Here is a 57,671-nt window from a genome sequence, read left to right as displayed (position 1 = left end):
GGGAGATCGATCAGTGGCTGGCTGACCGCAAGGCCGACTATGCAGGCGGCATCGAGCAGCTTCGCGCATCGAACTGACCCCGCACTCCCCGGACCCGGAGCGTCTCCGTGATCGATGCCCTTCTGAATGCGATAACCCCGTTCAACCTGGCGCTTGCCTTGTTCGGCGTCATCGCCGGGACGTTCATCGGGGCGCTTCCGGGTCTGTCGGCCACCATGGCGGTGGCCGTTCTGGTCCCCTTCACCTTCACCATGGACCCCGCCTCGGGGCTGATTGCTCTGGGTGCGGTGTACACCGGCGCGATCTATGGCGGCGCCTATTCGGCGATCCTCGTCAACACGCCGGGAACACCCGCCGCCATCGCCACCTCAATGGACGGTTTTCCCATGGCCAAGCGCGGCGACGGCGACCTGGCGGTGACACTTTCGTGCCTGGGCTCGGTCGTCGGCGGCATGGTCGGCGCGCTCGCCCTGCTGCTGCTTGCCCCGCCCCTGTCGCAGGTCGCGCTCGCATTCGGTCCGGTCGAGTACTTCTGGCTCGCAATCTTCGGCCTTTCTTTGATCGCGACACTGTCGCGGGGGAACACCGTCAAGGGGCTCGTGGGCGGCGCCATCGGCCTGATCCTGTCTTGCGTCGGGTCCGCCGTCGTCGGCGGCGACGTCCGCTTCACTTTCGGCCAGACGCCGCTCCTTGGCGGGATTCCCGTCATTCCCGCCCTCATCGGCCTTTACTGCATTCCCGTGCTGATCGATCTGGTGATCAAGAAGGAGGCGCATCTCGAGCGCAGGGCCGAGGCGGTTTCGGGCTTCCGGTTCACCGAGGCCGTCGGCCTCATGCTGCGGTCGAAATTCAATCTCTTCCGCTCTGCCGTGCTCGGCACGGCCGTCGGCATCCTGCCGGCTGCCGGCGGCTCGGTCGCCGGTCTGATCGCCTACTCCGAAGCCAAGCGCACCTCGAAGAAGCCGGAAGAGTTCGGGCACGGCGCCACCGATGGCGTCATCGCATCGGAAGCGGCGAACTCGGCGACCGTGGGCGGCGGCTTCATCCCAACCCTGGTTCTCGGCATTCCCGGAACGCCGCCGGACGCGATCATTCTGGGCGCTCTGCTGGTGCAGGGCATACGCACCGGGCCTCAACTCTTCACGCAACAGGCCGACATCGTCTACACATTCGTCTTCGGCCTGATCATCGGCACGCTGTTCATGCTGCCGACCGGCTTGATCATCGGCCGCTACGCGTTCCGGCTGATCGTCTCGGTCCCGAAGACGGTGCTGGCGCCCTCCATTGCCCTGCTCACGGTCATCGGCTCGTTCGCCATCGAGTCCAACACCGTCCATGTCGTCATCATGGTTGTGCTGGGCGTTTTCGGATGGCTGATAGCCCGCGTCGGCTTTGAGGCATCGCCCATCGTCCTGGGCCTCATCCTCGGCCCCATCGCCGAAGCCGGGTTCGTCCAGGCCTGGCTGATAGGCGGCGCGCAAGGCAGCATTCCGGCGATGTTCTTCGGGCGCCCCCTGTCTCTGGCGATCATCTTCATGATTGTCTTGACACTTGCCTCCCCGGCGCTCGTGAACTGGCGACGAGGGCGCATGCAAGAGAAAGGCGCAACGCCATGAGCGCCTCTCCCAATCGGCCGGTAGGCATCTCCGCACCCGACATCATCGCAGCAGCCATTGCCCTGACCTTCGGTGCCTACGCGCTCTACGAAGCGCGCACCATGTCGGACCTTGGTGCCGTGTTCCCGGTGACCGCGGCCATCGTGCTGATTGCCGGCGCCACGGCGATCCTCGCGCTCGGCTTCATGCGGCCCGCAAATCGGCAGACCGCGCCGCCAACCGAATGGAAGCGGTTTGCCTACGCCGTGATCACGCTGTTCGCATGGGCCGTCCTGCTGAAGCCATTGGGCTTCGTGATCACCTCGGCGCTGGGGATGCTCGCCATCACCCTCGCCGCACGCCGTGAACCGATGGCCGCAAAGGCGGCGGCGCTTCACGCGCTCAACGGCATCATCCTCATCGGCGCCTTCTATGCGGTCATGCGATATCTTTTGAAAATCGCCGTGCCCTGACCGTCTGCAGCCGGGCCGCCGCGTCGAACGCCATCGGCCATCGCCCACGATATTGATCGCCAGATCGGCGAGGCTCCGGGCCTCGCTTGCACATGGACCTGTCACGGGATTGTGCCGCTCCCTTGATCACGTAACGTGTCACAAAGGGGAACATAGATGGCACTTCGGCAACGTCGGCCCTGCCGCCACGTGCAGACCAAATCCGGCCGAGCGAGGCGGTCAACTCGACGCGCATATTCCCACGCGAACGCCACCATAAGCATGGCACAATCGTCTAACCTGCTACAGTGTATGAACTTTTTCTATGGAGACCAAGGCGTCCCGAACGAGGTGCGCTACCAGGCTGCGCTACACTCCGATATCGCGTCTCAGGCGGATTCCAACCGCGCCGGGCGCCGGTTCTATAGCCCCGGGCCGCCGCATTCGCACGGAACAAATCGGGTTGCGAGCGATCGAATCTCCCGTTGACTCAGGCGATGATCGCGCCTGTTTGCTCGGCCTCCTGCCGCCCCAGCGCGCCAAACACGGCCTTGACGATGCCATCGGCATCGAGGCCCGACTGGGCGTACATGCGGTCGGGTGAGGCCTGGTCGACGAAACGGTCCGGCAGGAACAGCGACCGGTACTTCAAGCCGTTGTCCAGAAGCCCCTGATCGAACAGGTGCTGGGCCACGAACGAACCAAACCCGCCCACCGAGCCTTCCTCGACCGTGATGAGAAGCTCGTGGTTGCGGGCAAGCTGGCCGATCAGTTCGGCATCGAGCGGCTTGGCAAAGCGCGCGTCGGCCACGGTTGCCGGCAGGCCGAAGGAACCAAGCTGCTCGGCGGCGAGCAACGCCTCCTTCAGGCGTCCGCCCAGCGACAGGATCGCCACCTTGCCGCCTTCGCGGACGATGCGGCCACGGCCGATCTCCAAAACCTCGCCGCGCTCGGGCATATCCACGCCGACGCCTTCGCCGCGCGGATAGCGGAAGGCCAGCGGCCCCTCGTCATAGGCCGTCGCAGTCCGGACCATGTGCTTGAGCTCGGCCTCGTCGCCGGCGGCCATGATCACCATGCCCGGCAGGCAGCCAAGGTAAGCGATATCGAACGAACCGGCATGGGTCTGACCGTCGGAGCCGACGAAGCCCGCCCTGTCGATCGGAAACCGCACCGGCAGCTTCTGGATCGCCACATCGTGCACGACCTGATCGTAGGCGCGCTGCAGGAAGGTCGAATAGATGGCGCAGAACGGCTTCATGCCGTCGGCGGCCAGACCGGCGGCGAAGGTCACGGCATGCTGTTCGGCAATGCCGACATCATATGTCCGCCCGGGGAAGGCGTCGCCGAAAATGTCGACGCCGGTGCCCGAAGGCATCGCCGCGGTGATCGCGACGACCTTGTCGTCCGTTTCCGCTTCCTGAATGAGCGACTGGCCGAACACCTTGGTGTAGCTGGGCGCGTTCGGCTTGGCCTTGGCCTGTGCGCCGGTAATCACGTCGAACTTTGCGACGCCGTGATACTTGTCGGCGGCGGCCTCGGCGGGGGCGTAGCCCTTGCCCTTTTGCGTGATGGCGTGGATCAGGATCGGGCCGACGCCGGCATCGCGCGCATTGCGCAGGACCGGCAGCAGATGGTCCAGATTGTGGCCGTCGATCGGCCCGACATAGAAGAAGCCCAGCTCCTCGAAGAGCGTGCCGCCGGAGAAGAAGGCGCGGGTGTACTCCTCGGTCTTGCGCGCCTTGTCCTGGATGAATTTGGGCATGCGCTTGGAAAGCTGCTTGGCCGCTTCGCGCAAGGAGATATAGGTGCGACCGGACACCAGCCGCGCCAGATAGGCGCTCATCGCGCCGGTCGGCGGGGCGATCGACATATCGTTGTCGTTGAGGATGACGATCTGCCGCGCATCCATGTGGCCGGCATTGTTCATCGCCTCATAGGCCATGCCCGCCGACATCGACCCGTCGCCGATGACCGAGATCACGTTGCGCTCGATTCCCTGCAGGCGCGCCGCTTCCACCATGCCGAGGCCGGCAGAAATCGAGGTCGAGGAATGGGCCGCGCCGAACGGGTCATACTCGCTCTCGGCGCGCTTGGTGAAACCGGACAGGCCGTTTTCCTTGCGCAGCGTGCGAATGCGGTCGCGGCGGCCGGTCAGGATCTTGTGCGGATAGCACTGGTGGCCGACATCCCAGATCAGCCGGTCATGCGGCGTGTTGAAGACGTGATGGATGGCGATTGTCAGTTCGACGACGCCCAGGCCAGCGCCCAGATGACCGCCGGTCTGGCTGACCGCATCGATCAACTCGGCGCGCAATTCGTCGGCAAGCTGCGGAAGCCGGTCATCGGGCAGCGCGCGCAGGTCCGCTGGCGTGCGGACCGTATCCAGAAGCGGGGTATCGGGTCCCATACTCATGCAGTCTGCCTCCCGCAGGGTCTCGTATGCCGTCAAGGCAACGATGCAACAATGTATGACACAAAAAAGTGTCAACTTGAATTGTCACTCGTGTCCGGCTCCGTGTCAATGAATACCGGCATAACCAGGCAACGAGCGTGCTTTACAGCGCAATGTGGCCGACGCAAGCCATTGCCACCCCGGCACTCCGGAAATCACTTTCTGGAACTTCTAACGGCAGGCGCCATTCAGGCCAACCGGGCTGTGTCGATCGGCGATGCGCCCTTTCGGCGCGCCTTATTCGGCGGGCACGGCCTGCGCCGGCGCCGCGCCCCAAATCATCGCATCCTGAAGGGCGCGCAGGTCGGCGATCATCGATCCGGGTTTGGGCATGGCGTTGTCCCAGGTCAGAAGATCGCCCTTGGCGATCGGCCTGAGCGCCCTGCCCTTTTCCAGAAGTCCGCACGGGATGGCGCGCGCCGATCGCGCGTCGGTAGCGTTCATCGTGAAGGACCGGTAGCAGTACTGGCCAACCGCGCCGAGCGTCTCACCGGCCGCGATGTCCCGCTTGGCAACCGCGCAGACTTCGGCGACCGGCGTTTCCAGCGGCACCATGTCCGGCCTGCCGTGCAGCATGATGCGCGCGGCGGTCAGCGGCACTTCCAGCGAGGTCAGATGATAGGGCCGATGGAAGGTGAAGTAAGGCCCCTCGCCCATCTTCAGATCGGCCATGCGCTCGTGAATGCGCGGGTGTTCGGCCTTGATCACGACGAAGACGCCCGGCGACACGCCCTTGCCTATCGAGTAATCGACGCATCCGGGCTTCGACAGGACGCCGCCATCGGCTTGGGGGATCAGCACCGATGCCAACTGGTCGACCGTGGCGCGCGGACCGTGCATGCCGGGCACGTCAGGCACGAGACCGGTCGCGTTGGCGATGGCCGCCATCTCCACCATCGTCTTTGAGCCGTCGACGAACTCGACCAGCATCCGGACATTCATGTTCCGTCGATCGGCTTCTTCCTGAAGATCGTCCGGCACCGCATCGACATTGAGCGGGTTGTTCTTGCCCTTTCCAGCCGAGACCACCGAATGGCCCATGGCGGTGACGAACTCGATGATCTCCATGCAGGAGGAGGGTTCGTCGCCGGCGCCCAGCGTGTAGACGACGCCCGCCTTGTCAGCCTCATGCTTGAGGTAAGGCCCTATGCAGACGTCGCATTCGACATTCATCATGATCAGGTGCTTGCCGAAGCCGATCGTGCGCATGCCGATATCGGCGCCGGCTTCGGGCACGCCCGTCGCGTCGATCACCACATCGACCAGATCATGCGACAGGGCCAGATCGAGATCGTCGGTGACGGCGATCCTGCCAGCCTCGATGGCAGCCGATGCCGCATCGTGGCTGGAGACCGCCTGCGTGCGGCCCGCCTCGCCATAGGCGAGCGTCGCGCCCTGCTCGGCCCTGCCGGGCGTGCGCTCCATGACGGTGGCGATCTCGATGCCGTCCATCATCGCAACCTGCGTGAAGATGTCGGTGCCCATCTCGCCGGTGCCGACCATGCCGATACGGATCGGATTGCCATCCTCGGCGCGCCGGCGCAGCTCGGCGGCAAGGCCGGTCAAGGCGACATTGGGCGGTTTGAACTGCATTACAACTCCCGTTTGGCGCATTGTTCGCCAAGCGGGCGCGATAAAGCAAGTTCGCCGAAACGCCTAGGACCGGCTTTTCACCCCGGAACAATTCCCCGCGCCACCAGTTCGCCGATCACCCGGTTGGCCGCCTCGTCGGCGCTCAGCGCGGACGTATCGATGCGCAGATCCGGCTTTTCGGGCCGCTCATAGGCAGAGCCGATGCCGGTGAAGTTCGGAATCCGGCCGGCACGGGCCTTCTTGTAGAGCCCCTTGGGGTCGCGCTGTTCGGCGACCTCCAACGGCGTGTCGATATGAACGAGGAAGAATTCGCCATCGGGCACCAGGTCGCGCGCCAGCCGCCGCTCGGCGCGGAACGGCGAAATGAAGGAGACGAGCGTGATGAGGCCCGCTTCGGTCATCAGCCGCGCGACCTCGGCGACCCGGCGGATGTTCTCGACGCGGTCGGCATCGGAAAAGCCCAGATCCTTGTTCAGCCCGTGCCGCACATTGTCGCCGTCGAGCAGCATGGTGTGCGCCTGGTTGGCGGCGAGTTTCTTCTCGACAAGATTAGCGATCGTCGACTTGCCCGATCCCGAAAGGCCGGTGAACCAGACGACGCAAGGGCGCTGGCCCTTCATCTGTGCCCGTTCGATTTTGCCGATGTCGGTGGCCTGCCAATGGATGTTGTCGGACCGGTTGAGCGCATGATGGATCATGCCCATGCCGACGGTCGCATTGGTCAGCTTGTCGATCAGGATGAAACCGCCGGTCTCGCGATTGTCGTCATAGGGGTCGAACGCGATCGTCCGGTCGAGCGTGACCGGGCAAACGCCGATTTCATTCAGAGCCAGGTCCCGCGCGGGCTCCTCGGCGAGCGTGTTGATGTCCACGCGGTGTTTGGGCGGGCCGAGCGTTGCCTGCGCGGTGCCGCTGCCGGTCTTGATCTGGTAGGCGCGGCCCGGGAACATCTTCTCGTCCGCCATCCAGATGATGGTGGCCTCGAACCGGTCGCCGGTCTGCGCCGGTGCGCCCGTGCCGACGATCATGTCGCCGCGCGAGACGTCGATCTCGTCGGCCAGCGTCAGCGTCACCGACTGGCCCGCGACGGCGCCCTGCGCATCGTCATTGGCGCCAATGACACCGGTCACCGTGCTCTGCCGACCGGAGGGCAGGACCGTGACCGGATCGCCCACACCGACGAAGCCGCCGGCAATCTGGCCGGCAAAGCCGCGGAAATCGAGGTTCGGACGGTTGACCCACTGGACAGGCAGCCGGAACGGCTTGTCGGACCGGTCGCCGCCGATCTCGACCTGTTCGAGATGGTCCATGAGCGTCGGCCCGTCATACCAGGGCATGGAAGCGCCGGGTTCGATGACATTGTCGCCTTCAAGCGCCGAGATGGGGATCGCCGTGATATCGGGCTCGGTGCCCAGCGCACGCGCGAGCAGGCGGTATTCGCGCTCGATCCGGCGGAAGACGGCCGCGTCATAATCGACGAGATCCATCTTGTTGACGGCGACGACGATGTTGCGGATGCCCAGACGCGAAACGATGAAGGAGTGGCGGCGCGTCTGGGTCAGGATGCCCTTGCGCGCATCGACCAGAATGATCGCCAGATCGGCGGTGGAAGCGCCGGTCGCCATGTTGCGCGTATATTGCTCATGGCCCGGCGTATCGGCGACGATGAACTTGCGCTTTTCGGTCGAAAAGAAGCGGTAGGCGACATCGATGGTGATGCCCTGTTCGCGTTCGGACGCCAGCCCGTCGACCAGGAGCGCCAGATCGAGCCGGTTGCCCTGCGTGCCCGACTTGCGCGAATCCGCATAGAGCGCGTCGAGCTGGTCCTCGAAAACGAGCTTGGATTCATAGAGCAGCCGGCCGATCAGCGTCGATTTGCCGTCATCCACGCTGCCGCAGGTCAGGAAGCGCAGGAGCGATTTCTGTTCGTGCGATTTCAGGTAGGCCGCAATGTCATCGGCCGCCAGATCGGATGCATAGTGGGCCATCAGAAATAGCCTTCCTGCTTCTTCTTCTCCATGGATGCCGATTGGTCATGATCGATGGCCCGGCCCTGCCGTTCGGATGTCGTCGCCAGCAGCATTTCCTGGATGATGTCGAGCAGGCTCGTCGCCTCGCTCTCGACGGCGCCGGTCAAGGGGTAGCAGCCGAGCGTGCGGAAGCGGACATGTCTGGTCTGCGGCACTTCGTTGGGATGCAGCGGGATACGCTCGTCATCGACCATGATCAGCATACCATCGCGCTGGACCACGGGCCGGGGCGCGGCGAAGTAAAGCGGCACCAGTTCGATCCCCTCGCGGTGGATGTATTGCCAAATGTCGAGCTCGGTCCAGTTGGACAACGGAAAGACGCGGATCGATTCGCCCGGTCGCTTTCGGGGATTGTAGAGCTTCCACGGCTCGGGCCGCTGGTTCTTGGGGTCCCAGCGATGGTCGGCGGTGCGGAACGAGAAGACGCGCTCCTTGGCGCGGGATTTTTCCTCGTCGCGCCGCGCGCCGCCGAAGGCCACGTCGAACCTGTGCAGATCGAGCGCCTGGCGCAGGGCCTGCGTCTTCATCACATCGGTGTGTACCGACGAGCCGTGGGTGAACGGATTGATGCCCTGCGCCAACCCTTCCTGATTGGTGTGGACGATCAGCTCCATGCCGGTCTCGTCCGGAATCCGGTCGCGGAACGCGATCATCTCGCGAAATTTCCAGGTCGTATCGATGTGCATCAGGGGAAAGGGCGGCGGCGCCGGATAGAACGCTTTTTGCGCCAGATGCAGCATCACCGCCGAATCCTTGCCGATCGAATAGAGCATGACCGGGTTTTCCGCCTCGGCCACCACTTCACGCATGATGTGGATGGCTTCGGCTTCCAGACGGTCAAGATGCGTCAGGGTCGACATGGCGGTTTCCTTCGGTGTCAGGTGCCGGTGCCGGCGGATTTACCCATGCAGCGTGCGCGCGCTCCGGGCGACGAGGCGATGAAATCGGGGTTGCGGTATCCGGGTTTGCCGTAGGCGAGCGGCTGGCCGTCGGCGGTCACCACTTCGCCGCCTGCGGCAGCGAGCACCGCATGGCCGGCAGCGGTGTCCCACTCCATGGTCGGGCCGAAGCGCGGATAGATGTCAGCCTTGCCCGCGGCCAGCACACAGAATTTGAGCGACGAGCCGGCGGTGATGCAGCTTTCGATCGCATGGTCTCGCAGGAAGGCGCGCGTCGCGGCGGAATCGTGAAACCGGCTCGCAAGCGCCACCAGGTCGCTGTCGTCGCCGCACGGGCGCACCTTGAGCGCGGTGCGTATGTCGCGCTCGCACAGTTCCTCGGCATTCGCGCCCGGTTCGGCGATGAACAGGCGCCCAAGCGCCGGCGCATGGACGATGCCGGCCACCGGAACGCCGCCTTCGACCAAGGCGATGTTGATCGTGAATTCGCCGGTCCTGCGGATGAACTCCTTGGTGCCGTCGATCGGGTCGACCAGAAAGAAACGATGGGCGCCGCGCGCCGCTTCGAGACTGGCCACGCGCTCCTCGCTGACGACCGGGATCGCCGGATAGGCCTTTTGCAAGGCCGAGACGACGATCTCGTCGACGGCGATGTCGGCTTCGGTCACAGGTGTGCAATCGGCCTTGCGGCGCACCTCGATGTCGCCCGAATAGACCTCAAGCGCCGCGCGGCCGGCGCGGCGGACGGTGGGTATCAGCGATGTCAGCATGATCGTGCTCATGGTGGTTGATTGGCAAATGCCCATCGCGTTCCGTCAGGTTGACGCAATGGGTAGACGCTTGTCGGCGCCGTGGCGAAGTCTGAACGTCTAACCGGCCGGCCTTCGGAGAAATATTCTTCCGGACCGGTCATCGGATGCGTTACGCCGACCGCGCCCGGATATCGTCGATGGCGTCGAGCACCGCCTCCGGCGTTGCCGGCGTCCGCAGGTTGGGCGACAGTCCCGGCTCGCCGCAGGAGGCGACCGCGTCTCTCAGCGCCAGCCAGACCGAGACGGCCAGCATCAGCGGCGGTTCGCCGACGGCTTTGGAGCGGAAGACGGTTTCCTCCGCGTTCGGCGCGCTTTCGAGGATCGCGACGTTGAAATCCGGCGGCACATCGCGCGAGCCGGGGATCTTGTAGGTCGATGGGCCGACCGTGCGAAGCCGGCCCTTGTCGTCCCACCACAACTCCTCGCAGGTCAGCCAGCCCATGCCCTGGACGAAAGCGCCCTCGATCTGACCGAGATCGATGGCGGTGTTCAGCGAGGCGCCGCAATCCTGCAATATGTCGGCGCGCAGGCAACGGTTCTCGCCGGTCAGCGTGTCGATGGCGACTTCGGCGACCGCCGCACCATAGGTGAAATAGAAAAACGGCCGGCCCTTCATCGCCTTGCCGTCCCAGTGGATTTTCGGCGTCGCATAATGGCCGGCCTCGGACAGCGAGACGCGCTCGGCCCAGCTCATCCGCGCCAGTTCGGCAAAGGAAATCGACCTGTTTCCGGCATGCACCCGGCCTTCGCGGAAGACGATCTCGTCTTGGGGCACATCGAAGTGCCTGGCCGCGACCGGCGTCATGCGATCGCGGATGGCGGTCGCGGCCTTGAAGGCGGCCATGCCGTTCAAATCGGAGCCGGTCGATGCGGCGGTCGGCGACGTGTTGGGCACCTTGCCGGTGTGCGTCGCGGTGATCTTGACCGCTTCGATGTCGAGCTGGAAAACCTCGGCGACGACCTGGGCGACCTTGACGAACAGGCCCTGCCCCATCTCGGTGCCGCCATGGTTCAGATGCACCGAACCGTCCTGATAGACATGGACCAGCGCGCCCGCCTGGTTGAGCGAGGGCAGGTTGAAGGAAATGCCGAACTTGACCGGCATCATCGCCAGGCCGCGCCGGATCACCGGATCGGTGGCGTTGTGCGCATCGATCTCGGCGCGGCGGTGCTGCCATTGCGCCGATTGCAGCACCAGATCGGTGACTTCGACGAGCCGGTTCTGCTCGACAGGCTGGCCGTATGGCGTCGTCTCGCCGGTATCCGGCCCGTAATAGTTGATGGCGCGGACGCGGTTTGGGTCCATCTCCAGTTCACGCGCGATCTGGTCGATCATCGCCTCTGAGGTGATCACCCCTTGCGGCCCGCCAAAGCCACGAAACGCGGTGTTCGACACGGTGTTGGTCTTGCAGGCATGGCCGACAAAGCGCGCGGCAGGGAAATGATAGGCATTGTCGGTGTGGGTCAGCGACCGCGTGATCACGGGTCCGGTCAGATCCGCGGTGTTGCCGGCGCGCGCGAGATATTCGACATCGGCGCCGACGATGCGTCCTTGATCGGTCACGCCGATCCGCCATTTCGACACCATGTCGTGGCGTTTTCCCGTCGCCGACATGTCGGCGGACCGCTTCAGCCGCATCCTGACCGGACGGCCGGTCTTGCGCGCCAAAAGCGCCGCCGCGCAGGCGATGATCGTCGCCTGGCTTTCCTTGCCGCCAAAGCCGCCGCCCATGCGCCGCACCTGCACGTCGACGGCGTTCGCAAAGCCGCCCAGAACATGCGCCACATGGTGCTGCACCTCGGTGGGGTGCTGGGTCGAGGAATGGACGGTCATGTCGCCATCCTCGCCCGGAATGGCATAGGCGATCTGGGTTTCGAGATAGAAGTGATCCTGCCCGCCGATCTCCAGCCGGCCTTCGACGATGCGGTCGGCCTTTTCGAGCGCAGCATCGACATCGCCGGAGACCAGCCGCTGCGGCGCGATGACGTGATCGCCGCGCGCATGCGCCTCCTCGATGTCGAGAACCGGCGTTTGCTCGGTCAGATCGAGTTGAACGGCGTGCGCCGCGCGCACCGCCTGCTCGAAGGTTTCGGCGGCCACGGCGCCAACGGGCATGCCAACATAGTCGAGCGCCTTCTCGGCAAAAAGCGGTTCACCCGACAGGATCGGCGCGATGTCGTTATGGCCGGGTATGTCGTCAGCGGTGACGATCGCGACCACACCGTCCATCGCGGCCGCCTCGGATGCATCGACGCCGTTGAGCGTGCCCTTCGCCACCGGCGACAGGATCAGCGCGGCATGGAGCGTGCCGGGCATGTCGGCCATGTCATCGATATAGACGGCCTGGCCGCTGACGTGTTTCTTCGCGCTGTCATGGGCGATGCCCTTGCCGACGACGGCTCGGTGGACCGGCTGGACGTGCTCGTTCACAGCGCCATCACCTCCACGGTTTCGCCGGCCACATCGCGGGCCAGCCGTTCGATCAGGTTCGCGGCGACGCGCTGCCGGTAGACGGCCGAGCCGCGCCAGTCGGTCAAGGGTTTGAAGTCCGCAGCCAGCGCTTTTCCGGCCTCGCGCGCGGTTTCAGGCGTCAAGACCTTGCCGCGCAAGGCGGCTTCGGCGTTCGGCGCGCGTGTGGGGATTGCCGCCATGCCGCCATAGGCGATGCGGATATCGGCAACTGTTCCGTTGTCCATCGCAAGCCAATAGGCGCCGCACACCGTCGAGATGTCCTGGTCATAGCGCTTGGAGATCTTGTAGGTCCGCATGGTTTCACCGACCTTCGCGCGCGGCACGGTGACGCTTGCGATCACTTCATCGGCACGCAGCTGGGTCTTGCGGTAATCGAGAAAGAAGTTCTCGAGCGGCATCGTCCGCTCTCCGTCTTCAAGCGAAACGAGCGTGATGGTCGCGCCGAGCGCGATCAGTGCGGGCGGGCCGTCACCGATCGGGCTGGCGGTGCCGATATTGCCGCCAATCGTGCCCATGGACCGGATCTGCGTCGAGCCGAAACGGCGGATGAGCGTGGCGAAGGAGGGATAGTCCTGGCCGACTGCATCGAGCACCTCTTCCCACGTGATCGCCGCGCCGAACGTCCAGTGATCGTCGCCGGTGTCGGTCCGGCGCAGCTCGGCGACATGGCCGGTGGTGATCGTTTCCGGCCAACGGGTCTCGTAACCGGCCAGCGGTACGCCCAGATCCGTGCCGCCAGCGAGCAGTACCGCATCGGGGTGGTCACGCCGCAGCATCAGCAGGCCCCGCAGATCGCGCGGCCTGTGAGCCGTCGCGCCGCCCGCATCGGTGTGCGACGTCACAAGGTTCTCATCGACCGCCGGCGCCGGTTCGATGCGAACGCGCGCGGCAGCGGCCTTCGCCGCATCGACGATTGGCCGGTACCCCGTGCAGCGGCAAAGATTGCCCGCCAGAGCGTCGTGGATCGCGCCCTCGTCGGGATCGGGATTGCGCGCCAGAAGGCCCGTCAACGCCACGGCGATGCCAGGCGTGCAGAAGCCGCACTGAGAAGACCCGTTCTTGGCCATCTCGTCCTGCACGGCGTTGAGCACGGCACCCTCGCCGGCCAGCCCCTCGACGGTGACGATCTCGCCGCCATCGATCTGCGCCACCGACATGATGCAGGAATTGGCGGCCAGCATCGGCGCTTCTGCATCACCGCCGCGCCTGAACAGAATCGTGCACGCACCGCAATCGCCCTCGGCGCAGCCTTCCTTTGTGCCCTTGCGGCCCAGATGATCGCGCAGCAGGTCGAGCACGGTCGTATCGGGCCGGACCTCGGTGGCCACAGGCTGCCCGTTGAGAACAAAGGCGGTGTGGGTCGTCATATGTGCTCCTCGCGCCGGCACCGGGTTGGTTCGGTTGCCGGATCGTCTGACGGACAATGTGTACTTTGGTTGAAGGCGAGCGCAAGGCGGCACCCGAAAAAGCGTCGCCGGTTTCCGCCCGGCTTTTGCACCGCACTTTCGCGCCGCGCCGATCGGTCGTATAGGACGACCCGCACGACCTGCCGAAAGGCGACAACAGCAAAGCGCCGCGCGTGAGCCAATCCCCTTCCTTTTCGCTGGGTTTCGAACCGCACTATGGCGAGGCGGTTCCGGTGACCGCCGGCGTGGCGCGCATCACCGCCAACAATCCCTCCGCCTTCACCTTTCGCGGCACCAACAGCTATCTGATCGGCGCCGAGACGCTTGCGGTCATCGATCCCGGTCCGGACGATCCGGAACATCTGCAAGCGCTTCTCCGGGCCATCGATGGCCGCCCTGTCAGCCATATCGTCATCACCCATACGCATGCCGACCATTCGCCCCTTTCACGCAAGCTGCGCGATCTGACCGGCGCGGCCATCGTCGGTGCGGCCGTCCATCACGCCGCCCGCGACCTGCATATCGGCGAGATCAATCCGCTCGATGCGGCGGCCGACCGCGAGCATGTGCCGGACCGGACACTGAAGCATGGCGAAACCGTCGAAGGCGACGGCTGGCGGCTGGAAACGATTGCGACACCGGGCCATGCGGCGAACCATCTGGCATTTGCGCTTTCGGGCACCGGCACGGTTTTTACAGGCGACCACATCATGGGCTGGGCGACGTCGATCGTCGCGCCCCCGGACGGAGCGATGAGCGACTATATGGCGTCGCTTGACGCAATGGCCCGGCGCGGGGACACGGACCGTCTCTATCTGCCCGGTCATGGCGGGGCGATCGACAACCCGGCCCCCTTCGTGCGCGGGCTCAAGACGCACCGCAAGATGCGCGAACGGGCGATCCTTGAACGTCTGCGCGCCGGCGACCGGACGATCCCGGCCATGGTGGCCAACATCTACCGGGACACCGACCCGCGCCTGCACGGCGCTGCCGGCCTGTCCGTTCTGGCGCATCTCGAAGACATGGTAGCGCGAGGGCTTGTGCGCACCGATGGGCCGCCGGCGATCGGCGGGGACTTCGAACCGGCCTGACCGCACCGGTCACGGCTCGGCAATCCCGATCATCTCATAGTCGACATCGGCGAGAAAGCGGCGGACGATGCCCGCACTGATGCCGAGATCGTGCCGCAGATGCGGCATGCGCGCGCGCACGTCGACGAAGGTCGTCTCGCCCTCGTCCGTCGTCCGGACCACGATCTGCACCGGCATGTTCAGCACAGGCGTCTTGTAGGCATATTCGACGAACAGTTCGTCATCGGCGCCGATCCGGCCGCGGCCGCGAACCCGCTGCCAGCCAAGGGTTTCGGCGACTTCGGTGACGACGCCGTCGGTGGCGTCGAGCGGTGCCTTGAACCTTGTTCCGAGCAGTTCGGGATAGCCATCGTGCAGGCGGCCGGCGACCACGGCCGGCGCCCCGGTGCCATGGGCACGCCGCTCGGAGGCAAAGACCGGCGGATCGATCAGGTCCGTCGAGACGTCCGATAAGGCGGGCCGCAGAGCCCATGCGAGTGCGGCAATCGCATAAAGGACGACGAACGGCATCAAGAGAAAAAGAGCCCATGACAGACGGCGGCCGCCGCGGGTTCCATGCACCCACAGGCTGCGCAGGCCAAAGGCGAACAGCAACAGCCCCAAAAGGCACAGCAAGCCGCACAGCGCCACAAGGACAAGCAGAGTGGGCGTGTCGATCAGCGTGCCGCGATGGGCCAGAATGGAAAGCCCGGCTAGGACCGGCAGGAACACCGCCAGGTTGAGAGCCCATCGCGCGGAGCGCGATGGCCTGCGGCTCGGCAATGTCGCTGTCAGCAGCATGGCTGGCTCTCAATCCGTGCGCCGATGCCCGACCGGCTTTCACGCAGCGTTACCGCCTTGCAGCGCAAAGTTAAAGGCGGGCGTGCCGTTTGCCGCACAATGGCCGCGGAGCGCGGCAAGTCTGATCCCGGCTGCGGGGCGTGCGGCAGGAGGTACCCGATGACTGCAACCCTATCGGCACGCGCCGAAACCGGCGACGCGGTCGCGCGCGCCATCTCGCTCAAGCAGATCGAGTTCGAACTTGCGATGGCATCGGCGGACATCGTGTCCGAGGGATTCGAGTCCAGCGTGCGCGCCGCCTGCGCCGCATGCGGGCTGACATTCCTGTTCAACCTGCCGGTGTTCGACGATCCCGACGCCCAGCGCGTGGCGGCCGCCGCCTGGCAGGAGGCCGACGACGCCTCGCCGCAATTTGCCTTCGTCACGCTCGATCGTGACGGCGCGGCTGTTGCCGTCAGCGCACAATGCACCTGCCTTGACCATGGCGCCGCCGTCGCGCTGGCCTGGTACGATCTGATCGAGACGGCTCGGTGACGCCCTGAAGATCAAAGCGTTCCGCGGTTGGCGCGGATCGCCGCCTGCGCCGCCGCAAGACGCGCGACGGGGACGCGATAGGGCGAGCAAGAGACATAGTCGAGCCCGATTTCCTCGCAAAACGCGATGGATTCGGGGTCGCCGCCATGTTCGCCGGTGATCGCCATGACGATGCCCGGATGGGCGGCGCGGCCCTTGTCGACGGCCATGCGGATGATCTCGCCGACGCCTTCGCGGTCCAGATTGATGAACGGATCGCGTTCGATGATCCCTTCGTCGAGGTATCGCGTCAGGAAATGCGAGGCATCGTCGCGCGAGATGCCCAGCGTCGTCTGGGTCAGATCGTTGGTGCCGAAGGAGAAGAAATCGGCGGCGCCGGCGATCAGATCGGCGCGGATCGCCGCGCGCGGCAATTCGATGATACACCCCACAAGATGGCGGATGTCGCTGTCATGCCGGCTCTTGGCATCGGCGGCGATCGCGTCGATGCGCTCGCGCAGGTGGCGCAACTCGGCATAATAGGCGACCAGAGGGACGACGATTTCGGGGACGACCGGCGCGCCGCTCCGTTCGCCGGCGATGATAGCCGCTTCGATGATGGCGCGGGTCTGCATTTCGGCAATCTCCGGATAGCAGATCGCCAGGCGGGCGCCGCGATTGCCGAGCATCGGGTTGATCTCGTGCAACTCGTCGGCGCGGCGGCGCAAATCATCGACGGCCATGCCCATCTCTTCGGCCACCCGGCCAAGTTCTTCATCGTCGTTGGGCAGGAACTCCTGCAGCGGCGGATCGAGCAGACGGATGGAAACCGGAAGACCGGCCATCTTCTCAAACAGCGCCACGAACGTGTCGCGATGGATCGGCAGCAGACGGTCCAGAACGAGCCGGCGGCTGCGCTCGTCGGGTGCCATGATGGTCTCGCGCATCACCTGAAGGCCGTCGCCTTCGAGGAACACGTTCTCGGTCCGCACGAGCCCGATGCCCTCGGCGCCGAAGCCGCGCGCAACCTCGGCATCGTTCAGGGCGTCGGCATTGGCGCGCACGCGCATGCGGCGGATCGAATCGGCCCATTCCATGAGCGTGGCGAAATCGCCGGACAGTGGACGCTGGACCATGGGCAGTTCGCCGAGCAGCACCTCGCCGGCGGCACCGTCGAGTGTCAGAAAATCGCCTTCGCGGACGGTGATGGCGCCTGCGCGCATCGTCCGTCGCGCCGGGTCGATGCGCACCATGGATGCGGCGGTGATGCAGGGTTTGCCCATGCCGCGCGCAACCACGGCGGCGTGCGAGGTCATGCCGCCGCGCGTCGTAACGATGCCCTCGGCGGCCACCATGCCGTGAATGTCGTCGGGGCTGGTCTCGGGCCGGACGAGGATCACCGGCTTGCCGTCGGCCTTTGCCGCCTCGGCCGCCGTCGATGAAAACACGACCATGCCCGCCGCCGCGCCCGGCGAAGCCGGCAGACCGCGCGCAAAGACCTGCCGCTTGGCGTCGGGATCGACGCTGGGGTGAAGCAGCATGTCCAGAAGGGCGGGATCGACATGCAGGATCGCGTCCTCGCGGCTGATCGTGCCCTCGCCGGCCAGTTCGACGGCGATCCGGATGGCGGCATCGGCGGTGCGCTTGCCCTTGCGCGTCTGCAACAGCCACAGCGTGCCGTCATCGACGGTGAACTCGATGTCCTGCATGTCGCCGAAATGGGCTTCGAGCCGTTCGCCGAGCGCGTTGAGTCGCTCGAACGCCTCGGGCATGCGTTCGCTCATGGCGTGACCGTCATGATGACCGGTGGGCAGCAGCGGGTCGGGCGTGCGGATGCCGGCGACGACGTCTTCTCCCTGCGCATTGACCAGATATTCGCCGAACACACGCTTTTCGCCCGTCGAGGGGTGGCGCGTGAAGGCGACCCCTGTCGCCGAGTTTGTGCCCGAGTTTCCGAACACCATCGCCTGCACCGTGACGGCGGTGCCCCAGTCGTCGGGAATGGCGTGCAGCGCGCGGAACGTCACGGCGCGCGGATTTTTCCAGCTTTCAAAGACAGCGCCGATCGCGCCCCAGAGCTGGGCGTGCACATCCTGCGGGAACGGTTCGTCCATGTCGCCGATGATCGCCGCCTTGTAGGCATCGACAAGCGCGCGCAGCGCATCGGCGTCAAGTTCATTGTCGCGCCCGACACCGGCCTTGTCGCGCGCCGCGTCCAGAAGCTCCTCGAACACGCCGTCCTCGACGCCGATGACGACGGTCGCATACATCTGGATGAAGCGGCGATAGCAGTCATAGGCGAAGCGCGCGTCGCCGGTGCGCCCGGCCAGCGCCTCGACGGTATCGTCGTTGAGGCCGAGATTGAGGATCGTGTCCATCATGCCCGGCATGGAGACACGCGCGCCCGAGCGGACCGAAACGAGGAACGGGTCCGGACCGGCGCCGAACGTCTTGCCGAGCAGCGCGGCGGTTTCGGCCAGTGCGTTTTCGACCTGCGTTTTCAGGCCGTCGGGAAAGCGGCGACCTGCCGCGAGATAGTCCCGGCAGACTTCGGTGGTGATGGTGAACCCGGGCGGGACCGGAAGGCCGACGCGGCTCATTTCGGCAAGGTTGGCGCCCTTGCCGCCGAGCACATCCTCGCCGATCCCCTCCGGCGGAACGCGGCCGGGAGCAAAGCTGTAAACCAGATCGTGTGCCACGCGCGTGTCCAAGCGGCTCCCCCTTTCGGAGCGCCTTGTTACCGCATCGCACCATCGAGCGCCATGTGTCTTTTGGGTGCGCACGAAGGCCGACCCAACCGGCCGGTCAACTGGCCTCGCGCAGTTCCTCGGCGGCGGTCAGATCGACCGAGACGAGCTGGCTGACGCCCTGCTCGGCCATGGTCACGCCGAACAGACGATTCATCCGCGCCATGGTGATCGGATTGTGGGTGATCAGGACAAAGCGCGTGTCGGTCTGCGCGGCCATCTCGTCCATCAGGTCGCAGAAGCGCTCGACATTGTGGTCGTCGAGCGGCGCATCGACCTCGTCGAGCACGCAGATCGGCGCGGGATTGGTCAGGAAGACAGCGAAGATCAGCGCCATGGCGGTCAGCGCCTGCTCGCCGCCGGACAGGAGCGTCATCGTCTGCGGCTTCTTGCCGGGCGGACGGGCCATGATCTCAAGACCGGCTTCCAGCGGATCGTCGCTCTCGACCAGTTGCAGTTCTGCCGTGCCGCCGCCGAACAGATGCGTGAACAGGCGCGTGAAATGGTCCTGGACCACATCGAAGGCGGCGATCAGCCGTTCGCGGCCCTCCTTGTTGAGCGAAGAAATGGCCGACCGCAGCTCGGCAATTGCCGCAATCACGTCGTCGCGCTCGCCGGTCAGCGTCCGATGCCGCTCGGACAGTTCGGCCTGCTCTTCCTCGGCGCGCAGATTGACAGCGCCAAGGCGTTCGCGCTCCACCTTCAGCCGCTCAAGCCGGCGTTCGAGCGGTTCCATCTCGGGCAACGGCTCGTCGGCGGACAGGCCTGCGGCGGCGAACGCCTCGTGCGGCGCGCAGTTCAGCGCTTCGGTGATGCGCGTTTCGGCATCGGTGCGGCGTTCTGTGGCCGCGGCCAGCCGCTCTTCGGAACGGGCACGGCGCTCACGCGCTTCCGAAAGCGTGGCAATGGCCTCGGCCGCCGCCTTGTCGGCGGTCGCGGCATCGCCTTCAGCTTTGGCCAGCGCATCGGCGGCGCGGGCGCGTTGCTGTTCGGCCTGCTCGATCTGACGAACCAATTCACGCCGCTTTGCCGCTTGCTCGTCGGGCGTTTCCGCTATGTCGGCCAGCGCCTTGCGCGTGTCGGCCTCGCGCTGCGCCAAGGCCGCGATCTGGGTCTCGGCACTTTTTGCCCGGGCAATCCAGTTCGCGCGTTCGCGCTCGATGGCGGCGAGCCGCTGGTGCCGCGCCTGCCGGTCGCGGGCGACACCGCCATGTTCGGTACGCGCCTCGGCCAACGCCGCGCGTCCCTCCGCAACGGTCGCCTGGATGCGGCCGATCTCGGCGTCGAGGCCCGAGACATCGGGCTCGGCCGCCAGGGCGCGTTCGGCTTCGGCCAGCGTTCCGACGGCTTCGTCGCGGTCCGATGCCAGATGCTGCAGGCTCTCTTCCACCACCGCCCGGCGACGGGTCAGGTCTCCGGCGGCGCGTTCGGCGGCTGCCAGCGCCTCGCGCGCCGAACGCGCCTCGTCCTGCGCGGCGCGAACCGCATTGCGCGCCGCGCGCTCGGCATCGACGGCGGTGGCGGTGGCTGTTTCCGCGTCGGCGATCCGGCCTTTGACCGCATCATGGTGGGTCCGGGCGGCTGCGATCTCCCGTTCGAGTTCGGCCAACCTATTCTTCTGCGACAGGCGCTGTGCGGCGGCGGTGGGTGCATCGGCAGCGGCGCGATAGCCGTCCCAGCGCCACAGCGCGCCATCGCGCGTGACCAGCCGCTGGCCCGGCGCCAGTCTTGCGGCCAGCGTTTCACCCTCGGCCTCGTCCGCAACGACACCGATCTGCGCCAGCCGTCGTGCCAGCGCGGGGGCGCCGCGCACATGGCTGCCAAGCGGCGTGCAGCCGGCGGGCAGCGCCGGATCGTCAGGACCGAGCTCGGCACCAGCCCAATGGGCGGGCGCACCGGGATCGAGCGGGGCATCCAGTTCATCGCCGAGCGCGGCGCCCAACGCGGTCTCGAACCCCTTGTCTACGTCCAGCGCCTCGATGACGCCCGGGAACAGGCCGGCATCGCCGGCATTGAGCAGTTTGGCGATGGTCCGCGCCTCGGCCTCGAGCGCGCCAAGCGCATCACGTGCGGAGGCCAGATCCGGCCGGAGCGCGGTCTCGGCAGCCCGCGCGGCCTGCACGATCTTTTCCGCCTCCGACGCCCGCTGCTCGGCTCCTGCGACTGCCGCGTCGGCGGCTTCAACGCCCGCCTGCTTCTCCGCCGGATCGGCCAATGCCGCAATCCGGTCGGACAGCGAGGACAATTCGGTTTGGGCGGTGGCGCGATCCCGGTCGAGCCGGTCGCGGCGTTCGGCGCTTTCGCGGATGCGGCGTTCAAGTTGCACACGAAGGGCTGCCGTTTCCGCCCGCGACTCGGTGGCCCGCGCCAGCGCGCCTTCGCTTTGCTCCAGCGCCAGACGGGCCGTTTCGACCTTTTCGGCAAGCGAGGCTTCGCGCGCTTCCTCGCCGGCTTCGGCCTCGTTCAGCGTGTCACTTTCGGCATCGAGCGCGGCGAGCATGCCGGCATTTTCCTCGGTCAGCCGCGTCTCGCGCGCCATGTCGGCAGCGAGCTGATCGAGCCGCTGTTCGTATTCGCGCTTGCGCGCGGCGAGCCGCTCGGCCTCCGCGTCGAGCTGGTCGCGGGCGATCGTCAGACGCTGCAAAGCGGCGGCTGCGGCGGCCTCGGCTTCACGCAGTCCGGGCAACGCCTTTTGCGCGACCGCCTGCAGCCGCGCCGCTTCCATCTGGGCCTGTGCCCGTTCGGCGACTTCCGCCGTCGCTTCGGACAATGCCGACTGCGCCTCTGCCTCGGCGGACTTGGCCTGCACCCATTTGAGATGCAGCAGCGTCGCCTCGGCGGCACGAATGTCGCGCGATAACGTGCGGAACCGGTTGGCCTGCCGTGCCTGCCGCTTGAGGCTGTCGATCTGCGTTTCCAGTTCGGCAACGACATCGTCGAGCCGTTCGAGATTGGTTTCGGCGGCCCGCAAGCGCAGTTCCGCCTCGTGGCGGCGTGAGTGCAGGCCGGAGATGCCGGCCGCCTCCTCCAGAAGCGCGCGGCGGGCCTGCGGCTTGGCCTGGATCAGTTCACCGATCCGGCCCTGGCCGACCATGGACGGCGAGCGCGCGCCGGTGGACTGGTCGGCGAACAGAAGCTGCACGTCGCGGGCGCGGGCGTCGCGGCCATTGATCTTGTAGGCCGAACCGGCTTCGCGCTCGATCCGTCGGGTCACCTGAAGGCTGTCATCGCCATTGAAGGCTGCCGGCGCGGTGCGGCCCGAATTGTCGAGGAACAGCGACACTTCAGCCATGTTGCGCGACGGGCGGGTGGCCGAACCCGAGAAGATGACATCGTCCATCCCCGAGGCGCGCATGTTCTTGTATGAGCTTTCGCCCATGACCCAGCGCAGCGCCTCGACAAGGTTGGACTTGCCGCAACCGTTGGGGCCGACAACGCCTGTCAGCCCGCCTTCAATGATGAATTCGGTCGGTTCGACGAAGGATTTGAAGCCGGTCAGGCGGAGCTTGTCAAAGCGCAAGGCGGGCCCTCCCGCGATGCGCGCGCCTTCGCGCCGACCGAAGCCGGCGTTCAGAGAAGCTGATCGATGATGGCCGACATCTCTTCAACCGAGAGCGCTCCGGTATATTTGCTACCGTTGATGAAGAAGGTCGGGGTCGCGTTGACGCCGAATTCTTCGGCCCCGCGCGTGCGGATCGCATTCACATCATTCAGAAGCTGCTGATCGGTCAAGCAGGCTTCGAAGGTCTCTTGTGTAAAACCGGCCAGTTTGGCGATGTTTTCCAGCGGTGCACGCGCATTTTCCGCACGCGCCCAGATGCCCTGCTGCTCAAACAGCACGTCGATCATCGGAAAGTAGCCGTCGTTGGGCGCACAGCGCGCCAGCATGAAGGCTGCCGCGGCGCGCGGGTCGAACGGAAACTCGCGCAGCACCAGACGGGCCTGACCCGTGTCGACGTATCTTTCCTTGATAACCGGCCAGGTGTCATTGTGGAAATTGGCGCAATGGCCGCAGGTCATCGACGCATATTCGACGATCGTGACCGGCGCATCGGGATCGCCCTTGGTCATCTCCGGAAGCGGGCCGGGCTCGAGCAGCTTGTCCATGTCGACCTCGCCTTGCGCGGCCGGCGCCTCCTGGGCCCAGGCAAGCGATGGCAATGCGACAAGAGCTACGGGAACTCCGGCCAGCACGCGCAGGGTCGAGCGGCGGGTCGGAAGGAACGGGTCGGCCATCGAGAGCTCTCCTTTGAACATGGTACGCAACGCTATAGCCCGACGAATCGGGTGCCAACATGGCACATCTCGCCGCGTTTTCGCAGCGCCGATAACATATGCGTTACCGATGGCACCCTGCCGCATCGTCACCGGTCGCGCTATCGTGATGTTCGTTCAAGACCGGAGACACGCGCATGCCGAACTGGCCCGCACTCGACTATCCCGCCTTTGCCGCAACCGGGCAAAGCCTGCACATGTGGACACAGATCGTCGGCAAGTTCCGCCTGGCCAACACGCCCTGGGTGAACCATTCCTGGCAGGTGCCGCTCTACGTGGATGCGCGCGGGCTGACGACGTCGCTGGTCCCGACCGCGGACGCCGGGTTCGAGGTGCGGTTCGACTTCCTCGATCATCGGCTCGATGTGCTGAGCACGTCCGGCGCACGCGAAACGGTTGAACTCGTGCCGATGTCGGTGGCCGAGTTCCACGAGGCCTTCATCGCGGCGCTGGAGCGGGCCGGGGCGCCGACGCGGTTCCATGGCAGTCCGAACGAAATGCCCGATCCGATCCCGTTCGCCACGCAGACCGAGGCCGGCGACTACGCGCCGGAGCATGCGACCGCGTTCTGGCAGGCCATGGTCGACATAGATCGCGTCTTCACGCGGTTCCGCTCCGGTTTTCTGGGCAAGGTGTCGCCGGTGCATTTCTTCTGGGGCAGTTTCGATCTTGCCGTGACGCGGTTTTCGGGGCGCACGGCGCCGGCTCACCCCGGCGGATTCCCGGCCCTGCCGGATGCGGTCACGCGCGAAGCCTATTCGCACGAAGTCTCCTCGGCCGGGTTCTGGCCGGGCGGCAACGGCATCGAGGAGGCGATGTTCTTCTCCTATGCCTATCCGGCGCCTGACGCCTTTTCCGATGCGTCGGTCGAACCGGATGCGGCGTACTGGCACGACCAATTGTCTGAGTTCGTGCTGCCCTATGCGACTGTGCGCGCGGCGCCCGACCCGGATGCGGCGCTGATGGCCTTTCTCGATTCGACTTATCGCGCGGCAGCCGATCTGGCCGGCTGGGACCGGTCGGCGCTCGAATGCGCCTATGGCGAGCCGGGCGTGCCGCGCGCGGTGTGAAGCGACTAACCGTCCAGATGCAGCACGATCTGCCGGCTGTGCGGCTGGGTGCGGTGTTCGAACAAATAGAGCCCCTGCCAGGTGCCCAGGAGAAGCCGGCCCTTATCAACCGGGATAGACAGCGAGGTCGGCATCATCGCCGCCTTGATGTGGGCCGGCATGTCGTCCGGCCCTTCGGCGGTGTGCACGATATAGTTCATCGACGCGTCGTCGGATGGCGGCACGAGCCTTGCGAAGAACGCGTTCAGATCGCGCTGCACGTCCGGATCGGCGTTTTCCTGGATCAGCAATGAACACGAGGTGTGCCGCACGAAGATGGTCAGCACCGCGTCGGCTGCGGCATGGGCACGGACGAAGCGCAAGGTATCCTGGGTGAACTCGTAAAGGCCCTGACCGTTCGTGCGGATCGTCAGTGTTTCCAGCGGCATGGTTCGGCCCTCCCCTTTGCGTTCCTGTGGATGACCATCGCGCGCGCGTCGCACTGCTTGGCGGTCAGGCGCTTGTCGCGGCACTATGGCGATCTCAACCGGTGTCCGACAATGGTCAAACTGCATGAAAGCTGGCTGGCGCCGCTGCAGGCGGAGTTCGACAGCTCCTACATGGCCGATCTGCGGCAGTTTCTTGTCGCCGAAAAGGCCGCGGGCAAGCGCATCTTTCCGCCCGGCGGCGAGTGGTTTCATGCGCTCGACGCAACGCCGCTCGATCGCGTCAAGATCGTCATTCTGGGCCAGGACCCCTATCACGGGCCCGGCCAGGCGCATGGGCTTTGCTTTTCGGTGTGCCCTGGCGTGCGCATCCCGCCCTCGCTGGTCAACATCTACAAGGAGATGGAGACGGATCTGGGCGTTGCGCCCGCCAGCCACGGCCATCTCGAGCATTGGGCGAAACAGGGCGTCTTGCTGCTCAACTCGGTCCTGACGGTCGAAGCGCATCAGGCCGCATCGCACCGCGGGCGCGGCTGGGAGCGGTTCACCGATGCGGTGATCCGGCTGGTGGACGCGCGCGACCAGGCGGTCGTCTTCATCCTCTGGGGCTCCTATGCGCAGAAGAAGGCGGCGTTCGTCGACCGCTCCAAGCATCTTGTGCTGAAAGCGCCGCACCCTTCGCCGCTTTCGGCCCATAACGGCTTCTTCGGCTCGAAACCGTTCTCGCAGGCCAATGCGTTCCTGGAAGCGAACGGACTGGAGCCGATCGACTGGCGGTTGCCTGAAGCCGTCTAGGGCCAGGACCCTAGGCTTGCCGGTATCCCGACAGATCGAGCTCGTAGCCGTCGATGCGTTCGGCCACCAGCACCGTGTCGAAGCCGTATCCTTCAACCGAGCGATACTGGCCATCGCCCGGTTGGCGATGCACCGTGACCTTCATGGCGTTGACATCGAAGACCCACAGTTCGGAGATCGCGAACTCGGCATAGAGCCGCGCCTTGCGGCCAAGGTCGTAGGCAAGCGAGGAATCGGCCACCTCGATGGCCAGAAGGCAGGTCTCGGGCGAGAGCTTCTCCAAGCCGCTCTCGGCCGGATAGACCACGAAATCCGGCTCGATGAAGGTGTCTTCGGAGAGGTAGAACGTCGTTTCGGGAATGGTCTGGAGATCGTCCGGCAAGCCCCGGACCAGTTGCTCCATCAGCCATTGCTTGAGATGCTCGTGGCGGATTCCCTTGGGCGACATGGGCACGATCTCCCCGCCGATCAGCTCGAACCGCTCGTCCCGGCCAAGAACACCGGCCTCGACCATGCGAACGACCTCGCTCACCGTGAACGCACGGCGCGCAAGTCCCTCGGCAGCATGGGTGACGCGGATGTTCATGCGCAGAAGATAGCGGAACGGCGGGAAACTGTCACTTGAAGAGCAAAGTCGACCAACGGCATCACTCCTCAGTCTCCGGGGCACTTTCGTCTTCGTCCGGTTCGACGTTCAAGTCACCCTCCTCTTGCAGCTTCCGGAAACGGCTCAGAAGCGGCCTCAGATTTGGGATGTGCACGGCTAACTGGTCCAACACTCCGAGATAGTTCAAACCGATGAGAGCAAGCGATGCCTGGACCGCGCGTCTCGGCAGCCTCCCGGTGAAATTGACGAGGTCCTCGCGCCCGACCTTCAACGAAGCGCGGCCAAAATCGGCGATTGCTTTTCGCAGCACGATTCCGAAGGCCTGATCAGTCAGAACCTGATCGGCGGCGATGTCCGCTCTTGTCTCTTCGTCCTCGGCGCTGTCGATCATTGGCAGGTTGTGCGCAAGCGCCTGTCGAACCGCTTCCGGAAGCACTGCCGGGTCCGCAGCCTGCAAGACATCCGCCATCTGACGAAGCAGGTTGACGACGTCACCCACATTTCGCGCCGTTACGCCAAGGCGGACCATCTCGACTTCCTGCCGCCGAATATCCTGATAGCAGCCACGAAGGTCCTCCAAAGCATCGGCTATGTCGTCCAGCACATCGTCAAGCTGGTCCGAGCCCGTCCCTCCATTGGTCGCGAGCCTGGCCATTTGCCGCGCCAACAACCGCCAATGTGATTGCAAAACGCCCGGGCGCAATGATGTCGGGCTTTCGCCGAGCGCACCGGACAAACCTTCCAGAGTATTGGACAGCGTGTCTGCGATGAAGGCATTGGTTGCCCGAGCTGCGCCCGCCTGCCGTCGAAGCGCGTCACGCAAAGCGGCCCACATATCGTCGCGATATTCTGTCGAGACCGTCAAATCGGGGTCTGGTTTCGCGAGCGCGAACTCATAATTGACGAACGCAAAATTGTACGGAGCCGGCGGTTGGGCATCACCGTCTTCGGCTTTTATACCGCGATAGAGCGCGCGACCGACCCGCTCGATCCGCCAGGCAGCAGCGAGCCGGCTGAGCGTATCCCACACCGACTTCTCCTTGACGTCCAACCCGGCATCGGCGACCGCCGAGACGATTTCGCCGGTCGAGGCGGGCCGGTTCACTGAATTCAGATGTGTAAGAATGACCTCGGAAATCGTGGGCAAGGACGGTTTCGATTGCTTCGGCTCGCCCGGTTTCCACCCCAAAATCTCCGCCGCTTCGCCCATGATGTCGTCCGGCGAGCGGTCGTCACCAACCGTCCAGAATTCATCAGACTGCGTCGCAAGTTCACGGCCGAGCGGGTTGTCGAAAATGTTGCGCGGCTGGCGATCGCGGCCGTTGGGCAGAATAGCGGCGTACCAATCGGTAATCAGTTCCCATGCGCTGCCCCGAACCCAATCGCGATTGGCGAACGCGTCGAAGGCGTTGCGCGTGATTTCGGGCGCGTTGGTGGCATAGGTCCGGCTCTCGGGCAGAGGCTCGATCCAGAGCGGGGTCGAGAGGAGCCTTCGCACCGACTCATCCTCGTCGGGCGCTTCCTCAAGCAAACGGCATTCGGTCGNTGACGGCTCCCCACGCTGCGGCGGCGGCGGCGTCGGAACGGGCGGCGTAGGCGGCGGCGTCGGCGGCGGCGGCGGAACGGGCGGCGGCGGCGGCGGCGTCGGAACGGGCGGCGGCGGCGGCGGCGGCGGCGGCGGCGGCGGAACGGGCGNGCGGCGGCGGCGGCGTCGGAACGGGCGGCGTAGGCGGCGGCGTCGGCGGCGGCGCGTCTCATTTCGTCGGTTGGACCAAGAGCGGCAACCGACGAAATGAACATCGCGCGCCAGGTCTGCTGGATCAAGCCCTGCTTTTGGCCATGGTCCAGATCGGCATCGGATATGTCCAGAATGGTGAAGGCCAGCGGAAACACGCGCAGTGCCGAACGGAGCGCGATGACAGACGCCCAATCAGCCGGCTTGTCCTTGAGCCAAACCTCAAGCTCTTCCCGCGATGTGATGGCTATCTCGTCGGCCAATTGACGATCCCGCTGCTTCCCTCCGGCAATAGGCAAGCAACGCCAAGAAAAAACAAGCCGTTTCGGCGCGCTTTACACCCGCTTCACCGGCTGGCGGATGATCGTCTTGAGCTTTTCGGGCGCGACGCGGCGCGGGTCGGAGAGGTAGATCTCGTGATGATGGCCGTTCTCGGTCAGCCCGTTCCGCGGGATGAACTGCTGATGCAGCCGCGCGATGGTCGGTCCCTCGGCATCGTAGGGGCCGATGTGCATGATCTGCACGCTCAGCCCCTCGTCATAGGTCTCGAGCCGCAGGCTTTCGGGCGGATCGCCCAGCTTGCCGCGCGCCTTGTCGGCGGCGGCGGCGAACATGGCGTCGGTAATCCAGTCCGGCTGCATGATCATCGCCGTCCATGACCATTTGTCCTTGTCGCCGGCGGTGAACGCATCCATGTCCTCGGCCCACCACAGCCCCTCGAGCGGCAGCACGCCATAGTCGCGTTCAAGCTGTTTCTTGGAGGCGAATTTCAGCGCGTAACTGACCGAATAGAGCCATTCGACCGCGCGTTTGTAGGCCGGCGCGGTGTTCGGGTTGCCGAACCCATCGACCATGACAAAGCGCATCGCCGGCACTTCCACGAGCGCGAAATCCTTCGCCGAGGGCCGGTAGAGATGTTTCAGCGTCTTCTTGAAGTCGGTCTTTTCCATCGCATCATCCTCCCGGACAGGGAGACTGGCACACTGGGGCGCCGGACGCCTTGACGCCCGTCAAACCGGGACGGGCAAACAAAAAGCCCGGCGCTGGGGCCGGGCTTTGATCGCTACTGATCGAGGAAGCTGCGCAGCTTGCGTGAGCGGCTGGGGTGCTTGAGCTTTCGAAGCGCCTTGGCCTCGATCTGGCGGATGCGTTCGCGCGTGACCGAGAATTGCTGGCCGACTTCCTCCAGCGTGTGGTCGGTGTTCATGCCGATGCCGAAGCGCATGCGCAGAACGCGTTCCTCGCGCGGGGTCAGCGAGGCAAGCACGCGGGTCGTCGTCTCGCGCAGATTGGCCTGGATCGCCGCGTCGATCGGCAGCACGGCGCCCTTGTCCTCGATGAAATCGCCCAGATGCGAATCCTCCTCGTCGCCGACCGGCGTTTCGAGGCTGATCGGCTCCTTGGCGATCTTGAGGACCTTGCGCACCTTTTCGAGCGGCATGGCGAGCTTTTCGGACAATTCCTCGGGGGTCGGCTCGCGGCCGATCTCATGCAGCATCTGGCGGCTGGTGCGCACGATCTTGTTGATCGTCTCGATCATGTGCACGGGGATGCGGATGGTGCGCGCCTGGTCGGCGATCGAGCGGGTGATCGCCTGCCGGATCCACCAGGTCGCATAGGTCGAGAACTTGTAGCCGCGGCGGTACTCGAACTTGTCGACCGCCTTCATCAGGCCGATATTGCCTTCCTGGATCAGGTCGAGGAATTGCAGCCCGCGGTTGGTGTATTTCTTGGCGATCGAGATGACGAGCCGGAGGTTCGCCTCGACCATTTCCTTCTTGGCGATACGGGCCTCGCGCTCGCCCTTCTGGACCTGATTGACGATGCGGCGGAATTCGGGGATCGAAATGCCGGTCTCGGTCGCCAGTTCCTGGATCTCGGCGCGCAGTTCCTCGATCTTGCGGCGGTCCTTGCCCGCGAATTCGGACCAGGCGGGCGAGCCAAGGGACGCGACATTGGACAGCCAGTTGGGGTCGAGCTCGGTGCCCTGATACTGCTTGAGGAACTCCTCGCGGCCGACGCCATAGCTTTCGGCCAGCCGCAGCAGCTTGCCCTCGTTCTGCATCAGCCGCTTGTTGATCGCATAAAGCTGTTCGACCAGCGCGTCGATACGCTGATTGTTGAGCGACAGCAGCTTGACCTGCTCGATCAGTTCGTCCTGGAGCTGCTTGTAGCGGCGCTTCTGCGACGTGGTCAGCGTCTCGCCGTCGGCGAGCGCGTTCTCGACCTGCTGGTCCTGCAGCTTGCGCAGCTTGGCGTAGATCGAGGCGATCTTGTCGAACGAGGCCATGACGTCCTCGCGCAGTTCGGCCTCCATGGCCGCCAGCGACAGGTTGACCTCGTCCTCTTCGTCGTCCTCTTCTTCCTGGCCCTCGCCGCCGACATCGGTGATGTCGTCATGGCGGCGCGGCTGGCGCAGGGCGCGTTCCTTTTCCTCGCGCTCTTTCCGGGCCTGCTCGATCTCCTCGGGCGTGGGAACCTTCGGCGCCTGCTTGGCCTCCGGGCCCGCATAGGTCGCTTCCAGATCGATAATGTCGCGCAGGAGGATATTCTCCTCCAGCAGCTCGTCGCGCCAGATGATGATCGCCTGGAAGGTGAGCGGGCTTTCGCACAGGCCGGCGATCATCGTCTCGCGGCCGGCCTCGATGCGTTTGGCGATGGCGATCTCGCCTTCGCGCGACAGAAGTTCGACGGCACCCATCTCGCGCAGATACATGCGGACCGGATCGTCGGTCCGGTCGGTGGGTTCCTTCTTCTTGGTCGTGGTCGAAACCGCCGTGCCCGATGACGTGGCCACTTCGGTCGATGTGGAGGCCTCGTCGTCGTCGTTCTGCTCGGCCTCGTCATCCTCGACGACATTGATGCCCATGTCGGACAGCATAGCCATCGTGTCCTCGATCTGCTCGGAGGTGACCTCCTGCGACGGCAGCACGGCGTTCAACTCGTCCATCGTCACATAGCCGCGCTTCTTGGCGGTTCGGATCAGCTTCTTGACGCTGTCCGCGCTGAGGTCCAGCAGCGGTCCATCGGGTCCGCCTTCGGCCGGCGCTTCAGCTTCGGTGTTTTCTTTTTCTTTTGTCGCCATTGATGTCACTGCTCCAAGATGGCGGCCCGCCGGCGCCATCGCCGTGTCAATCGCCGTCGCACTTCACCGGGGTCGCGGGGTACCCATGCGGTCTCACCAGCTAGATGATCGTGCTTAATCGTCGATTAACCGTAAACGTTCAGCCGTCCCCGAAACCCGCTGAATTCCATGTCAGACCGATGAGATAGTCATCGTCGGCGCGATTCCAATCCCGCGTGCATGCCCAATCGGCGCCAAAAGATGTGATTCCCGGGTTTTTTTCGTCCGTCAACCTGCGGGCCGGGAAAAAATCGTCGTTTCGGCGGTCAGAAACTCTTGACCGGGCGGCCGGACGACAGGCCGAACCCCTCGATCAGCGCATCGAGCCCATGCTCGCGGCGTACCTGCCCCTGGACCGAGACAAGACGGTTGTAATTGGTCTCGGTCGGGTCCTCGGCAAGCGCGGCCTCGGCGGCGCGCAGTTCACGGGAAAGGCCGCGTGCACGGGCATGCAGGCGCAGCGCCTGATCGAAGGCATGGCGCGCGTCGTCGAAGGCGGCCTCGCCGGTAAACACCCACAGGCGGGCGCGCCTTATGGCATTGTCGACGGCTTCAATGGCGCCGGCGTGCGAGGTGCAGGCGGCGTGCGCCAGCAACGTCTCGCGGTCGCGTGCACCGGTCTCGGCATGGGCTTCGAGGATGGCGCCACGCAGGGCGGCCAGTTCAGCGCTCTCCAGTTCCAGCGCCGTGAAGGCATCAAAATGCTCGCCGATCAGGTCGGGATGGCACATCACCGCGCTCAAGAGCGCCGCTTCGCGCAGCGGCACCACGCCTTTCAGCGTTCTTGGCGCGACAATGCGCGAGCGTGACAACCGTTCTGAAACGGCGATCCGTCCACGCGGCAGCTTGCCGGACGTCCGGCCCTTGCCGCCGAACGCGCCGTCATTGCCCCTTGCAGACGGCACGCCGAAGAACGCGTTCGCGCGCTCGCGCATGTCCTGGGAGTAATGTCGGCGCACGCTTTCATCGCCGATGCGGCCGGCAGCCTCGCGCAGCGCCGATTCCAACTGCGCACGCCGTTCAGGCGTATCGAACGACTTGCCGCCGGTCTCGCGCAGCCAGAGCAGGTCGGCCGCGCTTCTGGCCTGCGCCAGAACGGCGTCGAAGGCGGCGGCGCCATCGGCCTTGATCAGATCGTCGGGGTCCTTGCCGTCGGGCAGCAGCGCAAAGCGCACCGATTTGCCGGGCTTGAGTTCCGGCAGCGCGAGATCGAGCGACCGGTATGCGGCGCGCAGGCCCGCCTGATCGCCGTCAAAGCATAGGACAGGCTCGTTGGCGACGCGCCAGATCTTGGCAAGCTGGCTCTCGGTCAGCGCCGTGCCAAGCGGCGCGACCGCGTTGGAAAAGCCGGCCTGATCGAGGGCGATCACGTCCATATAGCCCTCGACCGCAACCAGCGTGCCGCCCCTTGCGGTCGTCTGCCGGGCACGGCGGAAATTGTAGAGCACGTCGGACTTGTGAAAGAGCGGCCCCTCGGGCGAGTTGAGATATTTCGCCGGGACGTCCGCCGACATGGCGCGACCGCCAAAGGCGATCACGCGGCCCTGCGCGTCCTCGATCGGGAAGATGATGCGGTCGCGGAACCGGTCGTAGGAGACGGCGATGTCGTCGCCATGAACGACAAGACCACAAGCTTCGATCTGCTCCTTGGTGGCGCCGCCCTGCGCCAGATGCTCCTTGAGCGCGTTGCGGCTGCCCGGCGCATAGCCGAGGCGGAACTTGCCGATCGTCTGCGGTGTCAGGCCCCGGTCGCGCAAATAGGCGCGCGCTGCCGCGCCGGGCTGCAACTGAAGCTGTGTCTCGAAGAATTTGGCGGCGGCCTCGGCCACATCATAAAGCGTCGCGCGCTGGCGCTCGCGCTTTTCGGCCTCCGGATCGGGCGCCGGCAGGGCGATGCCGGCCATCGAGGCGACCCGCTCGACCGCTTCGGGAAAGCTCATCCCGTCCAGTTCGGTCAGAAAGCGGAAATGGTCGCCCGAAACGCCGCAGCCGAAGCAGTGATAGCGGCCCTTCTTGTCTTCGCAATGGAAGCTCGGCGTCTTTTCGCCGTGGAACGGGCAGCACGCCCACCAGTCGCCGCGCGAGGTGTTGGTCTTGCGCTTGTCCCATGTCACGCGCGTGCCGACCACCTCGGAGATCGGCAATCGGTCGCGGACTTCATCGAGAAAGGATTGCGAGAATCGCATCGTTCTGCCGGCTTTCGGTCAACGCACCAAGACGGGACCAGCGTTAGCACGCACCGCGCCATCCGTCATCGCGGATCAGGCCGTGTGGAAAGATGCGGGCGGTGTGTGGATAACCCGTTCGGGTCTCAGCGCAGCATGCCGCGGACGATGCCGGAGGCCTTGGAGAAATCCATCTGACCGGGAAACTTCTGCTTGAGCGTGTTCATGCACTTGCCCATGTCGCGCAGGCCGGCGGCGCCGGTATCCTCGACGACGGCGGCACAGGCCTGCTTGACTTCGTCCTCGCACATCTGTGCCGGCAGGAACTCGGCGATGACCTTCGATTCGTAGCGCTCCTGATCGGCCAGTTCGAGACGTCCGCCCTGCTCGTAGTCGGCCGCCGACGCCTTGCGCTGGCTGATCATCTTCGAAAGGATGCCGACAATCTCCTTGTCTGAGACCGGATCCTTGCCCGCATTCCGATTGGCGATGTCGCGATCCTTGACCGCCGCCAAAACCAGACGAAGCACCGATATCCGGCATTTGTCCTGTGAATTCTGAGCTTCTTTCAGCGCCGCATGAATGGCTTCACGCATGTCGAACTCCTGGTAAAGCTTCGTGAAGGATAGCCGCGCGGCATGCCCCATGCAAGTCCGCAACATCAACTTCAAAGCTTTGATTAAAAACGGTTTTCCCGACAGTCCACATTTTAGGCAACTGCCTTCCTGCTCCACCGGCAGCTGACATTCCAATGCCAAGTGCCCAAAGGTCACCCTTGGTGTCGAAGCGCCGGCGGTTGCGTTCGGAACCAATATGGTGTTTGCCTCCGCCGGCGACAAGCGGTCGCCGCCCGCGCCCCCAAACAAGAGTGTCACGATCATGTCAACCATTGCCGAAGCGCAAAGCACGCCCGCGCCCTGGTCGAAGCCGCGCGCCACCGCCGTCCTGGTCCTGGCCGACGGGACAGTGCTCGAAGGACAGGGTTTCGGCGCCACGGGCGAAACCGAGGCGGAACTGTGCTTCAACACCGCGCTGACCGGCTATCAGGAAATATTGACCGATCCGTCCTATGCCGGCCAGATCGTCACGTTCACGTTTCCGCACATCGGCAATATCGGCGCGAACGGCGAGGACATCGAGGACCTGACGCCGGCGCGGCGGGCCGGTGCCGTGGGTGCGGTCTTCAAGGCGCCGATCACCGATCCCTCCAACTATCGGGCGGCCGAGCATCTGGACGCCTGGCTGAAGGCGCGCGGCATCATCGCTCTCGCCGGCATCGACACGCGCGCGCTCACCGCACACATTCGCGAGCATGGCGTGCCCAACGCGGTGATCGCCCATTCGCCTTCCGGCGACTTCGATCTGGACGCGCTGAAGGCGCGCGCGGCCGGCTGGGGCGGCCTGGTCGGCCTGGACCTTGCCAAGGAGGTCACATCGGGCCAGACATCGAGCTGGTCCGAAACGCCCTGGGTCTGGGACGAAGGCCATGGCGAGGCCGGCGAAACCGACATGCACATCGTCGCCATCGACTATGGCGTCAAGCGCAACATATTGCGGCTCATGGCCGGGCTCGGGGCAAAGGTGACGGTACTGCCGGCAACCGCAACGGCCGAAGAGGTGCTGGCGCACGCGCCCGACGGCATATTCCTGTCCAACGGTCCGGGCGATCCGGCAGCTACCGGCGCCTATGCGGTTCCGGTGATCCGGGAACTGGCCGAAAGCGGCATTCCGCTTTTCGGTATCTGCCTGGGGCATCAGATGCTGGCGCTGGCGCTGGGCGCCAGGACCGTCAAGATGCACCAGGGCCATCACGGCGCGAACCATCCGGTCAAGGACCATACCACCGGCAAGGTGGAGATCGTCTCGATGAACCATGGTTTTGCCGTGGACGGCGCGTCGCTGCCCGACGGCGTCACCGAGACCCATGTGTCGCTGTTTGACGGCTCCAACTGTGGCCTCTCGGTCGATGGCAAGCCGGTCTTTTCGGTGCAGCATCATCCCGAGGCCTCGCCGGGTCCGCAGGACAGCCACTATCTTTTCCAGCGCTTTGCCAATCTGGTTCGAGAACGACAGGGCAAGCCGGCGCTCGCCGAACGCTGAGGCCGGACCACCTGCGACCAACGCCGCCGCAAACGCCCGCTCAACGAACCGGCGCAACCGCGGCTTTCCTCCGCTCCGCTTTGCGCTAATCTGGGGTGATGGGATCGTTCGATATCAACGCCCTGGCCACAGAGGCCGGTGAGACCGTGATCTGGCTGTCGCGCTATGTCGCGCAGCCATGGACAGTATACCAGTTGCTGATCGTCGCCGGCTGCTTCGCCCTGGCCTATCTGCTCTCGCTGCGGATCGAGCCGGTGCTCGAAGAACGTGCCCGGAAAATCAAGGGCAACCCGCGCCTGCTGCGCGTCATTTCCGCCTTCATGCGCAGGACCGAGTGGGTGCTGTTCCTTGTTTTCGTCGCGGTCGCGCGGGAAATCCTGCTGGCGACCACGTGGCCGAGCCGCGGCTACATCCTCTCGCTGGCGCTGGTGCTCGGCTTCACTTGGCTGGCGGCGTCGGTTCTGACGCGGATCATCCGCAACCGGGTGCTGGCCCGTTTCGTGGCGTTGTGCGTCTTCCTCTATGTCGCCACCGGCGTGCTGGGCATGCGCGGTCCGGTCACCGAGGCGCTCGACAATCTGGCGATCAATCTGGGAGACTTCCGGCTTTCAGCTCTGCTCGTCATCCGCACGATCGCTGTCACGGCGGTCCTGTTGTGGGCCGCGCATCTGGCGGGACGCTTCTTCGAGAACCGGATTTCGGCGTCCGCCGATCTGTCGCCCTCCTTCAAGGTCCTGGCCGGCAAAACGGTGCATATCGCGCTGACGGTGCTTGCCGGCGTCATCGCGCTCAACGCCGTCGGCATCGACCTGACGGCGCTGACGATCTTTTCAGGCGCCGTCGGCGTCGGCATCGGATTCGGCCTGCAGAAGGTTGTGTCCAACTTCATTTCGGGCGTCATCATCCTGGTCGACAAGTCGATCAAGCCGGGCGACACGATCGAGCTCGGCGACACGTTCGGCTGGATCAGGGAATTGCGCGGACGTTTCGTTTCGGTGATCACCCGTGACGGACGGGAATATCTGATCCCGAACGAGGATTTCATCACGCAGCAGGTCGTCAACTGGTCGTACTCGGACAATTTCATCCGGCTCGATGTCGATTTCGGCGTCTCCTACGACAGCGATCCGCATGAGGTCATCCGGATCGCTGTCGATGCGGCAAGCGCGGTCGACCGGGTCGTCGAGGAGAAAAAGCCGGTCTGCTGGATGACCGCTTTCGGCGCTTCATCGCTCGACTTCAAGCTGCGGTTCTGGATCACCGATCCGCAGGGCGGGCTGACCAACATTCGCGGCGCGGTCCTGATCGCATTGTGGGATGCGTTCAAGGAAGCCGGCATCGCAATCCCGTTCCCGCACCGCGAAATCATCATGCGCACACCTGTCGAACTGGTGCGAAGCGGCGGCCCGAAGGATTGAACCCCACGGGACGCCAGCGCTTTGCGGGTCTTGATCAGTTGGCCGGCTGACGTTGAGCGCCGCGGATGCGAAACGCCGCCATGAACAGCACCAGGAACGTGACGTTGAACACCGCGTTGACCGGCACGCCAGCGGCAATCGAGCCAAGCGAGTCGAGCACGAACCAGACGACCACCGGGAGCAGGACCAGCGTCCGCACCAGACCGGGTTCCCGCTCGGCCAGCCGCGTGGCAACCAGCCAGATCGTCATGCCCCAGCCGGCCATCACTCCGCCGCCGATGGCCAGTGCGAGCCGGGTTTCGCTGGCGGCAAGCGTCTGGGCGCCGTCGAGCGGCCAGGCGAACAAATCGACCAGAAATCGGATCAGACCGGCCAGTGGCGGCCAGGCGGCCATGGTGAAAAGGACGCCGAACGCCATGAGAATGACGGCTCCGGCCTTCAGGATACCCGTATGAACAGTCATGTACGCCTCCTTTGCTGCGATGGGCCAGCAATAGGAGCGTGGTCAGCCGTTCCGCAATTACCTGCCGGGTAAGTGACCAGCGGCCCGCATCTGGCTAGGCTGGACACGGTTGCGGCGATGGCGGGGCATATCATGGGACAGATGGCGGGCGATCAGACCGGTGAGCGGCAATTCGGATCGATGCTGCGCGTGTGGCGCAACACACGCCGGCTCAGCCAGCTTGACCTGGCGCTCGCATCAGACGTTTCAGCACGCCACATCTGCTTTCTGGAGACCGGGCGGGCGCGACCGAGCCGGTCGATGGTCATCCACCTGGCCGAGTTCCTGCACGTGCCGCACACGGACCGCAACGCGCTCTTGAACGCAGCCGGGTTCGCACCGGCCTATCGGGCGCGAACGCTGGACGAAGAGGCGATGCAGCCCGTCGAGCAGGCCGTGACATGGATGCTCGAGCGCCACGCGCCCTTCCCCGCGATCGTGCTCGACCGACACTGGAACATCGTCCGCGCCAATGCGCCCGCCGCAATGATGCTCTCCGCCGCGGGCATTGATGCCGGCGCCGACATGCTGTCGCTGTTCGGCGACCCGGCGCGCCTGGAGGCACTGATCGAGAACTGGCAGGACGTGGCGCGGCACATGGTGCTTCGCCTGCGCACCGAGGCGTTGCATTTCGGAGGTGACGCGGTGCTGTCGGAGGCTGCCGACCGGCTGGAGACAATCATTGCCGGACGGGACATGCCCGTCGATGGCACCATGCCGCCGTTCGTGCCGATCCGTTTCCGGCTGGGCGACGGCACGCTGTCGCTGTTTTCGGCCATCAGCCAGTTCGGGTCCGCCGAGGACATCGCGCTGGCCGACTGGAAGCTGGAGCTGTTCTTTCCCGCGAACGAAGACTCGCGTCAGATGCTCACGGCCATGGCGGGCGCCTGATCGCCCTCCGTTCAAACCCGTGCGTTGAACGTATCGCACGCGTCGAGCCGGCCCGTCTCGAAGCCGCGCGCAAACCAGGTCCGGCGCTGTTCGGCGGTGCCGTGAGAGAAGCTTTCGGGAACGATGAAGCCCTGCGTGCGCCGCTGGATCGTGTCGTCGCCGATCTGGGTGGCCGCGTTCAGCGCCTCCCGAAGATCGCCGCGCTCCAGAAGTCCGCGCTGAGCGGTGTGGTAGCCCCAGACACCGGCGAAGCAATCGGCCTGCAACTCGACGCGCACGGACATGGCGTTGGCCTCCGTACGGCTCATTTGCCGGCGCATTCGGTTGAACTCCGGCAGAACACCGATGACGTTCTGCACGTGATGTCCCACTTCATGGGCGATCACATAGGCCTGCGCGAAATCGCCGGAGGCATTGAACCGCCGCGCCAGTTCGTCGAAGAATTGCAGGTCGATGTAGAGCCGGGAGTCCGCCGGACAGTAGAACGGGCCTGATGCCGCGCCGGCAAAACCGCATGCCGAACGCACCTGTCCCTCGAACAGGACCAGCGTCGGTTCCGGATAATCGCCGCCCGCCTCGGCAAAGATCGCGTTCCATACATCTTCGGTCTCGGCGAGCACCGTTGCGACGAACTGCGTTGTGGCGTCATCGCGGGCCGGTGATTGCGCCGGCGGCGCGCTGACGGTGGCCGGCCCGCCGCTGAGAAGACGCACCGGATCGATGCCCAGCGCACCGGCGACGACAACGATGACGACGATGAGGACGAGACCGCCCAACCCTCCGCGGCGGCCCGAAACGGGAATGCGAATTCCGCCTCCGCCCGCAGGCGATCGTCGCCTGCCGCGCCCGCGGCGGTCGTCGATGTTGCTGCTTTGGCGGCGCCCTCGCCAACGCATCGTCTTCTCCCTTTGACTGTACGGTCTTGTTGCGCAATTGTTCTGCGCGAGCAAGTTGAATTCGGATCAAACCCGGTCAAACGCCATGTCCGCCGCCATTCCGACAGGCGCTTCGCCCTTGCGCTTCACGGCGCCGCTTTACACGGCCGATGTCGGCCGGCTGGAGCGGATGCGCCCCATACGCGTGGTCATCCGCAGCTTTGCCTTCGGCCTGACCGGTCCCCACGATCCCGAACACATCATCGTGCCGGCCGGGTTCTGCTCGGACGGCGCCAGCGTGCCGCGGCTGTTCTGGGGCGTGATCGGCAATTGGGGCCAGTATGCCCAGGCCGCCATCGTCCACGATCTGATCTACGCCACGGGTCTTTTGGACCGTGCCGCCGCCGATCGCATCTTCCGCGAGGCAATCCAGGTGCTCGGCCGAGACACGGAGACCGATCTGCCGACCGCAAGGGGCCAGGTGTCCTCGTTCATCGGCTACTGGGCGGTTCAGCTGGGCGGCGCCGGCGGTTATCGCAACGGTCAGGCCAACTACACGGCGATGGCCCGGCGCGCCCTGACGCGAGCCGAAAAGCGCGATCCGGGCCTGGCGCGGCTGATTGTCACCGACTGGAACGATCTGATCGCAGCGCAGTCGCTTCCCGCGAGCGCGATCGAACGTCTGAATTCGCGCCAATAGCCCTTTCGCCACCGCGCGTAATCCCCTATAGCCCCGGTTCAGCCACAAACGAACAGCCCAACTGCGCGCCGGCCGGCCTTTCCGACCGGCGTTTGCGTGCAAAAAGAGACCGAAGACCCCATGCCCAAACGCACCGATATCGACACCGTACTGATCATCGGCGCGGGGCCGATCATCATCGGCCAGGCGTGCGAGTTCGACTATTCGGGAACCCAGGCCTGCAAGGCGCTCAAGCAGGAGGGCTACCGGATCGTCCTGGTCAACTCGAACCCGGCAACGATCATGACCGACCCGGATCTGGCGGACGCGACCTATATCGAGCCGATCACGCCCGAGGTCGTCGCCAAGATCATCGAAAAGGAGCGCACCGAACGCCCCGACGAGACAATGGTGCTGCTGCCGACCATGGGCGGGCAGACCGCTCTCAACACCGCGCTTTCGCTGAAGGCCATGGGCGTTCTGGACAAGCACGATGTCGAGATGATCGGCGCCAAGCCCGAAGCCATCGACAAGGCCGAGGACCGCAAGCTGTTCCGCGAAGCGATGGACCGGATCGGCCTTGAAAGCCCGCGCTCGGTGCTGGTCAACGCCTCGGCGATCAAGGAAGAAGACCGCAAGGCGCACGAGGCGCGCCGGCAGAAGCTTCGTGATACGCTGTCCGGCAAGGAACTGGATGCGGCGCTCGACGCGCTGGAACTTGAATGGCGCGACGGTACCTCGGACCGCAAACAGCGATACATGACACACGCCATGGGCCTCGCCGCCCAGGCGCTGGACGAGGTCGGCCTGCCGGCGATCATACGCCCATCCTTCACGCTGGGCGGAACCGGCGGCGGCATCGCCTACAACCGGTCCGAGTTTTTCGAGATCGTCGAACGCGGTCTCGATGCATCGCCGACCACCGAGGTGCTGATCGATGAGAGCGTGCTTGGCTGGAAGGAATATGAGATGGAGGTCGTCCGCGACCGGGACGACAACTGCATCATCGTCTGTTCCATCGAAAATGTCGATCCGATGGGCGTGCACACGGGCGACTCGATCACGGTCGCGCCGGCGCTGACGCTGACCGACAAGGAATACCAGATCATGCGCAACGCCTCGATCGCGGTGTTGCGCGAGATCGGGGTCGAGACCGGCGGCTCGAACGTCCAGTTCGCCGTCAATCCGGACACTGGGCGCCTGGTCGTCATCGAGATGAACCCGCGCGTGTCGCGCTCCTCGGCGCTGGCGTCCAAAGCCACCGGCTTTCCGATCGCCAAGGTCGCCGCGAAACTGGCCGTCGGCTACACGCTGGACGAACTGGAAAACGACATCACCGGCGGCGCGACGCCGGCCTCGTTCGAACCGTCGATCGATTATGTGGTCACCAAGATCCCGCGCTTTGCCTTCGAGAAGTTTCCCGGCGCCGAACCGCTTCTGACGACCGCCATGAAATCGGTGGGAGAAGTGATGGCGATCGGGCGCACATTCGCCGAATCGCTGCAGAAAGCGCTACGCGGCCTTGAAACAGGGCTGACAGGGCTCGACGAGATCGAGATTCCGGGCATTGGCGAGGGCGACGACAAGAATGCGATCCGCGCCGCGCTGGGCACGCCGACGCCGGACAGGTTGCGCATGGTGGCGCAGGCGATGCGCCTTGGCTTCTCGCTCGAAGAGATTCACGCGGCCTGCAAGATCGACATGTGGTTCCTGCGTCAGCTCGAGGCGATCGTCGGCACCGAGGCGCGCGTGCGGGCCCATGGCCTTCCGGACGATGCGGCCAACATGCGCATGCTCAAGGCGATGGGCTTTTCCGACCAGCGCCTTGCAACCCTGACGGCAGCGGACGAGATGACCGTGCGCGCCCATCGCCAGGCGCTCGACGTGCATCCCGTCTACAAGCGCATCGACACCTGCGCGGCGGAGTTCGCCTCGCCGACCGCCTACATGTACTCGACCTATGAGACGCCGTTTGCCGGCGCACCGCGCTCCGAAGCCGGTGTGTCCGACCGCAAGAAGGTGGTGATCCTGGGCGGCGGTCCGAACCGGATCGGCCAGGGTATCGAGTTCGACTATTGCTGCTGTCACGCCGCCTTCGCGCTGGCCGAGGCCGGCTATGAAGCGATCATGGTCAACTGCAACCCTGAGACGGTGTCGACCGACTACGACACGTCGGACCGGCTCTATTTCGAGCCGCTGACGGTCGAGGACGTGCTCGAAATCCTGTCGGTCGAAAAAAGCGCCGGCACGCTGCACGGCGTGATCGTGCAGTTCGGCGGCCAGACGCCGCTGAAGCTCGCCAACGCGCTCGAAGCCGAGGGCATTCCGATCCTCGGCACCTCGCCGGACGCGATCGATCTGGCCGAGGACCGCGACCGGTTCCAGAAACTCCTGATCAAGCACGATCTGACCCAGCCCGAGAACGGCATCGCCTATTCGGTCGAACAAGCGCGGCTGGTGGCGACAAAGCTCGGATTCCCGCTGGTGGTGCGGCCATCCTATGTGCTCGGCGGGCGGGCGATGCAGATCGTCCGCGACGATCAGGCGCTCGATTCCTACCTGCTCGGCACGGTGCCCGAATTGATCCCCGAGGACATCAAGGCGCGCTATCCGAACGACAAGACGGGGCAGATCAACACGCTTCTGGGCACCAATCCGCTGCTGTTCGACACCTATCTGGCCGGCGCGATCGAAGTCGATGTGGATTGCCTGTGCGACGGCGACAATGTCCATGTGGCAGGCGTGATGGAGCATATCGAGGAGGCCGGCATCCATTCGGGCGACAGCGCCTGTTCGCTGCCGGTCCACTCGCTGTCTGCAGAAACCGTCGCCGAACTGGAGCGGCAATCTGAGGTGCTGGCACGCGCGCTCAATGTCGGCGGGCTGATGAATGTGCAGTTCGCGATCCTCGACGGCACGGTCTATGTTCTCGAAGTCAATCCGCGCGCCTCGCGCACCGTGCCGTTCGTTGCAAAAGCGGTCGGCCGGCCGATCGCCAAGATCGCCGCGCGGATCATGGCGGGCGAAACCCTGGCCGATGCCTCCGGCCACTACGGCACGCTGGTCGACAGCGGCGCGATCTCGCACATCGCGGTCAAGGAAGCGGTGTTCCCTTTCTCCAAATTCCCCGGCGTCGACACGCTGCTCGGCCCGGAAATGCGCTCGACCGGCGAAGTGATGGGGCTCGACGACGATTTCGCCGTGGCGTTCGCCAAGGCGCAACTGGGCGTGGGAACAGAGCTTCCGAAGACAGGCGCGGTCTTCATCTCGGTGCGCGATGGCGACAAGGCGCGCATTCTGGACACTGCGAAACTGTTCGAAAAACTCGGCTTCTCGGTGCTTGCGACGGGCGGCACGCAACGTTTTCTCGCCGACAGCGGCGTCAAAGCAACCAAGATCAACAAGGTGCTCGAAGGCCGGCCGCATATCGAGGACGCCATCCGCAACCGGCAGGTCCAGCTTGTGATCAACACGACCGAGGGCAAGAAGGCGCTGTCGGATTCAAAGTCGCTGCGCCGGGCGGCGCTCGAAAACAAGCTGCCCTATTTCACCACGATCGCCGGCGCGGTCGCCGCGGGCGAAGCCATCGCGGCGCTCGCACGTGGCGAGTTGGGCGTTAAACCGCTGCAGGCCTATCACGGCTGAGCCGGCTCGTCCTTCCGTGGTTCGATCGTCACGATGACCGGCGCATGATCCGACGTCAGGCGGCGCGGCTGGTCCAGATCGAAATGCGCATCGAAGACCTCATGGCGCACGACCGCACCGCGGTGGCGCGGATTGGCGGGGTTCAACCCGTTTGAGACGATGGCGTAGTCGAGAATGCTGGCGCGCTTGTTGGCATGGTAGGTGACGGGCCGCTCAAGCTCGGCGTGCGGCGGCAAGGCATAGGCGTCATAAAGCCGATGCGTGTACCGGCGAAACCGGTGCGCATCGGGCACGTCAGTCCACAACGTGCTGCCGACCGCAAAGATCGGATCGGCCTGCGTCAGGATCGACAGCGTGTGCGATCGCGGTCCTTCGTTCAGATCGCCGAGAATCACCACCGGCGCTTCGGTGTCTGCCTTCAGATCCTCGCGCACCTGCAGATAAAGGGCACCCGCTTCGGCCGCCCGTTTCGACACCTGATCGATGCCGGCAAACATGCGTTCGACGAAGAAGGTGTCGATGCGGGTGTCCCAGTCCTCGATCACATCGACGATCTCATCGTTGAACAGGGCGCCTTGCGACTTGAAGTGCGCGGAATAGACGACGGTCGGGCCAAGGTCCGGGCAATCGATCACGCAACGCAGCGGCCGCCGCGAATAGGTCGCCGCCCGGTCAAGGAGCGTCTGGTCGATGATCCGGTCGAACGTCTTGATCTCCTGGGCCGACGCAATCCGATGGCGCGAGGCGATCGCGACCGTCGAATTGACGAACACATCCGCATCGTTCTTCAGGAAGCGCGGCTCGGTGACACTGGCGAAATGCGGGTAGCCGGCCTGCACCACAAGCGACCGCAAATCCTCGACGGAAACGACCTCCTGGAAAGCGACAATGTCGGCGTCGATGACGGCGAGTGTCTCGGCGATCCAGCGCCGCTTGCTGTCCCATTGGTCCTCTTCATAGGTCAGGCCGCCCTCGCGCTCATGCCAGAAGATGCCGGGAACGGCGTAATTGAAAAGATTGAAGCTTGCCATTCGAAGGGTGGTCATGGCGCCGAACCGGAATTGCGTCACAGGGTGCGGGCCAGCATGCAACGGCAACGGCATCCAACGCCACTTACAATCGGGCATCTTTTGCCCTATTGAGAACGCCGAGAATTTCGGCGGTTCGCCAGCTTTGTGCTTGGCGGGCCGCTTTTATTTGATAACGTTCCGCTTTTGGCGGTGCGCTGCAAGCATGGGGAACGCGCGATGAACAAAGTGCCGATGACACGTGAGGGCTATGCGCAGTTGCAGGAGGAATTCCGCTGGCGCACCCAAGAGGAACGTCCGCGCATCATCGAGGCGATTGCCGAAGCCCGTGCCCACGGCGACTTGTCGGAGAACGCCGAGTATCACGCCGCCAAGGAGGCCCAGGGCCATAATGAAGGCCGGGTCTCCGAACTCGAGGGCCTGATCTCGCGTGCCGAGGTGATCGATGTCAGCGCAATGACCGGCGACACGGTGCGTTTCGGCGCCACGGTCACGCTGATCGACGAAGACACCGAGGAAGAGAAGATCTACCAGATCGTCGGCGACCAGGAGGCGGACGTCAAAGCGGGCAAGATCTCGATCTCCTCGCCGATCGCCCGCGCGCTGATCGGCAAGACGGTGGGCGATTCCGTTGAGGTGCAGGCGCCCGGCGGCGCGCGCGGCTACGAGATCGACGCGGTCAAGTTCGTCTGACCAGGTTCGTTCGCGAGGCCGGCCAGCCATGACAGAGACCGTCTCCGGCTACGTCTTCGGCCCGGCCGATCTGAAGATCGGACAAAGAGAGCCCGGCATCAGCGCCTTCATGCGCATCCGCAATGGCGAGGACTTCACGGAAGCTGCGATCGAAAGCCATATCGGCCATTTCGACGAGATCGTCGCGGTCTACAATCAGTGCAGCGATGCAACGCCGCAGATATTGGCCCGGCTCGCGCAGCGCCACGGGCCGAAACTGCGTGTCTTCCATTATGCCGACCGCGTCTTTCCGCCCGGGACCGATGGACATGTGCAGACGCCACCGGATTCGCCGGCCAGTGTGGTGAACTATTCCAATTTCGCGCTGGCGCGCACCACGCGGCAGATCGTCACCAAGCTCGACGACGACCATGTCGCGATGCGCGACCAGATGGGCGCGCTTGCGAAAGAAGCCCGTTCCGCGCCGTCGCTCAGCCGCGAAACCTTCTGCTACTCGGGGCTCAATCTGGCGCGCAATGCCGACGGCGGGCTCGCCCTGCCCGCCGAGGAGACCATGTGCGGCAATGGCGATCACTGGTTCGTCCGGCTGACGCCGGAAAATTTCTTCGTCAAGGACGAGCGGTTCGAGACCTTCCGCCACGGTTCCCAGCGACGCCGGTTCCGCGGTTTCACCTACTGGCACCTGAAATACCTCAAGCGCGGCGGCGGGTTTGCCAATTACGAACTCGGCGACAATCCGCAGAGCCGGTTCGCGCGCAAGCAGAAGAAGCGCCAGGCATCGGACGCGGTCGATCTTGCCACTGCGGCAGCAAACACGCGTCCCGCCTTTGTCGACAGCCTGCTGGCGCCGTTCGACGACAAGCGCCGTCTGCTGCGCGACCGCGCGCGCCGGATGCGCAAAGAGTTTGCCGGCCAGACGATCGAGGATGTGCTCACCGCCCGGACGCCAGGCTGGAGGCAGTGGTTCGGTGACGGCTGAGGCCTGTTTCGACGCTCATGCGGTGGGCGGGCGACGGAACCAGCGGCGGCCGATGCGGCGGTTTTCGCCCGCGCGGGCCGGATCCATGACGCTGCGTCCCGACCCGATATGGATGGCGACGCCGGGCAACTGAAAGACGACGCCAAAGCCACGGTCCTTCATTGCGCGCGAAATCGTCCGCTCGTTGCGATGATCCGCATAGGGCCCGGCCTCGATCCAGAACTCACGGCGCACAATGCCCGGATTGAACGAAAAGCCGTACCAGTCGCGGTGGGCGCGCTCCATGCGGGCATAGGTGTGTGGGCCGTGCGTGAAGCGTTTGGCGAACATGCGGTGACGCAGCTTGAGCGTGTCGAAGCGGCGAAAGCAGACGCTGGAGATCTTCGGATCGGAAGCGGCCAACGCGACCGCATCGGCGGCATCGACCGGCCCGTCGAAGCGGAAATCGTCTTCCATGTGGAAGATGAAGGGCGTTGCCACATCGCCATAGGCGCTGTCGATCGACCGGTGCTGACCGAGCCGGGGTTCATTGAGCCGGACCTCAACCTGCGGATAGCGCTCGCGGACGCGGTCGGCGAACGCGGCGTCAGCCGAATCCTCGGCGATGATGAAGCGCGCGGGCCGATGGTAGGCAAGGAAACTGTCGAGCGTCACGCTCAGAAGGTCGAACCGCCCGCAACTCGTCAAAACGCAGGTCACCGAATCGGGAATTTGTGAGATCGGCATTTTTGTCGTTCGTTCGATGTGCCAACTGCGCTAAGAATGGTCGCCGAACCGTCGCGCGGGTCGGCGGCCGATCAGCGGGTCTTGAACAGCGGGACCGTCCGATCCTAGCTATGGACGAGACACTAGGTCGGTGCGCTGCATTGTTCAACCGACCGCGTTGGGGCCGCCACAGGGGACACGACGCCGGGGCCTGATGCCGAACCGACAGGAAAGATCGAGACTGCCATGACCGAGACCATCCATTCACCCGTCCTGATCATCGGTTCGGGACCGGCCGGCTACACGGCGGCCATCTATGCGGCGCGCGCCATGCTCAAGCCGGTCATGGTTGCAGGCCTGCAGCAGGGCGGCCAGCTGATGATCACCAGCGAGGTGGAAAACTATCCGGGCTATGCCGAGGCCGTCGAAGGCCCGTGGATGATGGAGCAGATGCGCCTTCAGGCCGAGCATGTGGGCGCTGACATCCGCCATGACGTGATCACCGAGGTCGATCTCGACGCGCGCCCGTTCCGCGCCGTCGGCGACAGCGGCACCGTCTATACCGGCGATGCGCTGATCATCGCGACCGGCGCCCAGGCCAAATGGCTCGGCATCGAGAGCGAGCAGACCTATATGGGCTATGGCGTTTCGGCCTGCGCGACCTGCGACGGCTTCTTTTTCCGCGGCAAGGATGTGGTGGTGGTCGGCGGCGGCAACACCGCGGTCGAGGAAGCGCTGTATCTGTCGAACCTCGCCAAGTCCGTGACGCTGGTGCACCGGCGCGACGAATTGCGCGCCGAAAAGATCATGCAGGACCGGCTGTTCAGGAAAGACAATATCGAAGTCGTCTGGGACAGCACACTCGAGGAGATCGTCGGCGCAAAGTTCAACCCGGCGCTGCCGGCGGCGGTCACCGGCGTAAGGCTCAAGAACGTGCACACCGGCGCGATTACCGAACATCGCGCCGAGGGCGTCTTCATCGCGATCGGCCACGCGCCGGCGGTGGAACTGTTCGAGGGCAAGCTCAAGCAGAAGCCGAACGGCTATCTTTGGACGGCGCCCGATTCGACGGCCACATCGATGCCGGGCGTTTATGCGGCGGGCGACGTCACCGACGACATCTATCGCCAGGCCGTGACAGCCGCAGGGCTCGGCTGCATGGCGGCTCTGGAGGCCGAAAAATACCTCGCCGCGCAGGAAGCGCAGATGGAAGCGGCCGAATAGGCCCTTGTGGTAGGATAGCCGGGCCGGTGCGCCGGCAAGTTCGCAAGAAGGTCCGGCAATGCCGCTCGACTGGGACAAATTGCGGGTCTTTCACGCCGCGGCGCAGGCCGGCTCTTTCACGCAGGCCGGCGAAAAGCTGCACATTTCGCAATCGGCTGTCAGCCGGCAGGTCTCCGCCCTTGAAAGCGATATCGGCGCACCGCTCTTCAACCGGCATGCGCGCGGCCTGGTGCTGACCGAGCAGGGCGAACTTCTGTTCCGCACCGCGCACGACGTCTATCTGCAGCTCGAAAACGTCAAAGCGCGGCTCGTCGACACGACCGACAAGCCGTCGGGCACCTTGCGCATAACAACCACCGTCGGACTGGGCTCGGGCTGGCTGACCTACCGGGTGCAGGAATTCCTCGAGCTTTATCCCGACATCAAGGTTCAGCTGGTCCTGTCGAACGAGGAACTGGATCTCAATCTGCGCCAGGCCGACTGCGCCATCCGCCTTCGCCAGCCGCAACAGCCGGACCTGATCCAGCGCCGGCTGTTCATCGTCCATTTCCACATCTATGCCTCGCCCGGCTATCTCGCCCGGTTCGGCACGCCGGCCACCGTTGACGATCTCGACGATCACCGGATCATCACCTTTGGCGAGCCGGCGCCGGACTATCTGCAGGAGCTCAATTCGCTGCTGACGCTGGGCCGCGAGGATGGCGAGCCGCGCCCGGCGGTGCTGGAGATCAACTCGATCATGTCGATCAAGCGGGCGGTTCAGCGCGGGGTCGGCATCGCCATGCTGCCCGATTATGCGGTCGAGCGTGACACGGGACTGGTGCGTGTGGTCGAAGGCGTCGCCCTGCCCTCGTTCGACACCTATTTCGCCTATGCCGAATCGATGCGCTCATCGGCCAAGCTGCAGGCGTTTCGCGATTTCCTGTTCGCCAAGGCGCGCGGCTGGGAGTTTTAGGCGCTCCACGATCGTACCGGTGGCGGGTGCACTGCACATAGACCGAGAGCCCAAATGGGCCGGCTGCCCGTTTTTGGGGCGCATTCCTCGCGCTATTGGTGAAAAAGGCGGCTTGAGGCGCCTGTTTGCTACCGATTGCCGCATCAGCCATGCAGTTTTGCATATGTGCAATGCACAAAATGCAATTGAATGCATCGGGGGCGGGGGCCATATTCCTCTCATCAGGAACGCGGTCACCTCCTCCCGACCGTTACCTGAATGTGTTTTGCAGGAGCACCTCCTCCCGCTTCTGCAACTCTCATTGAGCCGGACCGCTACCTCCTCCCAGCGGTCCGGCTTTTTTTGTGCGCTCGCTCGGCTTCCAATCTGCCGGGCTGCTGACGGAGCCAGCGGCAGCGGCGCTACCGCGTCAGCCGCTTATACGTCACCCGCTTCGGATTGACGCTTTCCGGGCCGAGGCGCCTGATCTTGTCCTGCTCATAATCCTCGAAATTGCCCTCGAACCATTCGACATGGCTGTCGCCTTCGAACGACAATATGTGCGTGGCGAGGCGGTCGAGGAACATGCGGTCGTGGCTGATGACGACGGCGCAGCCGGCAAAGTTTTCCAGCGCCTCTTCGAGCGCAGCGAGCGTTTCGGTATCGAGGTCGTTGGTCGGCTCGTCGAGCAACAGCACATTGCCGCCCTCTTTCAGCATCTTGGCCAGATGGACACGGTTGCGCTGGCCGCCCGACAGCGTGCCGACCTTCTGCTGCTGGTCGCCGCCCTTGAAGTTGAAGGCGCCGCAATAGGCGCGCGAATTCATCTCGTGCGGACCAAGCTTGATGATGTCGTTGCCGCCGGAGATCTCCTCCCAGACGGTCTTGTCGGGATCGAGCGCATCGCGGCTCTGGTCGACATAGGACAGGTTTACCGTGTCGCCGACGGTGATCCGGCCGCCATCGGGCTTTTCCTGCCCGGTGATCATGCGGAAGAGCGTCGACTTGCCGGCACCGTTCGGCCCGATCACGCCGACAATGCCGCCCGGCGGCAGCTTGAAGTCCAGATCGTCGATCAGCAGGCGGTCGTCATAGCCCTTGGTCAGACCCTCGGCCTCGATCACCTCATTGCCCAGCCGCTCGCCGGCCGGGATGATGATCTGCGCGTCTCCGGGACGGCGGTCATTGGCCGATTTGACCAGTTCGTCATAGGCCTTGATGCGGGCCTTGGACTTGGCCTGCCGGGCCTTGGGCGAGGCGGAAATCCACTCGGCCTCGCGGGCCAGCGCCTTCTGGCGCGAGGCCTCCTCGCGGCCCTCCTGCGCCATGCGCTTGGCCTTGGCCTCCAGATAGGCGGTGTAGTTGCCCTCATAGGGAATGCCGCGGCCGCGATCGAGTTCGAGGATCCAGCCGGTCACATTGTCGAGGAAGTAGCGGTCGTGGGTGATCATCAGGACCGAGCCGGGATATTCGCGCAAATGCTTTTCAAGCCAGGCGATGGTCTCGGCATCCAGATGGTTGGTCGGCTCGTCCAGCAGCAGCAGATCGGGCTGGCGCAGCAGCAATTGGCACAGCGCAACACGGCGCTTTTCGCCGCCGGACAGGTGGGTCACCTCGCTGTCGCCGGGCGGGCAGCGCAGCGCGTCCATCGCCATTTCGACCTGGCTGTCGAGATCCCAAAGGTTCTGGCTGTCGATGACGTCCTGGAGTTTGGCGCCTTCCTCGGCGGTCTCGTCGGAATAGTTCATCATCAGTTCGTTGTAGCGGTCGAGGATCGCCTTCTTGTCGGCGACGCCCTCCATGACGTTCTCCATCACGGTCTTGGTTTCGTCGAGCTGCGGCTCCTGCGGCAGGTAACCGCGCGTTGCGCCCTCGGCCAGCCAGGCTTCGCCGGTGAACTCGGTGTCGAGCCCCGCCATGATGCGCAGAACCGTGGATTTACCGGCGCCGTTCGGACCCAGAATGCCGATCTTGGCGTCCGGGTAGAAGGACAGGTGGATGTTCTCGAGAACCTTCTTGGAGCCATAGGCCTTGTTGAGGCCGGACATGTGATAGATGAACTGGCGTGCCACGCGCGCGCTCCCGTCTGATGATGGGTGGAATTTGCGGTTCCTTAGGCGAAACGGCCATCAAGGGCAATCGGCGCGCGGGCCGGTCTTATTGCCCCTGGTTTCGGACAATGCGGAACGCCTGCCGCCCGGTATGGGCCGCTTCCGGCAGATAGACGGTCATCGCGTCGTAGCGCGGATGTTCCGCCAGTTCAGCGGCCGAAACCGGCTCGAGCGACCAGCGCTCGGCAACGAAGGTGCCCGGCGCGGCGGCCTGCGCCAGCGCCTGCACGAAGCCCAGGTCGAAAACGANTTCGGCACCGTCGAAGACGCTGTCCAGGATGATGGCATCGCGGANGAAATCGACCGCCGCCACGACGGAACCGGAAAAGGACGGCGCGATTGCCTGAATGCGCCGGAATGCCGTATCGATGATCACCGCATCGGTGAACATGGCGCCGGTCAGGAAGGTCGGCACCAGATCGACGCCCTCGCCCGAGAAGGGAAGCTCCACGTCGGAGGCGGCGATGCTGGAGAAGTCCGAGCCGCGCACCACCGCCTTTTCGAACACCGCATGTTCGAGCTTTGCGGCTCCGAACCGGCAGCCGACAAGGCGCACCAGGGTGAAGTCGGCAAATGAAAGCCGCGCATGGCGCATCGACACGCCGGGCAGCACTTCGCGTCTCACTTCGGCAAAACTGAAATCGGCGCCGACGAAGCTGAGCAGTTCGGTGTCGAGGATCGAATTGTCGACCAGCATCGAGAGGAGATCGCCGCGCTCGGGGCTGAGCGGGGAATCGATCAGTTCGGTGGTCTCATTGTCCGCATCGAAGTCGGCCAGCATGTCCGGCGCGATCAGCGCGTCCTGGCGGCGGCTGAGCGCCTTCATGGTGAGCGAATTGTCGTCGAGCGGATTGGCCTGGCGCGGCCGCAGGTAAAGATAGGGCCGGGCGACGAGCGTCGCGGCGACGATGCGGCTGCGCACGGACGTGGACAGATCGGCCAGGCCGAAATCGTCAATGTCGTTGCCGGCCTCCAGATAGGCCTGCCGCTCGCCGCCGATCAGCGCGCCGATCTCGATCACTTCGGGGCCGACCTGGGCGCTGCGCTCGGCCTCTGCGAGCTGGGTTTGCGTGTCGGACAGGCGCGCCTGCGCGCGCAACAATTCGGTCTGGTCGTCGATACGGGTGTTCTGCTCGGCCAGAAGCGTCGACTGCGCGCGCAAGAGCCGGTTCTGCTCGAACAACAAGGCCGAGCCGGCAAGCGCCGCGATCGAGGCGATCAGCCCGGTGATCGAACCGATCAGCCAGCGCCGCGTCGACACCCAGGCATAGCGCGCCAGCGCGATCTCGGCGAAGGTGCGCGCCGCGTCGGTGGCCGCATCGACCTTGCCTTCGGCAGCGCTCTTGGCGACATCGCTCAGCGGGCCGGCAAAGCGGCTCAGTTCGATCTCGCTGCGCCGGAACAGCCAGCGCCAGATGCGGTCGCGCAGCGCGAACACGACCGACAGGATCAGCGCCAGCGCGAACAGCACCGACAAAATCACCGTGATGACGAGCTGGCCGTAGTCGGCGACCATGGAAGGCGCGAACATGGCGATGGGAATGCCGCAGACAAAGCCGAGCACGAAGACGACGAGGCCGAAAGGGAAGCTCCGCCTTGGAAGATAGCGATACTCCGGTTCGCCGTCCGGCCGGCCTCCCGGCAATTCCTCGCTGATGTCCGGCTCGGTCACCGCTTCTCCCCCTTCCCGCCGGCGCAAATTGGCCGAACGGCCGGGAGCTTGCAACCGTCTTGCCGGCGCCAGCCCGGCTGCGGTGCGGCATCACATTCGCGTGTTCATTGCGCGAAGGGCTCGACGTTCCGACCCGAAGTCCGACATTGTCGGCAACCGAAGGGAGTCCGTCATGCACCGCAAGCTCTTTGCCGCCATCTTCCTGTCCGCGTTCGTGCTGACGGCGCCGGCCCTTGCCGTCGGTGGCGGCGACGACGACGCTTCGAACGACGCGGTGCGCCAATGCAACAACGGCGAAGTCTGGGATCGCGGCAAGAACGAGTGCGTGCCCGCGGACCAGCAAAGCCTCGACGATGACGCGCTCTTCGAAAACGGCCGTGCGCTGGCCTATCTGGGCCGGTTCGAGGAAGCGGTCACGGTTCTGGGCATGATCAAGGACCAGAACCGGCCTGACGTGCTCAACTATCTGGGCTATGCGACACGCAATGCCGGTGACCTACAGGCCGGCATAGCTCACTATCGCCGCGCCATCGCGCTCGACCCGAACCACACGCTGGCCCGCTCCTATATGGGTCAGGCGCTGCTGCTTGATGGCGACCGCGCCGGCGCCATCGCCCAACTCGATGCCATCGAGACGCGCTGCGGGCGCGACTGCCGCGGCTACGCCGAACTGGCCGAGGCGATCGTGGCGGCGACCGAAGACCGGGCCTGGCGCTACTGAGGCGCATGGTTCCTTTCACTTGACGCAGCCGGCCGCGCCCGTCCATGTGCGCGCCATGACAACCGACTTCGCCGATCAGTTCGAGCTGGCTTCGCCAACAGGGTCCAGTCTGCACGTCTACCATCAGCCGGCGACGGACGATGTCCGCGCGGTCGTGCAGATCAACCACGGCCTTGCCGAACATGCCGCGCGCTACGCGCGTTTCGCACACGCGCTGTCAGCGAAAGGCATCGCTGTCTACGCCCACGACCATCGCGGCCATGGCGCGACGACGGCGCCAAACGCGCCGCCCGGCAGTTTTTCCACTCAAGGCGACGGAGTCGCCAAGGTGCTCGGCGATGTGGGCGCCGTGCACGCGCGCATTCGCGATCGTCATGGATCGATCCCGATCTTCATCTTCGGCCATTCGATGGGCGGACTGATCACGATGAACTACGCGTTGCGCCATCCGGAGGGGCTGTCCGGCGCAGCCGTCTGGAACGCCAATTTTTCGGGCGGTCTCGCCGGCCGTGCAGCGCAACTGATCCTCAAATGGGAGCGTCTGCGGCTGGGCAACGATGTGCCCTCGCGATTGCTGCCGAAGCTCGCCTTCGCGCAATGGGCCAGGGCGGTGCCGAACCGGCGAACCGATTTCGACTGGCTGAGCGACATCGATGCCGAAGTGGACGCCTATATCGCCGATCCCTTGTGCGGCTGGAACGCATCGGTCGGCATGTGGCAGGACGTGTTCTCGATGATCTTTGCCGGTGGCGAGGTTGGCGATGCATCGCCGTCGGCGCGCGCGCTTCCGTTTCATCTCGTCGGCGGCGACAGGGATCCCGCAACCGATCGCGGCAAGGCCGTGACCGCGCAGGCCGAACGCCTGCGCAAGGCCGGCTTCGCCGATGTCACCACGACGGTCCATCCCGACACGCCCCACGAGACACTGAACAGCAGCATCGCGGATGAAGCGATTTCCCAGCTCGTGATGTGGCTCGATGAGCGCATCGCCTGATCCGGACACGACCGGGGGGATGGCGGCGCGGATTCCCGCACTCGTCATCCTCTTGCTGTGCGCGACGCTCACCGTCATGGCCGGCGCGACGATCGCGCCCTCCCTGCCGGGCATCGCCGCCCATTTCGAAACGCAACCGGGCGGAGCGGCGCTGGTGCCTCTGATCCTGACCGTACCGGGGCTGGCGATCGCCATCGCCGCGCCGCTCGCCGGCCTTCTCGCCGACCGGACACACAAGCGCCGGGTGTTGCTGACCGGCATCGTTGTCTACGTGATCGCCGGTTCGTCGGGTCTCTATCTCGACACGATCGGCCTGATCACATTCGGCCGCCTGTTCCTGGGCGTCGCCGTCGGCGCGATCATGACCTCGGCGATGGCCTTGATTGCCGACCTGTTCGACGATGCCGAACGCGGGCGCATTCTGGGCTATCAGGCCGCGGCGATGAGCTTTGGCGGCATGAGTTTCATCATGGCCGGCGGATTTCTGGCCGATCTGCACTGGCGGGGGCCGTTCGCCGTCTATCTTGCGCCGCTGCTCCTGATTCCGTTCATCCTCGCACGGGTGCCTTGTGGGCCGCCAGCGGACAAGATGCCCGAGACGCGGGCGCCAAAAGGGCGTTTCCCCTGGGCGTTCACGGCGATGATCTGCGTTGCCGCCTTCGCCAATTTCTTCACATATTTCACCATACCGCTGAAACTGCCATTCATGCTGCGCGACATGGGCCTCGACAGCGCCGCACTCGCCGGCAGCGCGATCGCGCTCCTGACCTTTTCAAGCGGCATCGTAGCGCTTGTCTTCGGACGTATCCGGGCGATGGCACCGCCACCGCTTCTGGCCTCGCTTGCATTTCTGTTGGCGTCGGCAGGTTTCGCCACGCTGTCGCTGCAGCCGCCCTTGCCGGTGGTGTTCGGGCTGATGGTGCTGGTCGGCTGCGCGTCGGGCATCGTGCTGCCGAACGCGACCACTTGGCTTTATTCCCGCGTGCCGCCGGCCATGCGCGGTCAGGCAGCAGGCCTGATGACGATGTCGGTATTCATGGCGCAGTTTCTGGCCGCGCCGTTCGTGCTGCTGATCGATCCGCTGGGCGGCATTGGCGGCGTCTATATGAGCGCGGCCTTCATCGCGCTGCTGACCGCGCTGTTCTACATCATCGTGGACCGGCGACTGCGGGCAGGGTGACGCACCCCGAAAGCTCTGGTAGGGCAGACCCACTTCCATCGGAAAGGGGTGCGCCATGGAACTGCTGCAAGGGCTTTTCACGATCGAGAACCTGACGACCCTCCTTGTGCTGACGGCGCTGGAGACGGTTCTGGGTTTCGACAATCTTCTCTACATCTCGCTGGAGGCGAAAAAGGCGGGAGAGGAGCATGAGGAGCGCATTCGCAGGCTGGGCATCATCCTTGCCATCGTGCTGCGCATCGTCCTGCTGTTCGTGGTCCTGCAACTGATCCAGGCGTTCCAGGAACCGTTCGCGACCATCTCCATCCCGCCCTTCATCGAGGGTGAGATTTCCGGCCATGCGCTGATCGTCCTGGCCGGTGGCGTGTTCCTCATCTACACGGCGATGCGCGAGATCTTCCATCTTCTGGCGATCGACGATATCGGGCACGCGGCCGAACGGGCGGCAAACGCCTCGCCGATGCGCGCGCTGTTCTGGATCACCGCGATGAACGTCGTCTTCTCCTTCGACACGGTTCTGTCCGCCGTCGCGCTGACCGACAATTTCGTCGTCATGACAACTGCCATCATCGTGTCAGGCGCGCTGATGGTGCTGATGGCCGAAACGGTCGCCGACTTCCTCAACCGCAACCGGATGTATGAGGTGGTCGGCCTGTTCGTCCTGCTGCTCGTCGGCATCCTGTTGACGACCGAGGGCGGCCATCTGGCGCATCTGTCCTTCTTCGGCTTCACCGTCGAGGCGATGAGCAAGACGACCTTCTACTTCGTTCTCGTCACCATGGTGCTTGTCGAAATCGTGCAGGGCCGCTACCAGCGCAAGCTGTTGGCGGAAAAGCGCCTTCAGTCGCGCAAGCTCCGTCAGAGGGTCTGAAATCAACGGCAGGACATGACAAAATCAATTGCCGCCGAACGGCCGCTCGCGGGCATCCGCGTGATCGAACTGGCCCGCGTGCTGGCCGGCCCGTGGGCAGGCCAGATGCTGGCCGATCTGGGTGCCGACGTCATCAAGATCGAACATCCCGATGGCGGCGACGAGACGCGCGGATGGGGACCGCCCTTCATCACCGGCGCGGACGGCAAGCCTCTGTCGGCGGCCTATTATCACGCCACCAACCGCGGCAAGCGCTCGGTCGCCGTCGACTTCAAGACCGATGACGGGCAAGCCGTCATTCGCCGCCTTGCGGCGACGGCCGATGTCGTGATCGAGAATTTCAAGGTTGGCGGTCTGGCCAAGTATGGGCTCGATCATGCCAGCCTTGCGGCGATCAACCCAAAACTTGTGACCTGCTCGATCACCGGTTTCGGACAGACCGGCCCCTACAAGGACCGACCCGGCTACGATTTCATCATCCAGGGAATGGCCGGCTTCATGTCGGTCACCGGAGAGCCGGCCGGCCAGCCGATGAAGGCGGGCGTTGCCATCGCCGACGTGTTCACCGGCATCTATGCGGTTGCGGCGATCGAGGCGGCGCTGATCCGGGCGCTGAAGACCGGCAGGGGCTGCCATATCGACATGGCGCTGATGGATGTGATGCTGGCCGCCATGGCCAACCAGAACATGAACTTCCTGGCCACCGGAAAAGCGCCGCGCCGGCTCGGCAATGCGCATCCCAACATCGCTCCCTACCAGGTGATCGAAACCGCCGACGGGCACATCATCATCGCGGTGGGCAATGACGGCCAGTTCGCCCGCATCTGCGCTCTGCTGGAGCTTGAGGCGTTGCCGGCCGATCCGCGCTTTGCGACCAATGCGGCCCGGGTGGAGAACCGCGCGGCGCTGACAGGGCTGCTTTCGGAGAAGACCCGCCGATGGCAGCGTGACGATCTGGTTGCCGCCTGCGAGACGGCAAACGTGCCGACCGGACCGATCAATTCGATTGCCGACGCATTCGCCGACCCGCAGATCGTTGCGCGGGCGATGCGCGTCGATTTGTCCGATGCCGCGGGCAACGCCATCCCGTCGGTGCGCATGCCTGTGATGCTTGATGGTATAGCGGCCTGCGCCGACCGCCCATCGCCGGGGCTGGGCGAGCATACCGAGGAGGTTCTGGCGGAGTTGGAGGCCGGCTGACGCCTTGCGCCCCTACGCCACCGCGCGTGCCAGCGCGCACTGGCTCCACAGGTCGCACAGGGCGCTCGACAGGTGCGCGATGTCGGCGTCGGTGTGGAACGGCGTCGGCGTGATCCGCAGCCGCTCGGTGCCCACCGGCACCGTCGGATAGTTGATCGGCTGCACATAGATGCCGTAATCGTCCAGAAGGATGTCCGAGATCCATTT

Annotated in this window: 46 protein-coding genes (1 of these 46 running past the window's edge); 21 read left to right on the top strand and 25 right to left on the bottom strand. The window is 64.9% G+C overall.

The window, feature by feature from the left end:
* The 3 genes in view from DEM25_RS10280 to DEM25_RS10270 are tightly spaced (at most 30 nt apart) and all read left to right on the top strand, a layout consistent with a single transcriptional unit that may run on beyond the window.
* Window positions 1–77, top strand: the 3' end of a protein-coding gene (locus DEM25_RS10280) for a tripartite tricarboxylate transporter substrate binding protein (RefSeq protein WP_109767349.1). The gene continues 877 nt to the left of window position 1, outside the view; 77 of the gene's 954 nt are visible here — the last part of the coding sequence; the start codon falls outside the window, past its left edge; the stop codon is at window positions 75–77.
* Window positions 78–107: 30 nt separating this feature from the next.
* On the top strand, window positions 108–1,616 hold the full coding sequence (locus DEM25_RS10275; protein ID WP_109767350.1) for a tripartite tricarboxylate transporter permease: 1,509 nt from the start codon (window positions 108–110) through the stop codon (window positions 1,614–1,616).
* The gene (locus DEM25_RS10270; RefSeq protein WP_109767351.1) at window positions 1,613–2,068 is read left to right on the top strand and encodes a tripartite tricarboxylate transporter TctB family protein; all 456 of its coding nucleotides are present in this window, start codon (window positions 1,613–1,615) and stop codon (window positions 2,066–2,068) included. Before DEM25_RS10275 ends, DEM25_RS10270 begins: the two co-directional genes overlap by 4 nt.
* Window positions 2,069–2,537: 469 nt before the next feature.
* Here DEM25_RS10270 and dxs read toward each other — a convergent pair whose 3' ends face one another.
* The 7 genes from dxs to xdhA all read right to left on the bottom strand — a co-directional run bounded on the left by dxs (window position 2,538) and on the right by xdhA (window position 13,676).
* Window positions 2,538–4,457 carry a 1-deoxy-D-xylulose-5-phosphate synthase gene (dxs, locus tag DEM25_RS10265; protein ID WP_428981898.1) on the bottom strand — a complete coding sequence of 640 codons (1,920 nt, stop codon included), beginning with the start codon at window positions 4,455–4,457 and terminating at the stop codon, window positions 2,538–2,540.
* A gap of 282 nt (window positions 4,458–4,739) precedes the next feature.
* Complete coding sequence (locus DEM25_RS10260; RefSeq protein WP_109767353.1) at window positions 4,740–6,095, bottom strand: NAD(P)H-dependent oxidoreductase; 1,356 nt, start codon at window positions 6,093–6,095, stop codon at window positions 4,740–4,742.
* Between the two features lie 77 nt (window positions 6,096–6,172).
* Window positions 6,173–8,083, bottom strand: a complete 1,911-nt coding sequence (gene cysN / locus DEM25_RS10255) for a sulfate adenylyltransferase subunit CysN (protein ID WP_109767354.1) — start codon at window positions 8,081–8,083, stop codon at window positions 6,173–6,175.
* Window positions 8,083–8,985, bottom strand: coding sequence for a sulfate adenylyltransferase subunit CysD (gene cysD, locus DEM25_RS10250; RefSeq protein WP_109767355.1), 903 nt, complete (start codon window positions 8,983–8,985; stop codon window positions 8,083–8,085). Before cysD ends, cysN begins: the two co-directional genes overlap by 1 nt.
* A gap of 17 nt (window positions 8,986–9,002) precedes the next feature.
* The gene (gene cysQ / locus DEM25_RS10245; protein ID WP_196780357.1) at window positions 9,003–9,794 is read right to left on the bottom strand and encodes a 3'(2'),5'-bisphosphate nucleotidase CysQ; all 792 of its coding nucleotides are present in this window, start codon (window positions 9,792–9,794) and stop codon (window positions 9,003–9,005) included.
* A gap of 151 nt (window positions 9,795–9,945) precedes the next feature.
* Complete coding sequence (gene xdhB, locus DEM25_RS10240; RefSeq protein ID WP_109767357.1) at window positions 9,946–12,267, bottom strand: xanthine dehydrogenase molybdopterin binding subunit; 2,322 nt, start codon at window positions 12,265–12,267, stop codon at window positions 9,946–9,948.
* Window positions 12,264–13,676 (bottom strand): xanthine dehydrogenase small subunit, encoded by a 1,413-nt coding sequence (gene xdhA / locus DEM25_RS10235; protein ID WP_109767358.1) that lies wholly within the window; start codon window positions 13,674–13,676, stop codon window positions 12,264–12,266. Before xdhA ends, xdhB begins: the two co-directional genes overlap by 4 nt.
* A gap of 212 nt (window positions 13,677–13,888) precedes the next feature.
* On the opposite strand from xdhA, the gene DEM25_RS10230 reads away from it, so the two are divergent.
* Window positions 13,889–14,806, top strand: a complete 918-nt coding sequence (locus DEM25_RS10230) for an MBL fold metallo-hydrolase (protein WP_109767360.1) — start codon at window positions 13,889–13,891, stop codon at window positions 14,804–14,806.
* A gap of 9 nt (window positions 14,807–14,815) precedes the next feature.
* Here the strand turns inward: DEM25_RS10230 and DEM25_RS10225 are convergent, their stop codons facing one another.
* Window positions 14,816–15,586, bottom strand: coding sequence for a DUF1499 domain-containing protein (locus DEM25_RS10225; protein WP_109767361.1), 771 nt, complete (start codon window positions 15,584–15,586; stop codon window positions 14,816–14,818).
* 159 nt (window positions 15,587–15,745) lie between these two features.
* Between DEM25_RS10225 and DEM25_RS10220 the strand changes: the two genes are divergently transcribed.
* On the top strand, window positions 15,746–16,120 hold the full coding sequence (locus DEM25_RS10220) for a hypothetical protein (protein ID WP_120222715.1): 375 nt from the start codon (window positions 15,746–15,748) through the stop codon (window positions 16,118–16,120).
* An 11-nt stretch (window positions 16,121–16,131) separates the two neighbouring features.
* Here the strand turns inward: DEM25_RS10220 and ppdK are convergent, their stop codons facing one another.
* The 3 genes from ppdK to DEM25_RS10205 form a co-directional block, all read right to left on the bottom strand.
* A complete protein-coding gene (gene ppdK, locus DEM25_RS10215) occupies window positions 16,132–18,798 on the bottom strand; it encodes a pyruvate, phosphate dikinase (protein WP_439650672.1) in 2,667 nt (888 codons plus the stop codon).
* A 106-nt stretch (window positions 18,799–18,904) separates the two neighbouring features.
* On the bottom strand, window positions 18,905–22,366 hold the full coding sequence (locus tag DEM25_RS10210) for a chromosome segregation SMC family protein (RefSeq protein ID WP_109767363.1): 3,462 nt from the start codon (window positions 22,364–22,366) through the stop codon (window positions 18,905–18,907).
* Between the two features lie 50 nt (window positions 22,367–22,416).
* Entirely contained in the window at window positions 22,417–23,082 is a 666-nt protein-coding gene (locus DEM25_RS10205; protein WP_109767364.1) for a DsbA family protein, read from the bottom strand.
* A gap of 176 nt (window positions 23,083–23,258) precedes the next feature.
* Here DEM25_RS10205 and DEM25_RS10200 point away from each other — a divergent pair, with 176 nt between their 5' ends.
* The gene (locus DEM25_RS10200) at window positions 23,259–24,191 is read left to right on the top strand and encodes a DUF5996 family protein (RefSeq protein ID WP_109767365.1); all 933 of its coding nucleotides are present in this window, start codon (window positions 23,259–23,261) and stop codon (window positions 24,189–24,191) included.
* A gap of 5 nt (window positions 24,192–24,196) precedes the next feature.
* Here DEM25_RS10200 and DEM25_RS10195 read toward each other — a convergent pair whose 3' ends face one another.
* Window positions 24,197–24,619 (bottom strand): secondary thiamine-phosphate synthase enzyme YjbQ, encoded by a 423-nt coding sequence (locus tag DEM25_RS10195; RefSeq protein ID WP_109767366.1) that lies wholly within the window; start codon window positions 24,617–24,619, stop codon window positions 24,197–24,199.
* Between the two features lie 111 nt (window positions 24,620–24,730).
* Here DEM25_RS10195 and ung point away from each other — a divergent pair, with 111 nt between their 5' ends.
* Window positions 24,731–25,411: a uracil-DNA glycosylase gene (gene ung, locus DEM25_RS10190; RefSeq protein ID WP_245412859.1), complete on the top strand. Its 681-nt coding sequence runs from the start codon at window positions 24,731–24,733 to the stop codon at window positions 25,409–25,411.
* Window positions 25,412–25,421: 10 nt separating this feature from the next.
* Here the strand turns inward: ung and DEM25_RS10185 are convergent, their stop codons facing one another.
* The 6 genes from DEM25_RS10185 to DEM25_RS18380 form a co-directional block, all read right to left on the bottom strand.
* Window positions 25,422–25,997, bottom strand: a complete 576-nt coding sequence (locus DEM25_RS10185; protein WP_109767368.1) for a Uma2 family endonuclease — start codon at window positions 25,995–25,997, stop codon at window positions 25,422–25,424.
* A 61-nt stretch (window positions 25,998–26,058) separates the two neighbouring features.
* Window positions 26,059–27,549: a hypothetical protein gene (locus DEM25_RS17935; protein WP_196780347.1), complete on the bottom strand. Its 1,491-nt coding sequence runs from the start codon at window positions 27,547–27,549 to the stop codon at window positions 26,059–26,061.
* Window positions 27,550–28,088: 539 nt separating this feature from the next.
* A complete protein-coding gene (locus DEM25_RS10175) occupies window positions 28,089–28,703 on the bottom strand; it encodes a GyrI-like domain-containing protein (RefSeq protein ID WP_109769158.1) in 615 nt (204 codons plus the stop codon).
* Between the two features lie 113 nt (window positions 28,704–28,816).
* The gene (gene rpoD / locus DEM25_RS10170; protein ID WP_109769157.1) at window positions 28,817–30,838 is read right to left on the bottom strand and encodes an RNA polymerase sigma factor RpoD; all 2,022 of its coding nucleotides are present in this window, start codon (window positions 30,836–30,838) and stop codon (window positions 28,817–28,819) included.
* Window positions 30,839–31,143: 305 nt separating this feature from the next.
* The gene (gene dnaG / locus DEM25_RS10165) at window positions 31,144–33,063 is read right to left on the bottom strand and encodes a DNA primase (protein ID WP_109769156.1); all 1,920 of its coding nucleotides are present in this window, start codon (window positions 33,061–33,063) and stop codon (window positions 31,144–31,146) included.
* A gap of 125 nt (window positions 33,064–33,188) precedes the next feature.
* Window positions 33,189–33,923, bottom strand: a complete 735-nt coding sequence (locus DEM25_RS18380) for a GatB/YqeY domain-containing protein (RefSeq protein ID WP_342633475.1) — start codon at window positions 33,921–33,923, stop codon at window positions 33,189–33,191.
* Here DEM25_RS18380 and carA point away from each other — a divergent pair.
* Together carA and DEM25_RS10150 are read left to right on the top strand one after the other, a co-directional pair.
* Window positions 33,922–35,142 (top strand): glutamine-hydrolyzing carbamoyl-phosphate synthase small subunit, encoded by a 1,221-nt coding sequence (carA, locus tag DEM25_RS10155; protein ID WP_109769163.1) that lies wholly within the window; start codon window positions 33,922–33,924, stop codon window positions 35,140–35,142. The genes DEM25_RS18380 and carA overlap by 2 nt on opposite strands.
* A gap of 98 nt (window positions 35,143–35,240) precedes the next feature.
* Complete coding sequence (locus DEM25_RS10150; protein WP_109769155.1) at window positions 35,241–36,560, top strand: mechanosensitive ion channel family protein; 1,320 nt, start codon at window positions 35,241–35,243, stop codon at window positions 36,558–36,560.
* Between the two features lie 34 nt (window positions 36,561–36,594).
* Here DEM25_RS10150 and DEM25_RS10145 read toward each other — a convergent pair whose 3' ends face one another.
* Entirely contained in the window at window positions 36,595–37,023 is a 429-nt protein-coding gene (locus DEM25_RS10145) for a hypothetical protein (protein ID WP_109769154.1), read from the bottom strand.
* 117 nt (window positions 37,024–37,140) lie between these two features.
* On the opposite strand from DEM25_RS10145, the gene DEM25_RS10140 reads away from it, so the two are divergent.
* Window positions 37,141–37,953, top strand: coding sequence for a helix-turn-helix domain-containing protein (locus DEM25_RS10140; RefSeq protein WP_196780346.1), 813 nt, complete (start codon window positions 37,141–37,143; stop codon window positions 37,951–37,953).
* An 11-nt stretch (window positions 37,954–37,964) separates the two neighbouring features.
* Here the strand turns inward: DEM25_RS10140 and ypfJ are convergent, their stop codons facing one another.
* Complete coding sequence (gene ypfJ, locus DEM25_RS10135) at window positions 37,965–38,849, bottom strand: KPN_02809 family neutral zinc metallopeptidase (protein ID WP_109769153.1); 885 nt, start codon at window positions 38,847–38,849, stop codon at window positions 37,965–37,967.
* An 85-nt stretch (window positions 38,850–38,934) separates the two neighbouring features.
* Between ypfJ and DEM25_RS10130 the strand changes: the two genes are divergently transcribed.
* Window positions 38,935–39,528, top strand: coding sequence for a DUF1353 domain-containing protein (locus DEM25_RS10130; protein WP_120222714.1), 594 nt, complete (start codon window positions 38,935–38,937; stop codon window positions 39,526–39,528).
* Between the two features lie 120 nt (window positions 39,529–39,648).
* Window positions 39,649–43,152 (top strand): carbamoyl-phosphate synthase large subunit, encoded by a 3,504-nt coding sequence (gene carB, locus DEM25_RS10125; protein ID WP_109769161.1) that lies wholly within the window; start codon window positions 39,649–39,651, stop codon window positions 43,150–43,152.
* Here carB and DEM25_RS10120 read toward each other — a convergent pair.
* On the bottom strand, window positions 43,143–44,198 hold the full coding sequence (locus DEM25_RS10120; RefSeq protein ID WP_158585240.1) for an endonuclease/exonuclease/phosphatase family protein: 1,056 nt from the start codon (window positions 44,196–44,198) through the stop codon (window positions 43,143–43,145). The genes carB and DEM25_RS10120 overlap by 10 nt on opposite strands.
* Window positions 44,199–44,399: 201 nt before the next feature.
* Between DEM25_RS10120 and greA the strand changes: the two genes are divergently transcribed.
* Together greA and DEM25_RS10110 are read left to right on the top strand one after the other, a co-directional pair.
* Window positions 44,400–44,873, top strand: coding sequence for a transcription elongation factor GreA (gene greA, locus DEM25_RS10115; protein WP_109769160.1), 474 nt, complete (start codon window positions 44,400–44,402; stop codon window positions 44,871–44,873).
* 28 nt (window positions 44,874–44,901) lie between these two features.
* Window positions 44,902–45,852, top strand: a complete 951-nt coding sequence (locus tag DEM25_RS10110) for a glycosyltransferase family 2 protein (protein WP_109769150.1) — start codon at window positions 44,902–44,904, stop codon at window positions 45,850–45,852.
* 15 nt (window positions 45,853–45,867) lie between these two features.
* Here DEM25_RS10110 and DEM25_RS10105 read toward each other — a convergent pair whose 3' ends face one another.
* Entirely contained in the window at window positions 45,868–46,578 is a 711-nt protein-coding gene (locus DEM25_RS10105) for a hypothetical protein (RefSeq protein WP_109769149.1), read from the bottom strand.
* Window positions 46,579–46,803: 225 nt separating this feature from the next.
* Between DEM25_RS10105 and trxB the strand changes: the two genes are divergently transcribed.
* Together trxB and DEM25_RS10095 are read left to right on the top strand one after the other, a co-directional pair.
* Complete coding sequence (gene trxB, locus DEM25_RS10100) at window positions 46,804–47,781, top strand: thioredoxin-disulfide reductase (protein WP_109769148.1); 978 nt, start codon at window positions 46,804–46,806, stop codon at window positions 47,779–47,781.
* Between the two features lie 58 nt (window positions 47,782–47,839).
* Window positions 47,840–48,736 carry a LysR family transcriptional regulator gene (locus DEM25_RS10095; RefSeq protein ID WP_109769147.1) on the top strand — a complete coding sequence of 299 codons (897 nt, stop codon included), beginning with the start codon at window positions 47,840–47,842 and terminating at the stop codon, window positions 48,734–48,736.
* A 401-nt stretch (window positions 48,737–49,137) separates the two neighbouring features.
* Here the strand turns inward: DEM25_RS10095 and ettA are convergent, their stop codons facing one another.
* Both ettA and DEM25_RS18515 read right to left on the bottom strand, forming a co-directional pair.
* A complete protein-coding gene (gene ettA, locus DEM25_RS10090) occupies window positions 49,138–50,787 on the bottom strand; it encodes an energy-dependent translational throttle protein EttA (protein WP_109769146.1) in 1,650 nt (549 codons plus the stop codon).
* A gap of 85 nt (window positions 50,788–50,872) precedes the next feature.
* Window positions 50,873–51,523, bottom strand: coding sequence for a pentapeptide repeat-containing protein (locus tag DEM25_RS18515; protein WP_439650677.1), 651 nt, complete (start codon window positions 51,521–51,523; stop codon window positions 50,873–50,875).
* A 1,147-nt stretch (window positions 51,524–52,670) separates the two neighbouring features.
* Between DEM25_RS18515 and DEM25_RS10080 the strand changes: the two genes are divergently transcribed.
* The 5 genes from DEM25_RS10080 to DEM25_RS10060 are packed head-to-tail and all read left to right on the top strand — an operon-like array spanning window position 52,671 to window position 57,464.
* Window positions 52,671–53,219, top strand: a complete 549-nt coding sequence (locus tag DEM25_RS10080; RefSeq protein WP_158585239.1) for a tetratricopeptide repeat protein — start codon at window positions 52,671–52,673, stop codon at window positions 53,217–53,219.
* Window positions 53,220–53,274: 55 nt separating this feature from the next.
* Entirely contained in the window at window positions 53,275–54,213 is a 939-nt protein-coding gene (locus DEM25_RS10075; protein WP_109769159.1) for an alpha/beta fold hydrolase, read from the top strand.
* Entirely contained in the window at window positions 54,197–55,393 is a 1,197-nt protein-coding gene (locus DEM25_RS10070) for an MFS transporter (protein WP_109769141.1), read from the top strand. The genes DEM25_RS10075 and DEM25_RS10070 overlap by 17 nt, the downstream gene beginning before the upstream one ends.
* Window positions 55,394–55,448: 55 nt before the next feature.
* Entirely contained in the window at window positions 55,449–56,264 is an 816-nt protein-coding gene (locus tag DEM25_RS10065) for a TerC family protein (protein WP_109769140.1), read from the top strand.
* Window positions 56,265–56,279: 15 nt separating this feature from the next.
* The gene (locus tag DEM25_RS10060; RefSeq protein ID WP_109769138.1) at window positions 56,280–57,464 is read left to right on the top strand and encodes a CaiB/BaiF CoA transferase family protein; all 1,185 of its coding nucleotides are present in this window, start codon (window positions 56,280–56,282) and stop codon (window positions 57,462–57,464) included.
* A gap of 12 nt (window positions 57,465–57,476) precedes the next feature.
* Here DEM25_RS10060 and DEM25_RS10055 read toward each other — a convergent pair.
* On the bottom strand, window positions 57,477–57,671 hold a 195-nt coding region (locus tag DEM25_RS10055), incomplete at its 5' end, for an aminotransferase class I/II-fold pyridoxal phosphate-dependent enzyme (RefSeq protein ID WP_120222711.1).

The sequence above is a fragment of the Oceaniradius stylonematis genome (assembly GCF_003149475.2).
In the GTDB taxonomy this organism is placed as follows: Bacteria; Pseudomonadota; Alphaproteobacteria; order Rhizobiales; family Rhizobiaceae; genus Roseitalea; species Roseitalea stylonematis.
Note: the sequence above shows the minus strand (reverse complement) of the source record. Positions and strands in the feature narration are given on the sequence as shown.

Coding starts and splice junctions, on each gene's coding strand:
- DEM25_RS10270 (WP_109767351.1), top strand. CDS start 1,613: ATGAGCGCCTCTCCCAATCGGCCGGTAGGCATCTCCGCACCCGACATC.
- dxs (WP_428981898.1), bottom strand. CDS start 4,457: ATGGGACCCGATACCCCGCTTCTGGATACGGTCCGCACGCCAGCGGAC.
- DEM25_RS10260 (WP_109767353.1), bottom strand. CDS start 6,095: ATGCAGTTCAAACCGCCCAATGTCGCCTTGACCGGCCTTGCCGCCGAG.
- cysN (WP_109767354.1), bottom strand. CDS start 8,083: ATGGCCCACTATGCATCCGATCTGGCGGCCGATGACATTGCGGCCTAC.
- cysD (WP_109767355.1), bottom strand. CDS start 8,985: ATGTCGACCCTGACGCATCTTGACCGTCTGGAAGCCGAAGCCATCCAC.
- cysQ (WP_196780357.1), bottom strand. CDS start 9,794: ATGCTGACATCGCTGATACCCACCGTCCGCCGCGCCGGCCGCGCGGCG.
- xdhA (WP_109767358.1), bottom strand. CDS start 13,676: ATGACGACCCACACCGCCTTTGTTCTCAACGGGCAGCCTGTGGCCACC.
- DEM25_RS10225 (WP_109767361.1), bottom strand. CDS start 15,586: ATGCTGCTGACAGCGACATTGCCGAGCCGCAGGCCATCGCGCTCCGCG.
- DEM25_RS10220 (WP_120222715.1), top strand. CDS start 15,746: ATGACTGCAACCCTATCGGCACGCGCCGAAACCGGCGACGCGGTCGCG.
- DEM25_RS10205 (WP_109767364.1), bottom strand. CDS start 23,082: ATGGCCGACCCGTTCCTTCCGACCCGCCGCTCGACCCTGCGCGTGCTG.
- DEM25_RS10200 (WP_109767365.1), top strand. CDS start 23,259: ATGCCGAACTGGCCCGCACTCGACTATCCCGCCTTTGCCGCAACCGGG.
- DEM25_RS10195 (WP_109767366.1), bottom strand. CDS start 24,619: ATGCCGCTGGAAACACTGACGATCCGCACGAACGGTCAGGGCCTTTAC.
- ung (WP_245412859.1), top strand. CDS start 24,731: ATGGTCAAACTGCATGAAAGCTGGCTGGCGCCGCTGCAGGCGGAGTTC.
- DEM25_RS10185 (WP_109767368.1), bottom strand. CDS start 25,997: ATGAACATCCGCGTCACCCATGCTGCCGAGGGACTTGCGCGCCGTGCG.
- DEM25_RS10175 (WP_109769158.1), bottom strand. CDS start 28,703: ATGGAAAAGACCGACTTCAAGAAGACGCTGAAACATCTCTACCGGCCC.
- rpoD (WP_109769157.1), bottom strand. CDS start 30,838: ATGGCGACAAAAGAAAAAGAAAACACCGAAGCTGAAGCGCCGGCCGAA.
- dnaG (WP_109769156.1), bottom strand. CDS start 33,063: ATGCGATTCTCGCAATCCTTTCTCGATGAAGTCCGCGACCGATTGCCG.
- carA (WP_109769163.1), top strand. CDS start 33,922: ATGTCAACCATTGCCGAAGCGCAAAGCACGCCCGCGCCCTGGTCGAAG.
- DEM25_RS18380 (WP_342633475.1), bottom strand. CDS start 33,923: ATGATCGTGACACTCTTGTTTGGGGGCGCGGGCGGCGACCGCTTGTCG.
- DEM25_RS10150 (WP_109769155.1), top strand. CDS start 35,241: ATGGGATCGTTCGATATCAACGCCCTGGCCACAGAGGCCGGTGAGACC.
- DEM25_RS10145 (WP_109769154.1), bottom strand. CDS start 37,023: ATGACTGTTCATACGGGTATCCTGAAGGCCGGAGCCGTCATTCTCATG.
- DEM25_RS10140 (WP_196780346.1), top strand. CDS start 37,141: ATGGCGGGGCATATCATGGGACAGATGGCGGGCGATCAGACCGGTGAG.
- ypfJ (WP_109769153.1), bottom strand. CDS start 38,849: ATGCGTTGGCGAGGGCGCCGCCAAAGCAGCAACATCGACGACCGCCGC.
- DEM25_RS10130 (WP_120222714.1), top strand. CDS start 38,935: ATGTCCGCCGCCATTCCGACAGGCGCTTCGCCCTTGCGCTTCACGGCG.
- carB (WP_109769161.1), top strand. CDS start 39,649: ATGCCCAAACGCACCGATATCGACACCGTACTGATCATCGGCGCGGGG.
- DEM25_RS10120 (WP_158585240.1), bottom strand. CDS start 44,198: ATGACCACCCTTCGAATGGCAAGCTTCAATCTTTTCAATTACGCCGTT.
- greA (WP_109769160.1), top strand. CDS start 44,400: ATGAACAAAGTGCCGATGACACGTGAGGGCTATGCGCAGTTGCAGGAG.
- DEM25_RS10110 (WP_109769150.1), top strand. CDS start 44,902: ATGACAGAGACCGTCTCCGGCTACGTCTTCGGCCCGGCCGATCTGAAG.
- DEM25_RS10105 (WP_109769149.1), bottom strand. CDS start 46,578: ATGCCGATCTCACAAATTCCCGATTCGGTGACCTGCGTTTTGACGAGT.
- trxB (WP_109769148.1), top strand. CDS start 46,804: ATGACCGAGACCATCCATTCACCCGTCCTGATCATCGGTTCGGGACCG.
- DEM25_RS10095 (WP_109769147.1), top strand. CDS start 47,840: ATGCCGCTCGACTGGGACAAATTGCGGGTCTTTCACGCCGCGGCGCAG.
- DEM25_RS10080 (WP_158585239.1), top strand. CDS start 52,671: ATGCACCGCAAGCTCTTTGCCGCCATCTTCCTGTCCGCGTTCGTGCTG.
- DEM25_RS10075 (WP_109769159.1), top strand. CDS start 53,275: ATGACAACCGACTTCGCCGATCAGTTCGAGCTGGCTTCGCCAACAGGG.
- DEM25_RS10070 (WP_109769141.1), top strand. CDS start 54,197: ATGAGCGCATCGCCTGATCCGGACACGACCGGGGGGATGGCGGCGCGG.
- DEM25_RS10065 (WP_109769140.1), top strand. CDS start 55,449: ATGGAACTGCTGCAAGGGCTTTTCACGATCGAGAACCTGACGACCCTC.
- DEM25_RS10060 (WP_109769138.1), top strand. CDS start 56,280: ATGACAAAATCAATTGCCGCCGAACGGCCGCTCGCGGGCATCCGCGTG.